Source organism: Eubacterium sp. MSJ-33, assembly GCF_022174665.1.
In the GTDB taxonomy this organism is placed as follows: domain Bacteria; phylum Bacillota; class Clostridia; order Lachnospirales; family Lachnospiraceae; genus Coprococcus_C.
Map to the genome: position 1 here is coordinate 461371 of NZ_CP076562.1, position 57671 is coordinate 519041.

Here is a 57671-nt window from a genome sequence, read left to right on the forward strand (position 1 = left end):
TGGACGTGCAATTTCAGTATCAATCTATGATGCACTCGGTTATAATTATACAGTAAAATTTAAGTTAACGCAGGATCAGAACCAGGCGGATAAGTCTTTGTATAATCTTGAGATTGTATCCATCAAGGATTCAAATAATATTGAGATAACAGGACCGGACGATCCGACAACGGCTGCTGTTGAAGGTGGTTATACAGCTACAATCGGAGGCGCAAATTCCATTCAGGTCAAATTCGATGCGGATACAGGTAACTTTGAATATGTTGGAGCAGCGGGACAAAAAAATGCGATGCTTGAGATTAAACCGAATAATCCGAACGAGAAGGGTGATGTATTCCAGTCTGTTATCAATGGTGAGGCTGTCGATGGAATTGATGTCAATTTTTCATATTTAACAAGATTTGAATCAAACGGTAAGTCTACAATAAAGGCGGTACGTGGAGCTGCGGATTCAACCGGAGGCGGTCGTTCTATGGGTAAGTTAAATGATGTCAGCATTGATGAGACAGGTAAGCTGTACGGCGTTTACACGAATGGCGAGACAAAACTGCTTGGACAGATATCTGTTGCAACCTTTTCAAACCCGATGGCACTTGAAGCACTTGGAAACAGTGTATATACAACTACACAGAACTCTGGTTACTTTGATGGAATCGGAACATCTGTTGATGAGGATGGCGGAAAAATCTCACAGGGTGTTTTGGAAATGTCAAATGTTGATTTGTCTGCAGAGTTCACAGATATGATTACAACACAGAGAGGATTTCAGGCAAATTCACGAATTATCACAACTTCAGATTCCATGCTGGAAGAACTTGTAAACCTGAAACGATAATTTATAAATAAAAGGCAGGTGTTTTCTACTTTTGACAATGTGAAAAAGTGGAAAATGCCTGCCTTATTTTGTAGACATAAAAATCGAACTGTGCTATAATTAGCCTAATTGTAATGTCGGAAAATGTGTAATCTTTCAGGGAGTACAGAGATATGATTGAAGTAACCAGATTAAAAGGGAAAAAGATGACGATCAATGCCGAACTGATAGAGACAGTAGAAGAGACACCGGATACTGTGATTACGCTTACGAACGGCAAAAAATTCATCGTGAGTGAGTCTGCTGAGCAAGTTACCTCACTTGTGATTGGCTATAAGAAAAAAATATTTGCTTTATTCTTGGATTGTGGGAACAAGGCAGAGAATGTATAGGGGATAACAACATGGATTTTACTTCAATCATAGGAATGGTGGTTGCATTTGGCTTGATGATTTACGGAATGGTAAATGGTCATGATTTCAGTGTAATCGTAGATAACTTTGTCGATATGCCATCTGTATATATTGTATTTGGTGGCGTTCTGGGTAGTGCGTTTGCCGGAAATTCCTTAAAAGGGTTTTTGTCTGGCTTAAAGTCCATTGGTCTGATTTTCAAGAATCCAAAGTCGGATGAGGCAGGTACAATCAAATCAATTATCGAGCTTTCCAACCTTGCAAGACGTGAAGGCTTGCTTGCATTGGAAGAATCGGCAAATAATTTGGAAGATGAATTTATGAAAAAAGGAATCATGCTGATCGTCGATGGTACGGATCCGGAACTTGTGAGAAGTATTCTTGAAGCAGAACTTATGAATGTGGATTCCCGGCATCAGGGGAATATAACGTTTTGGAAAAATATTGCGACTGCAGGTCCTGCATGGGGTATGATCGGTACGCTGCTTGGATTGATTAACATGTTGAAGAATCTGTCAGATCCGGATTCTATCGGTCCAAACATGTCCGTTGCGCTTGTAACGACTTTGTATGGTTCTATCATAGCCAACTGGTTATGTGCGCCAATTGTTGCAAAGCTGTCTTTGCAAAATGAGACAGAAATCAAATTAAAAGAGGTTATGATTGAGGGAATCCTGTCAATTCAGGCAGGTGAGAATCCACGTGTCATAGAAGAAAAGTTAAAATCCTTCCTTGCACCGAAGGAGCGTCAGGAGTTCGCAGAAGAAGGCGGTGGTCATTAATGGCAAAAAGAAAACAACAGCCGCCAGACGAAGGTTCACCGGCGTGGATGTCTACATTCAGTGATTTGATGAATCTGTTGCTTTGTTTCTTCGTATTGCTTTTTGCGAGTTCTACTATGGACGAAGGAAAAATCCAGAAGATTGCAGCATCTTTTGATAATCTGTCGTTCAGTGTGATTAGCGAAGGAAGTGTGTCGCTGTTGACCGGTGAAATGTTATCCGGAGGTATGACACAACTTGCAGATACAGACAGCGTATTGTCGGAGGCAGGTAAAAATATCGATGGTAATACGGGAGATAATGCTAGCAGTGCTTCTCCGACCGATGCAGAGCATTTATCAGACAATGAACTGCAGGCGGAAGTTGACCGACGTGGGGCGGAACAGTCAGAAGCGATGTATGAAGAAATCATGCAGATGGCAGAAACCTATGCGATTGATGATCAAGTGATACTTGATTTCAATAACCAGTATGTAGAACTTGATTTGAATGGTTCCATTCTGTTTGATTCCGGTAATGCGGAAGTCAAGGATAATTCAAAGCTGTTTTTGCAGAAGATTGCTCAGATTCTTGTGAAGTATAAATACAATGTGATAGAGATTGAAGGCCATACGGATAATGTGCCGATTTCTAATTCAAAGTACAAGGATAACCGGTCGCTTTCTGCAGAACGAGCAAGAAGCGTATATGAATACATTGTTTCACAGGAACATTTCATAGACAGTAATATCAAAATTGCCGGATATGGAGACAGCCGCCCGGCAGCATCGAACGAGACGGAAGAGGGACGGGCAAAAAACCGTCGGGTTGCAATTAAGATTTACAACAAGCAAAATTCAAATAATTAAGGAGTTTTAAACATGAAGAAGAATCTAATAACAGTTTTTATATTAGCAATCAGTATCATAAATCTTGTATTTAATATTTTGCTTGTATTTGTATTTATGCCATCCACATCCAAGACAAACAAACTGATTACAGATATTGCTGAAGTTTTGGATATAGAGATTGCATCTCAGACGAAGGAAGATACGTTTGACGTCAGTAATCTGGCACATTATGAGTTAGAACAGGGAAATCCGATTAATCTGAAGAATGACGGAACCGGAGATCTGCATGTTGTACAGTACGGACTGACAATCAACATGGATAAGACTGCCAATGATTATTCGAAGGTATCTGCAAACATTGAGGCTTCGACTGCTATGATTTATGATATGGCGAGAAATATCATTGGAAGCTATACATATACCGAAGTGATTGATGGGGAGACAACCACGAACAAGATTAAAGATGAGTTGTTGAAACAGCTTAAAGAGACATTTAATACCGAATGTATTTACTCAGTTAGCTTTTATAATTGGGTTGCACAGTAGATTATTGCCAGGAGGTGAGAAAACGTGGCTGACGTACTCTCACAAAACGAAATAGATGCGCTCTTGAAGCAATTATCCACTGGAGAGCTTGATGCAGACGACTTTACGGAAACGAAAAGTGTCAAGGTAAAAGAGTATGATTTTTCAAGGCCGGCCAAGTTTTCAAAAGAGCATCTACGAACATTAGAGATTATATTTGAACATTATGGAAGATTGTTGAGCAGTAACTTACCTGCGTATCTGCGTAAGAATGTACAGGTGGAGGTGATGAACTCTGAGGCAGTTACCTATTCGGAGTTTTCAAATGCGCTATCCAATCCGGTATTGCTTGGTGTTGTAAATATGGCACCGCTATCTGGGAATATCATTATAGAGGTTGCAACTAATCTTGGCTATGCAATCATAGACCGCCTACTCGGTGGTACAGGGGAACCGTTGGAGAAGAAACGGGAATTCTCTGAGATTGAACTTTCGATATTGGAGAAAATCTTTACTATTTTGATTGACCTGTTACGGGAACCATGGACGAATGTCGTGGAGATTCACCCGTATCTCGAACGCATTGAAACGAATCCACAGTTTGCTCAGATTATATCGCCAACGGAAATGATTGCTATTGTAACAGTCAACATCAACATAGGCGGTGTGGAAGGACTGATGAATATCTGTCTTCCGTATCTTACGTTGGAAGATGTGATGGACAAGTTGAACACAAAATACTGGTTTTCAACGATGCAGGATCGTGATGAGACGAGTTATGCAGATGTGATTGAAACGGCAATCAACCGGGCATTGATTCCTGTATCAGCGGAACTTGGAAAGAGTTCTCTTACGGTAATGGATTTTATTAATCTTCAGGTAGGAGATGTAATCAAGCTGAATCGCAAAATTGAAGATGAGCTTGATATTTATGTAGGAAATATAGTAAAATTTAAAGCATTGCCTGGATCATTTAATGATGATTATGCAGTGAAAGTAACAGAAATTATAAGAGAGGAGGAATAATAGAACATGGACGGAATGTTATCTCAGGAAGAGATTAACGCATTGCTTGGGAATATGAACACAGGTTCTTCCTCTACCCAGACAAGTAACGATGCTGCTTTATCCCCGGAGGAAAAAGATGCGATTGGAGAAATCTCCAATATCTGCATGGGAACGGCTGCAACAACTTTGTACTCGCTTGTAAACCAGAAGGTTTTGATTACAACCCCGGTTGTGGAAATTACAAATTGGGAAAAACTTACATCCGAGTACACAAAACCGTGCGTATTTATCAATATTCTGTATAAGGAAGGTATTGATGGTAACAATGTACTGATATTAAAAGAGGATGACGTAAAAGTCATTACAGATCTTATGATGGGAGGAGATGGATTAAATCCCGCTCCGGAACTGACGGATCTCCATTTTTCCGCAATCTGTGAAGCGATGAATCAGATGATGGGAAGTTCGGCTACGTCATTGTCATCTATGTTGAATTGTAAGATTGATATCAGCCCGCCGGATGCAGAACTTGTAGATATGGCAGGAAACATCAATGCAGCAAAAAACAGTGACTTTTTAGATAAAGATTTTGTGCGTGTCACATTTCGGATGACAATCGGAGATTTGGTAGATAGCACAATTATGCAGTTATATCCGATTCAGTTTGCAAAAGAACTTTATAAGAAGTTTAGCGGTGAAACGGAAGATGTAAAGGAGGAAACACCACCGTCGGCTCCACAACCGAAACCGCAGCCACAACCGGTTCCGCAGCCACAACCACAACCTGCGATGGGGCAGCCGATGATGGGACAATCTATGATGCCACAAATGACGCAACCGGATGTCAATGTGCAAAGTGTACAGTTTCAGGCGTTTAATCCGGTAATGAATCCTGCTTTACAACAGGAAAACATAGATTTGATCATGGATGTTCCTTTGGAAGTATCCGTGGTGCTTGGACGTACGAGAAAATCCATCAAAGAGATTTTGGAGTTTGCACCGGGAACAATTATTGAACTTGATAAACTGGCAGGTGAGCCCATTGATGTAATGGTAAATCAGAAGCTGGTTGCCAAGGGAGAAGTTGTTGTAATCGAAGAAAGTTTTGGTATCAGAATTACTGAAATAATAAAAGAAAAAATCTAAGGTTTAAGGAGTAATGATATGGCAAAGAGTATACTTATTTGTGATGATGCTGCATTTATGAGAATGATGATTAAGGACATCCTGGTTAAAAATGGATACAACATTGCAGGGGAAGCAGAAAATGGTGCAAAGGCTGTTGAAAAATATCAGGAGACAAAACCGGATTTGGTATTGATGGATATTACTATGCCGGAGATGGATGGTATTCAGGCTTTGAAGAAGATTAAAGCACTTGATCCGAATGCCAGTGTTGTTATGTGTTCTGCAATGGGACAGCAGGCAATGGTTATTGAATCTATTCAGTCAGGTGCCAGAGATTTCATTGTAAAGCCATTCCAGCCGGATCGAGTTATTGAAGCAGTAAAAAAGGCAGTGGAATAATATGTTTTTTGGTGCAATTCTTACAAGTGGATTTTCTGCCGGGTGGAGTATTGTAAAACTGATATTGATTACGGTTCTCGTGTTGGTTTTGGCGTTTTATTCTACCAGAATGATTGCAAAGTATCAGAATAATACATGGTCAGCCAAGAATAATATTCAGTTTATCGAATCATATCGTGTCGGTGGCAATAAGATGATAGCCATTGCCAAGATAGGAGAGAAGTATTATGCCCTTGGAATTGGAAAAGAAGAAATCCATGTGATCGCAGAACTTGACAAAGATGATTTGAAGCTGCCGGAACAGGTGAAAGATACATCAGATAAAATGGCTCCGAAGATGAGTTTTAAGGAAGTTCTGGCGAATATGAAAGGAAATGCAAAAGACGATAGCGAAAAGTAGGTATTCGAATGAAATTTAGTAAAATACGAAAATTTTTAGTGCTATTTCTTATACCGCTTGCGTTTGTTGTTATTTTTTCCGGTGCAACGGCTGTACATGCAACCGGTGTGACACCGGATACCGGAGTGGAAGAGGGTCAGACAGACAGCATTACATCGGATAATGACGATGCAACAACACTGGGGTTGTCACTGAGCACAAACTCAGACCAGACATCTCTTTCCGGTACACTTCAGATATTATTGATTATAACCGTAATTTCGTTAGCTCCATCAATTCTGGTTATGGTGACGTCGTTTACACGAATAATCATCGTGTTACATTTTGTTCGTACCGCGATCGGTACACAGAGCTCACCGCCTAACAACGTATTGATAGGGCTCTCGTTATTTTTAACCCTTTTTATTATGAGCCCTGTGATTGCTCAGATAAAGACGGAGGCGTATGATCCGTTAGTGGCTGAAGAGATAACGCAGCAGGAGGCATTGGAACGCGGCATAAAACCGTTGCGGGAATTTATGTTAAAACAGACAAGGCAGGATGATTTGCGCTTGTTTATGGATATTGCAAAGGTAGAGCCTGTGGAAAGTGTAGATGAGCTTTCCATCACGATTATTATTCCGGCGTTTATTATCAGTGAGTTACGTGCTGCGTTTATTATTGGATTCCTGATTTATATACCATTTATCGTGATAGATATGGTTGTATCATCGGTACTTATGTCTATGGGTATGATGATGCTGCCACCAACGACGATTTCCATGCCATTTAAAATTTTATTGTTTATTCTTGCAGATGGATGGAATCTGGTAATCGGTCAGCTTGTGAATTCGTTTAATTTTTGACAGTATTAACAGTATCGAGGTGAGTCAATGAGCACAGGTGATGTTGTTGCTATTACAGTGGAAGCTGTATGGCTGGTAATCAAATGTAGTGCCCCTATGTTAATTACATCATTGGTTGTTGGTCTGATTATCAGTATTTTTCAGACTGTTACATCCATTCAGGAACAGACACTGACGTTTGTTCCGAAGATGATCTGTGTATTTCTATCACTGATTATCTGTGGGGATTGGATATTGAATAATATTCTTTCTTTTATACAGGATTTATATAGTCGGTTCGGAGAGTTTGTGGGGTGATAGACGATGTCCTTTACGATATCGACGCTTACGCTGGAGGCATTTTTACTTGTGCTTGTCCGTGTAGCGTGTTTTATATCAATTGCACCTGTTTTTGGACATAATTCTCTGAATACAAGAATGAAAATCTCAATTGCTTTTTTTGTCTCGTTGATTCTTTATCAGGTAGTTGATGTATCACTTCCGGTTTATTCTGATGTACTGGGGTATTCAACACTAGTGCTAGAAGAGGCACTGGTTGGACTGTTGCTTGGATTTGTGGCAGGGTTATCTATGAAAGCACTTGCGATTGCGGGAGAATTTATTGACCGTGAGATTGGATTTTCGATGGCAACGACATTTGATCCGAATCAGGGGATGGTCACGATAACGGGAGAGTTATATGACAAGATTGTCTGTCTTGTAATTATGATATCGAATCTGCATTATTATATATTGTCTGCGGCAGCACAGTCGTTTGAACTTGTTCCGGTTGGCAGAATTGTTTTGAATCCGGATTTGATCTACACATCCTTGATTCAGTTCATTGTGCAGGTATTTATGATTGGATTTCGAATTGCTATGCCGGTTTTTTTAGGGGCAACGATGTTAAATGTTATTCTCGGTGTACTTGCAAAAAGCTCACCACAGATGAATATGTTTGCAATCGGTATGCAGTTGAAAGTATTTGTTGGTTTATTTTTGCTTGCAGTTTGTATTATGTTTGTTCCGAATATAGCCAATTATATTATGGAACGGATGCGTGATATGATTCAGACGATATTAGGAGGGTTGTAACGTGCCTTCTTTGGAAGAAATACGGACGCCGCTTTTACTCCGCTATAATCTGCAGTTTTTTGCGAATGATGAGGGTGGAGAAAAAACGGAGGAACCAACCGCAAAGAAAATCGAAGATTCACGAAAAGAAGGTCAGGTGGCAAAGAGCAAAGAACTCACATCTGCGGCTATGCTTCTGGCATTTTTTTTGTGTTTACGGATATTTATATCATTTATAGGAGAACGATTGGTAAATGTTTTTCCGTATTTTTGGAAAAATATTGCAAATGAGACGGGAGATGACTTTTCTCATGTGCGTGCATGGCAGATTCTGCTTGATTCTGTACAGTATATTACTATTACGATTGCGCCGTTTGTAATTTTTGCATTTGTCGTTGCGCTTTTATCTCAGCGGATTCAGATTACATGGAAAGTAACATCAAAACCGATGCAGCCGAAGTTCAATAAATTAAGTCCGATTAGTGGCTTTAAGCGGATGTTCTCCAAACAGTCTTTGTTTGAACTGGTCTTATCAATTTTTAAGATCATTGTTTTCTCAGCGGTTGCATATTCTGTTGTCAAAGATTATGTTGGTATTTTTATGACAGCATATGATCTGACAATTCAAGATTGCTTGGGAATATTGTTTGATATGGTTATGGATCTTGGAATTAAAATCTCTCTGATGTATCTTGTTTTGGCACTTGGAGACTGGATGTTCCAGAAATGGAAGCATAAGCAGGATCTGAAGATGACAAAACAGGAGGTAAAAGATGAGTATAAGAATCAGGAAGGAGATCCAAAGGTTAAATCCCAACAGAGACAGCGTATGCAGCAGGCGGCACGTCGAAGAATGATGCAGAGTGTACCGGAGGCAGATGTTGTTATTACAAACCCGACACATTTTGCAGTTGCATTAAAATATGATAATACGGTCAGCATGGCGCCAATCGTGGTTGCAAAGGGAGCTGATTATCTGGCATTTAAAATCAAAGATCTTGCAAAGGAGAACAATGTCGAGATCGTTGAAGATAAACCACTGGCACGTATGCTGTATGCAAATGTTGAGATTGGAAATGAAATTCCACCCGAATTATATCAGGCAGTTGCAGAGGTACTTGCCTATGTATACAAAATAAAGAATAAAGTAAGTTAGTAAGCGAACGAGAATAATTATGCAGGAAAGGACGGTGATGGTATGAAGAAAAATGATATATTTTTAGGAATTTATCTGCTTGCAGCAGTAGTATTTCTGATCATCCCGATTCCGAGTACCATGCTTGACTGGCTGATTTTGTTTAATATCTCTATGTCGTTGATTATTGTATTTAATTGTCTGTTTACAAGTGAAATACTCAATATGTCCGGTTTTCCGACATTGTTACTTTTTACAACAATCTTCCGTATTTCACTGAATGTATCATCCACGCGATTAATTCTATCTACCGGTAATCCGGGTAAGGTCGTTGAAGTATTTGGTTCGTTTGTCGGTGGTGGAAATCTTGTTATTGGAGCGATTGTTTTTATCGTATTGATTATTGTACAGATGATGGTAATCAATAAAGGTTCGGAACGTGTATCAGAGGTAACAGCAAGATTTACTCTGGATGCGATGCCCGGAAAGCAGATGGCGATTGATGCGGATCTTTCATCTGGAGCAATCGATGATAAAGAAGCGATTCGAAGAAGAGATAAGATTCAGCAGGAATCCGCGTTCTTCGGAGCTATGGATGGTGCTTCTAAGTATGTAAAGGGAGATGCAACAGCCGGTCTGATCATCACACTGATAAATATTGTCGGTGGCCTGATTATGGGTATGACACAACAAGGACTTTCTTTTTCGGATGCTATCAGTAAATATACAATCCTTACGATTGGTGATGGATTGGTATCGCAGATTCCTTCGATGATGATTTCACTTTCGACCGGTATTTTGGTTACAAAGGCATCTAAGGAAGAAAATATCGGAGATATCCTGATCGGACAGTTGTTTAGTATTCCTAAGGTACTTTTAATTGTTGGAATCACGATGATTCTGTTCGGTATCTTCACACCTTTGAATTTCTTTTTCTGTGCGGTATATGGAATATTATTTATTATATTGTCTTTTTCTGTTAAAGGAAAAGAAGAGGCACAGGCAGTCAAAGAAGAAGTCGAGGAGGAAGAGGTACAGGCTGAAGAAGTACGGAGGCATGAAAATGTCAATTCTCTTCTGCAGGTAGATCCTATTGAACTCGAGTTTGGATATGGTATAATACCGTTAGCGGATGTCAATCAAGGTGGTGATCTGCTTGACCGTGTCGTTATGATTCGACGGCAGATTGCACTGGAACTTGGAGCGGTTGTGCCAATTATACGTTTGCGTGATAATATTCAGTTAAATCCAAATCAGTATATTATCAAGATTAAAGGGATCCAGGTTAGTGAGGGCGAAATCTTATTTGACCATTATATGGCGATGAATCCGGGTTATGTAGAAGATGAAATCGTTGGTATTCCGACGTTGGAACCGGCATTCCATCTGGAGGCAATGTGGATTACGGAATCTCAGCGTGAACGTGCAGAATCGCTTGGTTATACGGTAGTTGATCCGCCTTCCATTATTGCAACGCATCTGACGGAGGTTATCAAACAGCATTTGGATGAACTGCTGACCAGGCAGGATGTCCAGAATCTGATTGATAATATCAAAGATAACAATAAGACACTGGTAGATGAACTTGTACCGAAGCTGCTCAGCGTCGGAGATATTCAGAAGGTATTACAGAATCTGTTACGGGAAGGTATTTCCATTCGTGATTTAGTTACGATTTTTGAGACTCTGGCGGATTACGCGGCAACCAGCCGTGATACAGATATATTGACGGAATATGTACGACAGAGTTTAAAACGTGCAATCTCCAACAAATATTTTGGAGATGTGGAGTCTGGCACGGTAGTTACGCTTGATCCGCAGGTTGAGCAGATGATCATGGGTTCTGTCAAACAGACGGAACAGGGAGCGTTTATTTCTCTGGATCCTGCTGTGACAAAACAGATACTCAAAGCTACGGAAGCTGAAGTGAAGAAGCTGGAGAGCAAGGGAGATGCTCCAATTGTTGTTACATCGCCGATTGTTCGGATGTATTTTAAGAAATTAACAAATGATTACTTGAAAGACCTGATTGTTATCTCATATAATGAGATAGACTCGGAAGTGGAATTAAAGTCCGTGGGAGTGATAACGATTCATGATAATTAAGAAGTATAAAGCATTAACTGAAAAAGAAGCAATTCTGCTTGCAAAGGAGGATCTCGGACCGGATGCGATTGTGATGAATGTCAAGAAAATCAAGCCTGGTGGTATTATGCGCTTTTTTAAGAAGACACGTGTAGAATTGACAGCAGCAATTGATGATGATATGGAAGAACAGGCAGCAACGACAGCACCGGTAGTTTCTTCCGTAAGATCGGATGAGCAGACAATTGACTTAAAACAGGAACGCCGGAATGAAACAGCAGAAGAACCATTTCTTTTTGGAAAAGCATTTGCGGAGAATAAAGATTCTTATAGTGAGGAGGCACAAAATGCAATTGAAGAAAAAATCAACAGTATTGCCAAATTACTGGAACAGCAGATGCAGACACATAAATCAGCAGAGACATCCATTAAGGAAGCCGCTGATCAAGTAATTTCTTCGGGAGAAGCTGCTGAAAGTACGATAGAAAAAGAGAAGGAACCGGAGCAATCTCGAAATAAAGTGGTTGAACTTGTAATTAAACAGTTGATGGACAGTGAAGTCAGCAAAGAACATGCTCAGGAAATTATTGATGAGCTAACACTCAAAGATGACAAACAGCCAATTGATAACATACTGGCAAATGTATATCAGAAGATTGTTCTGAAACTTGGTGAGATCCAACCGCTGACTGCGGGGGAGAAGAAACCCAAGATTGTATTCTTCGTAGGAAATACCGGTGTTGGAAAGACAACAACGATGGCAAAACTTGCATCACTTTGCACTCTGGATATGAAATTAAAATGTGCAATGTTTTCTATTGATACATACCGAATCGCTGCAATTGAACAATTGAAGACGTATGCGAATATTTTATCTGCACCGATGGAGGTCGTGTATACACCGGAGGAAATGGCACAGAGTGTGGAGAAATTTAAAAATTATGATTTGATTTTGGTCGATACAGCAGGCCGTTCACATAAAAGTGAGGAGCAGAAAGAAGATTTGAAGCAGATAATTGATTCCGTGAAGGAATATGAAACAGAAGTGTTTCTTGTTGTATCTGCTACAGTGAAATATTCGGATTTACTTTCGATCGCAAATACTTATGGTGAAATGTTTGATTATAATCTTATTTTTACAAAGCTTGATGAGACAAACGGACTTGGTAGTATATTGAATCTGAAATTGGATACAGGCAAGCCGCTTTCTTATGTGACATGGGGACAGAATGTACCGGATGATATCGGTGTTCTGGATCCACAGATCATTGCCAAGAAATTGTTAGGAGGTGGGAAGTGATGGATCAGGCAACGAAATTACGGGAACGTGTGCAGACCAATCAGGAAATCTCCAATGCAAGAGTTATTGCAATTACAAGCGGAAAAGGTGGTGTCGGAAAGACGACACTTTCAGTAAATATTGCGCTGGAACTTGCAAGACGTGGGAAAAAAGTAGTTGTGTTTGATGCGGACTTTGGACTTGCAAATGTCGAGGTTATGCTGGGTATCCGGCCGCAGTACAATCTTCTGGATCTGATACATAATAACAAATCCATGACTGAAATTATTACACAGGGACCTGCTGGAATCGGGTTTATATCTGGTGGTTCCGGTGTTTCCGAGCTTGCAACTCTGGATAATGCAAGCATCAAACTTTTGATTTCAGAATTGGTGAAGCTTGACCAGATGTATGATGTAGTGATTATTGACACAGGTGCTGGAATTACGGATTCTGTTATGGAATTTGTTATGATGAGTCCGGAGGTTGTTCTAGTTGTTACACCGGAGCCTACATCTATTACAGATTCATATTCTTTGTTAAAGGTGTTACGGAGAAAAAATAGCTTCAACCCGATTTATAAAACAATTCATGTTGTTGCAAATCGTGTGGAAAATGAGGCGGAAGGCGCAGAGATTTTCCATAAAATAGATACGGTGTCTTCAAAATTTCTGAATACGAAGCTTTCGTTTTTAGGATCGGTGTTACAGGATAAAAATGCGTCAATGGCTGTAATTGAACAAAGACCACTCGTACAGGCGTATCCGGGAGCGGCAGCAACGAAGGGAATCTGCCAGCTTGTGAATCGTTTGAATGACGATACTGTAGAAGAAAGCAAGAAGAAAGATGGAATTGCAAGGGTGTTTATTGATTTCTTCCGTTCCAAGAAGAGGATTCGTTAATTGAATGCTGATGATACGATAGAAAAGGGAAAGATGGGTACATATGAATGGGAATAGCAATTGGTAATAAAATTGAATTGGTTCGCTTAGATCAGGTGATTCGAAATGAGCAGAATAAGAAAGTTTATGTCAGTAAGATCTTTGATATTTTGGAAAAAGATACTTTGCAGATTGCAATGCCGATTTATGAAGGCAGAATTGTTCCCTTAGATCTGGATGAACGGTATACGGCTTGCTTTTACACAGAGCGTGGGTTGCTGCAGTGTAATGTTCTTGTAACTGCACGTTATAAAAGCGGGAACCTGTTTTTTCTGGATGTAAAAATGCTTGGAAATTTGGAAAAAGTACAACGCAGACAATTCTATCGTTATGATTGTTTGCTGGATGCCAATATCCGGATTGTATCAGATGAGGAATATGATACAGGTATTCCGGATGATGTTTCAATTCCCGAAGATGCACTGCCGTGGCAACCGGCGAAAATCGTCGATATCAGTGGGGGTGGTGTGCGTTTAAATCAGAGAAATCAGATTGAACGGAATGAAGTTGTGAAGTTGAAATTTATGGTTGCAATTCTTGGCGAGGTAATTCCTTTTAATTTGTTTGCACGCATATTGTCAAGTACACCGGTACAAGGGCGATCCGACATGTATGAGCAGCGTATGGAGTTTTTGAAGATTACACAGGATGAGCGGGACAAGATTGTCCGGTTTATTTTTGAAAGTGAGAGAATGGAAATTGCGAATGGAAAACGAATCTGATAAAAAAATATTGTTAATAGATGACTCTGCACTTATGAGAAGAGTTATGTCTGATATAATAGAAAAAATAGATGGCTTTACTGTTGCATATCTGGCCGTAGATGGTGAAGAAGGATATGAAATTTTAAAAAAATACAGAGATATCGATATCGTTATGACGGATATCGATATGCCGAGAATGGATGGACTGACGTTGATCCAGAAAGCCAAAGAAGCGGAGTTTGCGGCACCATTTATTGTGTTCAGTGCAAGAGAGGATTCGTATGCGGTATTTACTGCACTTGATCTGGGAGCAATTGAATTTATCAAAAAACCAGATCATATTTTCCAAAAGGATGCACAGAAATACGCAGAAAAAATCAAGAAAGCTCTTTGTATGGCGGTAGAAGTAAAAGAACGGTCATCAAAGGTTGAAAATCTTGTGGACGCACAGAAGACGGAATATATTGTGAAGCATGAGCGAAAATACCGAAAGAGTATGCAAGGGAGAAAGCTTGTTGCACTTGTCTGTTCGACAGGAGGACCAAGAGCCTTGCAGTCGGTTATTCCGAAGCTGCCGAAGAATCTTGCTGCACCGGTTGTGTTAGTGCAACATATGCCAGAAGGATTTACGAATACACTGGCTGTACGGTTGAATGAACAAAGTTCGGTGATAGTGAAAGAGGCAGAAGAGGGTGATATTTTACAGAATGGATACGTCTATATTGCACGTGGCGGAACACATCTGGCATTGCATGAGACTAAGAGAGGCTGTGAGATATTTTTTGACGATAAACCTCCGGTTGGTGGTTTGAAACCATGCGGAAATATAATGTTATCGAGTTTAAGTTATGTGTCTTATGATGAGATTATCTGCGTAATCTTAACGGGAATGGGTGCAGATGGAACAAAAGGGGCACAGGAACTTTCCAAACATAAACCGATTTATGTAATTGCACAGGACGAAGCAAGCAGTACTGTTTATGGAATGCCAAAGGCAATCCGGGATGTGGGTCTTTGTGACTGTGTATGTGGTTTGCAGCAGATTGCGGAAGAAATTACAAAGAAAGTAGGTGTTTAATAATGGATTTAAGCCAGTATCTTGAGATTTTTATTGATGAATCAAAAGAACATTTACAGACACTCAACGATCAGGTTTTGATTCTGGAAGCAGAGCCGGAAAACGTAGATACTGTAAATGAAATCTTCAGAGCTGCCCATTCTTTGAAGGGAATGGCAGGTACGATGGGATATAAGCGTATGCAGCGTCTGACACATGATATGGAGAATGTTTTTTCTGAGATTCGAAACGGTAAGATGAACGTGAATGCAGATCTGGTGGATATTGTGTTCAAGTGTCTGGATGCACTCGAGGGATATTTGACGAATATCATTGAAACTTCGGATGAGGGTACAGAAGACAATGACGAACTGATTGCACAGTTAAATGCAGTTTTGCAGAACGGCCTGGCCGGTTCTGGAGAGGCACAGGCGGCTGCCGCAACGGAAGAAGTAAAAGAGGAGAAGAAGCCGGAGGAAGGAGATCGTAGAAAATATCTGTCAATTCCATTGGCTGATTTTGAAAAGAATGCCATTAGTGAAGCAAAAGCACAGGGAATGCATGTTTATGCAACAACGGTTTACATTCAGGAGACTTGTCTGCTCAAGGCAGCTCGTGCATTTCTTGTATTTAAGGGCTTAGAGAATAAGGGTGATATTATCAAATCTGTACCAAGTGTACAGGATATCGAGGATGAAAAGTTTGATCTTGATTTTTCAATGTTTATTATCTCTGACAAATCATTGGAGGAAGTAAAGAAAACGATTGAGAATGTTTCTGAAATCGAGGAAGCAGTGATTGAAGAATATGAACTGAATGCCCAAGAACCGATGCAGGCAGAAGTTAAGGAAGAAGAGAAGAAGCCAGAGGAGACAACTGACAAGGCTGCTGCACCTGCAAAGAAGGAAGAGAAGAAACCGGCAGGCAAGTCCGGAAAGCCGGTTGTCAATCGTTCCGTACGTGTCGATATTGAGAAATTGGATGATCTGATGAATCAGGTGTCAGAGCTTATTATTGCTAAGAATGGACTTGTCTCTGTGACAGGTACACTTTCTACTCAGGATCAGTCCTTTAATGAGCAGATTGAATATTTAGAGCGAATTACAACGAATCTGCATGAATCTGTTATGAAGGTTCGAATGGTTCCGATTGAGAGTGTAGTGAATCGTTTCCCACGTATGATCCGTGATCTCTCCAAAAAATTAAACAAAGAGATGGAACTGATCATGACTGGTGAGGATACAGAACTTGATCGAACGGTTATCGATGAGATTGGTGATCCTTTGATGCATATGCTTCGAAATGCAGCCGATCATGGGTTGGAGTCAACAATCGATCGGCTGAAGTTAGGAAAACCACAGGTAGGTACGATTCGTCTGGATGCTTATCAGGATGGAAATAATGTAACAATCGAAGTTAGTGACGATGGCGCAGGTGTGGATGTAGAAAAAATTAAGCGCAAGGCGTTGGAAAAGGGACAGATTACAGAGGAACAGGCTGAATATATGACAGAGAAGGATGCAATTGATATGTTGTTTATGCCGGCATTCTCAACCGCAGAGAAGATATCTGATGTATCCGGCCGTGGCGTTGGTCTGGACGTTGTAAAGAACAAGATAGAAGGACTTGGAGGCGATGTTGAGGTTGTATCAAAGTTAGGAGAAGGAACAACATTTATTGTGCGATTGCCTTTGACGCTTGCAATCATTCAGGCTTTGATGGTAGAGGTGTCCGGTGAGAAATATGCGCTTCCGTTAAATTCTATTGTGACAGTCGAAGAGATTTTACCGGAGGATATCCGGTATGTACACACGAAAGAGGTTATCAACCTGCGTGGTTCGGTCATCCCGCTTGTACGACTGAATGAAGTTTTGGATATTGAGCCGTTCGAGAAGGACGTGGATGCTATCGAGGATGAAGGCGAAATCGTTGTAATTGTAAAGAAGGGTGACAAACAGGCAGGTCTTGTGATTGACAAGCTGCTCGGACAGCAGGAGATTGTTATCAAGTCACTTGGAAAATATATTCATGTGCCAAAGATGATCAGTGGTGCAACAATTCTTGGAAATGGTGAAGTTGCGTTGATTATTGATTCAAACACATTGGTGTAAGGGAGGTGCATATACATGGATGGAAATGCAGTAGCAAGTAGCGCAAAGCAGTATATTATTTTAAAATTTGATAACGAACAGTATGGAATTGATATTACTTATATTGACAATATTGTTCGTCTGCAGAAGATTACAAGAGTTCCGCATGCACAGCCATACTTCCTTGGAATCATTAATCTTCGTGGTGAAGTTGTTCCGGTTATGAGCATGCGACGGAAGTTTGAATTGCCGGACAAAGAAAATACAAATGCTTCTCGTATTTTAATTCTTAAAGTAGAGGGAAATGCAAAAATCGGTATTTTGGTAGATGAGGTTCGTGAGGTAGTTACTCTGACAGATGATAATATTGAACAGATTGCAACAGAGAATGGGGATACACGTACCTATCTGACAGGTGTTGGAAAGTACAATGAATCCTTGATTTCACTCTTAAATATTGGAGCATTGATCGCAGATATTGACAACGAATAAGAAAAGGTGTATGCCATGGAAAAACATACCGAACAGTTATCGGAGCAAGTAAAAGATGCATTGACAGAGCTTGGGAATATTGGAGCAGGAAATGCAACGACATCTCTTTCTGTACTGTTATCTTCGAAACTCAGTATGAGTGCTCCAACGGTAAAATTATATGATTTTAATGAACTGGAAAATGCACTTGGTGGACCGGAGACATCAGTCGTAGGTGTATTAAGCCGGTTGCATGGTTCGTTCAATGCGATGATCCTGTTTGTACTCGGATTAGAGGATGCCCAGCATTTGTCTGAAATCTTACTTGGACAGACACAGGACTGGCACAGTGAGATGGGAATGTCTGCAATCGGAGAGATTGCGAACATCCTCATTGGATCATATGTTGCCTCACTTGAAAACCTGTCTGGGATGGAGTTAAGATATTCCCAGCCGCAGATCTGTATCGATATGGCGGGAGCGATATTGAGCGTGCCATGTATTGAATATGGTATGGTAAGTGATAAAGCATTGCTGATCAATTCCGGTTTTAAGGCAGGTAATCAGGAGATAGATGGTTATATTATGTTGATTTCTGAGATGCATTCCTTTGACCAGTTGCTGCAAAAGCTAGGAATTGGAGGTGCAGGGAGTGAATGATGTTATCCGGGTTGGGATAGCGGATATGAACACTTGCATGGCGGGGGATACGATCACAACTATTGGACTTGGGTCCTGTGTGGGGATTGTATTATATGAGCGTACGAAAAATATTGCAGGATTGGTTCACATTATGCTTCCTGACAGTACAAAGATCAGACAAAACCAGAATAAATTAAAATTTGCAGATACCGGAATACAAGCTTTGATTGAAAAACTGGAAAAACAAGGTCTCAGCCGGAAGAGTATGATTGCCAAGATTGCCGGCGGTGCGAAGATGTTTCAGTTTTCTTCTGATACTGCAATGGGAAATATCGGAGAGAAAAATGTGGAAGCAGTACGGGAGGTCTTAAAGCAATATGGAATCAAAATTGTGTCGGAGGATGTAGGATTAAACTATGGACGAACCATCGTATTTGATCCGGTAACCAAAGATTTGACCGTGGTGACTGCCGGAAAGCAGACACATATTATATGAGTTGGAGACGATATAGTTGGAGACGAAAGACAAGTATAAAAATGCAAGAGCGTTTATTGTATTGTTAGCGGCACTTATTACATGGCTGCTTAATATGAAATATGAACGTAATCTTGTGCGCTCTTTGATCATATTACTGATTGTAATTGTTGTATTTTATATTATTGCAACAATTGCACTTAAGCTGATTGATAAAATTCGTAATATGGAAGAGGTAAAAGAAGTGGATATGGAGGAGGCGCAGCCCGGGGAAGATGCTGCGGATGCACAAAACCACGTATAACGGAAAATAAGGGGTGTTGCTGTACATGGCAATCATAGATAAAAAAGAACGATTGTGGATTGAATACAGTCATTCGAAATCCAGTTCCGTTCGGGAACAGTTAATAATCGAATATGTTTCTTTGGTAAAATTAGTTGCCGGAAGGCTTGCGATATATCTTGGATCAAATGTTGAGTATGATGATTTGGTGAGTTATGGCATTTTCGGGCTGATTGATGCGATAGATAAATTTGATTATGGAAAAGGAATCAAGTTTGAGACATATGCAAGTCTACGAATCCGTGGTTCCATTCTTGATCAGATTCGTAAGATGGATTGGATCCCACGTTCAGTACGGCAAAAACAAAAATCTATTACGGAGGCATCCAAGAAGTTGGAAGCAATGTGTGGACCAAATTATTCGGATGAAGATATGGCTCGGGAACTGGGAATATCAACGGAAGAATATGATGTATGGATGCAGCAGACAAATGTAACCAATATCTCCTCGTTAGATGATTTTATGGAACAGGGAAATGATGTGAAGGCATCAGTGTGTAATGAAAATGGAATCAATCCGGAGAATCGTGCATTAAAAGAGGAATTAAAAGTACAACTGTCAGAGGCTCTGTCACTTTTGACAGAAAAAGAGAAGAAGGTCGTATTATTATATTATTATGAAGATCTGACGTTAAAGGAAATCAGCCGGGTAATGGAGGTATCCGAGTCCCGGATTTCACAGCTTCATTCAAAAGCACTTACGAAAATGCGTCGATCCATGAACGAAAATTTTGCATTAATGATGGGTTGAGGAAATGCCTATGAAATACAAAAACTCGTTTTTTAAAGTCCGAATTAAAGAAGATGGTACATATTTGGATGTATTTCCACCAAAAGAAGATGGAAAAAAATTGCAGATTCAGGAAATCATCGCTTTTCTTGAGAGAAAGGGTTTCAAATCCTTTCCGGTGGATGCGTTGTACAAATCATTGAATTTATTGCATGAAAAACCACTCCAGATAAAAATTAGTGATGAAATAACGAAGCCATTTGATGAAAGTGCGATTGTTATTGTCTCGAAAGACAGTATGGCAGCATATATTCGTTTTTATCCCCCATCTACTGGCGGAAAGGTTATGACTGAACGGGAGATTCGTGCTGAATTAGAACGTCAGAAGATATTGTATGGGATTTTGGAGCCTGTGATGGAGAAACTGAAAACAAGCAGGACATATTGCACCAATATTCCGATTGCAAAAGGAATGGATCCGGTTCCGGCAAAAGATACAATGATTGAATATTATTTTAATACAAAACCGCTTGCCAAACCAAAGGTACTGGAAGATGGAAGTGTTGATTTTCATGCATTGAATCTTTTTTCGACAGTCAATCAGGGGGATTTGCTTGCAAAGCTGATACCTCATGATTCCGGAAAGCCGGGAATGAATATATATGGCAAACAAATTGCGCAGAATCATCCTAAAATTAGAAAACTGAAATATGGCCGTAATATTACATTATCAGAAGATGGTACGATGATTACCAGCAATGTTAATGGAAATGTTACTCTTGCAGATGGAACGGTCTTTGTATCAGACACTTATAAGGTGGCTGCTGACGTAGATGCTTCAACAGGTGACATTGAATATGAAGGAAATGTGATGGTGCCAGGTACAGTTCGAACCGGATTTACAATTCGTGCAAAAGGTGATATTGAAGTGAATGGCGTTGTGGAAGGTGCAACCCTGATAGCTGGTGGAAATATAGTTATAAAACGTGGCGTACAGGGGATGAATAAAGGAAAGCTGACGGCAGGCGGAGACATATGCGCACAATTTTTTGAAAGCGCAAATGTTGCTGCTAAGGGTGATATTATAGCGGGATCTATTCTGCATAGCCATATTGTGTCCGGTGGAAGGATTGTAATCAGCGGACGAAAAGGATTTATTGTAGGTGGCGAGATTATCTGTGAGACAAGCGTGGAAGCAAACAGTATCGGAAACCGTATGGAGACACAGACAATCATAAAGGTTGGCGTGAAGCCTGAATTGTATGACCGGATCAAGGGACTTGTTCCGGACGTGATGGAATTAAAAAGCTCGATTGAAGAGACAACTTCGTATCTGAATGTGTATAAAGAAAAATTAAAACGGAGAATCAAACTGACTCCGGAAAATGTCAAACAGATTAAAACTTATACCGAACGTGTAGAGAAAATGAAAAAAGAATATGTGGAAAAAAATGATATTCTGCAAGAACTTCGTCAGGAACTCACGCTTGGGAAAAAAGGAATTGTAAAGGTACTTGGAAATGCATATCGTGGTGTTATGATATATATTTCAAGCCTTTCTTATGCAGTAAAAGATGTAGAAAAACACAGTTTATACAAAATCGCAGATGGTGTTGTAAAGCCAACTCCGTTTTAAGCAGGGCATTGTAAAGGAGGAATATTTATGATTTCACCAATAATTGCAGCACAGAACTCTGCACCGGTTGCTTCCATCCAGCAAAATGTGGATGCACAGAGTGTTTTGCACAGTCAGAACGCATTGCAGGAGACGAAAGAACAGGAACGGGAAGTGCGAGAAACAGTCGTGCAGAAGGATGAAGCGGCATATTACGAACAAAGTCCGGATGCGAAGGAAGAAGGAAAAAATAAGTATCAGAACCTGTATTCAGGGAAGAAGAAAAAAGCAAAAGCGGAAGATACCGAGAAACATACCGGGATCAATCGCATAAATATTGATATTAAAATTTAAGGCGAGGTAAAGGAAAATGTCAACTACAGTCATTGTATTAATAGTAATAGGTCTCATATTTATATTTGTAAGCTTTGCTCTGTCTGAAAAACTTTCGGAAGAAAAAGAGGAAAGTGCTGGTGTTGTAAAGATTCCGAAGGAACTGACGCAGGAACAGAAGGAAAAAATTGACACTATGATCCGTGATTATATGGATCAGCAGGTTGATGGAAAGCTTTCAGATATTGAAACCCGACTTGCAGAAATAGTAAATCAGAAGACTCTGGCACTCGGAGATTATGCGGTTTCTGTCAATGAGGAGATTGACCGTAATCATAAAGAAGTTGTTTTCCTATATGATATGCTTTCTGACAAGCAAAAGGAAATTATGACAACTGTCAATATGATTGATGAATATAAGAAGGAAATCGCAGCGATGGTGCAGGAGCAGGCTGCACAGAATATTGTAAGAGACAGCCAGACTGCACAGGTACCGGTTGCGGAATCTGGGCCTCAGGAATCATCAAATCCGGTGGAAAAGACGGAAACAGATTCGGACCTTGATGAGGCAATCCGTGATTTAGAGGATACTCCACTTCCGGAAGAAACAAAAGAAGAATTGGAGAATGTTGATAACAAAGACATGATTCTGGAGATGCATAAGGCAGGACTCAGTATTTTGGAGATTGCAAAGCATCTTGGACTCGGTGTAGGAGAAGTGAAACTTGTTGTAGACTTATATCAAGGAGAGGCAAAGTGATGAAAAGAAAATATTTTGTACGCGGACTTGGCGTTGGTGTTTTATTTGGCGCATTGATCATGTTTGCTGCATATATGACTTCGGGCAAGAACCGCATGAGTGATGAAGATATAATGAAACGGGCACAGGAGCTTGGAATGGTGAAAAAATCGGAGTATGTTTTAGAATCGGATGTAAGTTCGGAGGAAACAACAACGGAGCATATTACGACGGAAGCTGCGACCGAGGAGACTACAACAGAAGCACCAACGACAACGGAGGACGCAACCACAGAGGTGCCGACAACAACAGAAAAAGCAACGACAGAAGCTGTTACAACAGAGAAATCGGATACTTCAACTAAAACAACTGTTACAGTTACAGGTGGTATGAGTTCAGAGACGATATCTTCGGCACTTTCAACCGCTGGAGTTGTAGATGATGCAACAAAATTCAACAGCTATCTTGTAGCGAATGGATATGATATGAAGCTTGAAACGGGAAGCTTCGAGTTTACTTCAGGAATGTCCTATGAAGAAATTGCCAGAATTTTGACACAGAAACAGTAAATGCAATAAAATTATAAATGAAAATAAAAAAAGTGCTTGTATGCACTTTTTTTTTATGTTATAATCGGCTTCGTGTGAAAAAACATGTGAGTGAATCGGCGAAAAGGGTGCCATATAACGCGATGGTCTTTTGCTAGACAGTTTGACACACGACTGTAAGAAGCTCACAGAAGAAAATATTTTATAACCCAGGAGGTAAGTTATGAGCGTTATTTCTATGAAACAGTTACTCGAGGCAGGTGTTCATTTTGGACATCAGACAAGAAGATGGAACCCTAAGATGGCTGAGTATATTTATACTGAGCGTAACGGTATCTATATTATCGATCTTCAGAAGTCTGTCGGCAAGGTAGATGAGGCTTACAAGGCAGTTCTTGACTGTGCAGCAAACGGAGGAAAGATTCTTTTTGTTGGTACAAAGAAGCAGGCGCAGGATTCTATTAAGGCTGAAGCTGAGAGATGTGGTATGTATTATGTTAACCAGAGATGGTTAGGTGGTATGCTTACAAACTTCGAGACAATCAAGACAAGAATTGCAAAGCTTGAGAAGTATGAAGCAATGGAGCAGGATGGTACATTTGATGTATTACCTAAGAAGGAAGTTATCGAGATCAAGAAGGAGATGGAGAAGCTTCAGAAGAACCTTGGTGGTATCAAGGATATGAAGGAAATCCCTGACATGATCTTTATCGTAGATCCTCGCAAGGAGAGAAACTGTGTACAGGAAGCACACACACTTGGTATTCCGCTTGTTGGTATTGCAGATACAAACTGTGATCCGGAAGAACTTGATTATGTGATTCCAGGTAACGATGATGCTATCAGAGCTGTAAAGCTGATTGTTTCTAAGATGGCAGATGCTGTTATCGAGGCAAATCAGGGTGCAGATGTAGAGATAGCAGAGGAAGCTAAATCTGCAGAGGCTGACGCAGAGCAAGAGTAAGAAGTATCGGTTTAGGAGGACAAAAAAATGGCAGCTATTACAGCTAGTATGGTAAAAGAGTTAAGAGAGATGTCTGGCGCTGGTATGATGGACTGTAAGAAGGCTCTTACAGAGACAGACGGCGATTTCGACAAGGCAATGGAGTTCCTTCGTGAGAAAGGACTTGCAACTGCTGTAAAGAAGGCAGGAAGAATCGCTGCAGAAGGTATCGTTATGACAACTGTTGTTGATGGCGGTAAGAAGGCAGCTATGGTTGAAGTAAATGCTGAGACAGATTTCGTTGCTAAGAACGAAGTATTCCAGACATATGTTAAAGAAGTTGTTGATCAGATTGTTTCTACAGACGTTCAGGATGTAGAGGCATTGAAGAATGAAAAGTGGGTATTGGATCCTTCTATGACAGTTGCTGAGAAGCATGCTGCTATGGTTGCTAAGATTGGTGAGAATATGAACATTCGTCGTTTTGTCAAGATCAACACAGAGGGACATATCGTTTCTTATATCCATGCAGGTGGAAAGATTGGTGTATTGGTTGAGGCTGATACAGACGCATCTGGCGAGGCAATTGATGAGTGCATGAAGAATATCGCTATGCAGGTTGCAGCTATGAATCCAAAGTATGTTTCTACAGATGAAGTATCTGAGGAGTATAAAGCTCATGAGCTTGAGATTCTTGTTGCACAGGCTAAGAATGATCCTAAGAACGCAAACAAGCCTGATAATATCATTGAGAAGATGGTTCAGGGACGTTTGAACAAAGAACTTAAGGAAGTTTGTCTGCTTGAGCAGGAGTATGTAAAGGCTGAGAACAAAGAGAACGTTGCTCAGTATGTTGCAAATGTAGCAAAGGCTAACGGATGCAAGCTTGCAATTAAGCAGTTCGTTCGTTTTGAGACAGGTGAAGGTCTTGAAAAGAAAAACGAGGATTTCGCAGCAGAAGTTGCAGCTCAGATGGCTGGAAACTAAGTAAAAAAACGATAAAATAAAACGCCTGATATACCGCTTTGGCATGTCAGGCGTTTTTTCAATTTTTAAAAATGAATCGGAGATGAGAGACATGAAGAAATATAAGATGCTTATTTTTGATATGGATGGAACGATTTTATATACATTAGAGGACTTGAAAAATACAACGAATTATGCGCTAAAAAAGCATGGTTTTCCGGAACGGACGTTAGAAGAGGTGCGTCAGTTTGTCGGAAACGGTATCCATAAGTTGATTGAGCGTGCCGTTCCGGAAGGAACTATGGATGTAGAAATCGAGGCGGTGTTTGATACATTTGAAGTCTATTATAAGGATCATTGCATGGATACAACGAGACCGTACGATGGTATCAATGATCTGCTTACAAATCTGCGTGCACAAGGATATATGACAGCAGTCGTGTCTAATAAGGTTGATTTTGCTGTTCAGGATCTAGTAAAAGATTTCTTTGCCGGACAGTTTGACATTGCAATCGGGGAACGCGAGGGCGTGCGTAAGAAACCGGCACCGGATTCGGTGTTCGAAGTATTGAAGGAATTTAACTTGAATAAAGAAGAGGTTATCTATATTGGAGACTCGGATGTAGATTATGCAACTGCAAAAAATGCTGATGTAGATTGCATTCTGGTAGAATGGGGGTTCCGCGACCGCACATTTTTGGAGTCACTTGGTGCAACAGTCTTCGCGAAAAAACCAGCAGATATTCTGAATATTGTCGGGTGTGATTCTTAAAATGTGAAAAGAATATGAACTGTTAGCACATATCATTGATGAGTGCTAAACAAGATGCTATAATGATTCATGTTCATTAATATTTTTACAGAAAATGGAAAGGAGCATGGAATGTTACGTATTTTTAAGAATTTCCGAAAACAGGAAGTGGTATTGGCTCTTTTCAGTGTGGTATTTGTAGTGGCACAGGTCTGGCTTGAGTTAAAACTGCCGGATTACATGCGGGAAATTACATCACTGATTACGACACAGGATAGTGCAATGCATGATATCCTGATTGCAGGTGGAAAAATGTTACTTTGTGCGTTTGGCAGTTTATTAGTAACTATATTGGTTGCTGTCTGTGCATCGCGGATTGCTTCAAATTTCAGCGCAATTGTGCGTGGAAAATTATTTGACAAGGTACAGTCGTTTTCAATGGAGGAGATTGGTCGGTTTTCGACTGCCAGTTTGATCACACGATCTACAAATGATGTGACACAGGTACAGATGTTGATTGTTATGGGACTTTCCATCATGCTGCGGGCACCGATCATGGCGGTGATGGCTATCTTGAAGATTGTTGATAAGAGCTGGCAGTGGACACTCTCCACGGGCGTTGCGGTTGTTGTATTATTGGTTGTCGTTATTATCTGCGTTAGCTTATGTATGCCGAAGTTCAAACGCTTACAGAGTCTGACGGATGAAATCAATCAGGTAACACGTGAGAATCTGACAGGCTTGAACGTTGTTCGCGCCTATAATGCGGAAGCATATCAGGAGGAGAAGTTCGAGAAGGTCAACAAGGATCTGACAGATACCCATTGGTTTACATCAAAGACTATGGCATTTATGATGCCGACGATTATGATGATCATGAATGGTCTTTCGCTTGCAATATATTGGATTGGCGCGGTTTTGATCAACGATGCACAGGATATGCAGGGAAAATTCACGTTATTCTCGGATATGGTTGTATTTTCTTCCTATGCGATGCAGGTTGTCATGTCGTTCATGATGCTAGTTATGATTTTCATTATGCTGCCGAGAGCTTCCGTTGCAGCAAAGCGAATCCTGGAGGTATTAGACACCGAGCCATCCATCGAGGATGGGATGAGAGATACTTTCCCGGTTATGAAGGATGGAGAAGTGGAATTTAAGGATGTCAGCTTTAAATATCCGGATGCAGAGGAATATGTACTTGAACATATTTCTTTTTCTGCGAAGAAGGGTGAGACAATCGCATTTATCGGTGCAACCGGATGTGGAAAGAGTACTGCAATTAACCTGATCCCTCGGTTTTATGACGTGACAGAAGGTGAAGTTCTGGTTGATGGTGTGAATGTAAAAGAATATACACAGGAAGCACTGCATAATAAGATTGGATATGTCAGCCAGAAGGCAATCTTGTTTTCCGGTACAATCGCAGAGAATGTGGCGTATGGTGAAAATGGAAAGGCGCCTGCGACGCAGGATGACATTGCGCGTGCTGTCAGTGTAGCGCAGGCGAGTGAATTTATAGAGAAGAAGAATCAGGGTTTTGGTGGCTATGTGGCTCAGGGTGGTTCGAACTTCTCAGGTGGACAGAAACAGCGTTTGTCGATTGCGCGGGCGATTGCCAGACAACCGGAGATTTTAATCTTTGATGATTCATTTTCTGCGCTTGACTATAAAACAGATCGTATTCTTAGAGAAGCACTGCATAAGGAATGTAGGGATGCAACGAAGATTATCGTTGCACAGCGAATTGGAACAATTCGTGATGCGGATAAGATTATCGTGTTGGATGATGGACAGATTGCCGGTATGGGATCGCATGACGAGCTTATGAAGAATTGTGAAGTATACCAGGAAATTGCATATTCTCAGTTATCAAAGGAGGAACTTGCATAATGGAAAAAGATAATTATGAAATCGGTCAGAATAATCGTGCTCCCAAAGTTTCTCGTCACGGACCTGGCAGAGGTATGCACCCTGGTGAAAAAGCAAAGAATTTCAAAGGAACATGGGCAAAGCTTCTTGCAAATTGCAGAAAATACTGGGGAGCTATGATTTTTGCAATTATCTGCGCAGGCATTGGAACGGTATTAACATTGATCGGACCGGATAAATTATCCGAGATGACGGATCTAATCACCGATGGCGTGATGACCGGAATTGATATGGATGGAATCAAGCGGATTGGAATTACGCTGATTTGCTTCTATGGATGCAGTGCATTATTGTCACTGATCCAGAACTTGATTATGGGATATGTCACACAGCAGGTGTCAAAAGGACTTCGAAGCAATATTTCTAAGAAAATCAATCGTCTGCCGATGTGGTTTTATAATCAGACATCAACCGGTGATGTGTTATCCCGTGTGACGAATGATGTTGATACGATTGCGCAGTCCTTTAACCAGAGTATGGGTAATCTGGTTACAGCTGTTACACTTTTGATCGGATCACTCATTATGATGCTCAAGACAGATATCACAATGACGATTGCAGCGGTCTTTTCAACATTGCTTGGGTTTGTATTCATGACTTTAATCATGAGTAAGTCACAGAAATATTTTGCAAGACAGCAGGTGCATTTAGGCGAAATTAATGGGCATGTCGAAGAAATATACGCTGGACATACGGTTGTGAAGGCGTATAATGGTGAGGCAAAATCAAAGGCGAAGTTCGATGAGATGAACGAGAACTTAAGAGATAGTGCATTTAAAGCACAGTGTCTCTCCGGACTGATGATGCCACTTATGACATTTATTGGAAACCTTGGATATGTAGCAGTCTGTATCGTCGGTGCACTGCTTGCAATGAATGATAAGATTTCGTTTGGTGTAATTATTGCATTTATGATGTATGTTCGTTACTTTACACAACCACTCAGTCAGATTGCACAGGCGATGCAGGCATTGCAGTCTGCGGCTGCTGCCGGTGAGCGTGTATTTGAGTTTACCGATGCTGAGGAGATGGAAGACGAGAGTGCAAAGACGAAGAAACTTTCCGATGTCAAGGGTGAGGTATCCTTCGAGCATGTCAAGTTTGGCTATAAGGATAGTGACAAGATTGTTATCCATGACTTCTCTGCTATCGCAAAACCGGGACAGAAGGTGGCAATTGTAGGACCGACAGGTGCCGGTAAAACAACCATGGTGAATCTTCTGATGCGATTCCATGAGATCTTAGATGGTGATATCAAGATCGATGGTGTATCAATCAAAGAAATGACACGGGAAGAGGTTCATAACCAGTTCTGTATGGTACTGCAGGATACATGGCTTTTTGAAGGAACGGTACGGGAGAATCTTGTATATAGTCAGGAGAATGTACCGGAAGAAAAAATCGAGCAGGCATGTAAAGCAGTTGGTCTGCATCGATTTATCCGAAGTCTGCCAAAAGGCTATGATACGGTATTAAATGATCAGGTAAATCTGTCACAGGGACAGAAACAGCAGCTTACAATCGCCCGTGCAATGATTGCAGATCGCCCGATGTTGATTTTGGATGAGGCAACGAGTTCAGTAGATACAAGAACTGAGCTTATCATCCAGAGAGCGATGGATGAACTGATGAAGGGAAGAACATCATTTGTAATTGCACACCGGCTTTCCACGATCAAGAATGCCGATTTGATTCTTGTATTGAAGGATGGCGATATCATCGAGAGTGGTACGCATGAAGAACTGCTTGCAAAGAAGGGCTTTTATGCAGATCTGTATAACAGTCAGTTTGAGCAGGCATCTTAAAAATATATTTGGAATCAGGACAAGTACTCCCTGCATACATTTATGTGAATGTATGTAGGGAGTTTTTTTATGAGGAAAAAAGCAGTAAGAAGAATCTGGCAAACTATGATTGCTGGTATTGTCGGAGGGGCGTGTATTTTTGGATGCGGTAATCTGGAGGCTGTGCTCGCAGATACTGCAACTGTGACTGATGCGACAGTGGGGGATGCAACGGCAGGGGAGGCTGACAGTGATACGGATATCCAATCTTCGGAAACTATATTTGACGGAGCGGTCAGTGCACAGGCGGATGCCACGGAATCAGACGCAGCACAGATGCATGTAAATATGGAAAAAGATGACATTTCTGTTCTAAACGCTGTTGCACAAGCAGCTTTGGTGAGTAATAAAAAATATGCGGGTCAATATCATATAGATTATATTTTGTCACATTACGGCTATTTTGTACAAAATGATTTGGAGGGTGATTATGTTTCAGATACTGTTGGTGCAATCGTGGTAGGAAATTGTCTGAATCTGAAAAATACGATTGGAAAGGTAAAATCCGCAGCATCTTATGCGAAATATTTGATTGATCTTGCTGATTATCATGCCGGTTCGTGGAATGATACAACAGGGATAGATACGAATTTTTATTATACGGAAAGCTATATGTCATACAAAGACTGGTTGACAAACCGTATGGTGAAAGTTGCGGATGATTATATCAACATGGACGAAGCGTTTGATACTATCATGCAGGAATCCAAGGTGTTGGAGAAAGGCGGTCAGGCAGGATATATGGAACAGGGAGATCTGGTCATCGACTTTGCAGATTCCAGAACGATTACAGTCAGCGGGGCAGATTTTACAAATGCGAAGCGTGTGATTCTGAAAAATGTAACAGCCGAAGATATTTTTTCGAATGCATATACGATTTCTGTTTCCGGAGATAGTGATTATATTTTGGATACTTCAAAAATCGAAATTTGTGGCACGCCATTAAATAACAATTATTTCTTCAATTTGGTAAATAACAGGCCAGGAGGTTTACAGGGAGGGCAGTATTACAGCGGTGGATTTGGATTGGTCTGGAATTTCCCGGATGCAAAAAATATAACAGCGAACTTTCTGACCGGACACATTGTTGCACCATCCGGCAATGTATCGCTTATTGGTGGCAATCATGAAGGTCAGGTAATCGCACGTAATGTAAAGGCAAGCTCGGAGTCACATTTTTATCCATATAATGTAACGACAACAGAAAGTGGCACGACAACAGAAGTTGTTACAACAACGGAAAGCGGAACAACAACAGAAAGCGGAACAACAGAAGCCGTTACAACAACAGAAAGCAGCACAACAACAGAAAGCGGAACAACAGAAGTCGTTACAACAACAGAAAGCGGCACAACAACAGAAAATGTTTCAACATCACAGAGTAGTACATCGGCAGAATATCAGACAACAGCAGAGCAGCTTACAACAAGAGAGACATTGGTTGTTATGCCAAAGGCTGACATAAAGCCGGTTACATCAAATGAGGTAAAAACAGGAGATATCATGGCGCTGGGAATTGTGATAACTCTGCTTGTGGCTGCCGGTGCAGGAATCTTACTGATTACAGTCCTTTGGGAGCATAAAAAGAAATAATCTGCATATATGTAATTATAAAAAGCTCCAAATGGTAAGAAGTATGCAAAGACTTCAACAATTTGTTATTTATGTATTTATGGCAGTCTGTCTGTTTTTATCTGTTTTTGATAACACTGTACAAACGGTAAAACAATATTTACCAAAACAGGCAAATATAGAAGAGAGTAAAAGAGCCTGTTGGATATCCTATATTGATATTCAAAAGTATCTTTCTGACAAAAATGAGGCTGCTTTTCGGGCAAAAGTACATGCTATGTACAATACTGTAAAGAAAAATGGAATGAATACAGTGATTGTACATGCACGTGCCATGGGAGATGCTTTTTATCCATCGGAATATTTTCCGTATTCGGAGTATTTATCGAAGAATCGGAAACAGCCGACGTATGATCCGTATGAGATTCTTGTTTCTGCAGCGCATGATGAAGGGCTTAAATTTGAGGCTTGGGTGAATCCGTATCGTATTTCCATCGGAACGGAAACGACAGAAAGCTTTATGCAGACACCCTATTATGTAAAGTATCAATCCATGATTATAGAATATGAATCAGAAAGTGGAACCTGTCTTTCTCTTGATCCCGAAAATGCGGAAGCGCAGCAATTGGTTGTGGATGGTGTATCAGAAATTATGACACGATATCCGGTCGATGGCATTCATTTTGATGATTATTTTTATATGCCGGGGATGAAGGATTCCTGTTCCGTGGAAGTGAAAAAACAGGCGGTCAATAAGTTGGTTCATTCTGTATATTGTGTGATTAAAGAAAAAAACAAGGATTGTGAATTTGGAATCAGTCCGGCTGGAAATCCGGACTATGCAAGGTCACAGGGGGCTGATATTGATACATGGGTATCGGAAGAAGGATATATTGATTATATTATGCCTCAGATTTATTGGACAGATCATTACCGGACTGAAAGTGGAGAGGTGCAGATGTTCTCGGAACGGAGTCTGCAATGGATGCAATTGCGTACAAATCCACATATAAAATTATATATTGGGCTGGCATTATACCGTGCAGGAGAAGTTTCGGATACGGATGTCGGCTGGTCGATGCAAAATAATAATCTGGCGGAACAATGGTCACGAAGTGATGGGATGGGATACGATGGATTCGCATTGTTTCGATATGCTTATCTGGAAGAATCGTCTGCACAGACAGAACTGGAAAATCTACAGACGTATCTGAAAAAACAAACGGGAATATTGACATCGGATGTGGAAGCATATCTGGTATATACTGTCAAAATGCAGACACTTACATGGCAGGAAGCAAAGCTGGATGGCGTTGTTGCAGGTTTTACAAATCAGAGTCTGGCGGTGGAGGCAATCCGTATACAACTAGGATCTTTGGCACCGCGTGGAAATGTACGGTATGTAACAGAGAACGGACAGGGGCAGGGAATCTGGAAGAGGGATGGACAACAGACCGGCAGTGATATCGGGGAAGAAACTATATCAGGAATCAGAATTAATCTGACCGGTGAGATTGCGCAGCAATATGATATTATATATCGCGTATATATCAATGAGCATGGATGGACGGAATTTGAAAAAAATGGTTCTTATGCAGGAGGAGGAATGATACAGGCTATTCAGGTGAAACTTATAAAAAAGATAGAATAATGCTTGCAAAAACATAAAAACATGCTATAATATATAAGACTTGAATACAGATGACGCAGAGTGGGTTAAAAAAACCCACTCTTTGTTTTTGAAAAGGTGAAAAGTCAGAAAGGTGGCAGACGTGAAAAAACAGGAAATTGAACAACACTGCACTGACCTTGTAACTCCGATTATTGCGGAACACGGGTTTGAACTTGTAGATGTGGAGTACGTGAAGGAAGGCTCGGACTATTATCTGCGCGTTTATGCAGATAAAGAAGGTGGCATCAATATTGATGACTGCGTATTGATTAGCCGGAGTCTGGAAGAAAAACTGGATGCTGCAGACCGGCTGACGGACCCATACATTTTGGAGGTGAGTTCTCCGGGACTTACAAGACCGCTTAAAAAGGACAAGGATTTCAAACGGAATCTGGGCAAAAAAGTGGAGGTAAAGCTTTATCGGGCAGTGGATGGCTGCAAAGAATTTGAGGCAGTTCTGACTGGCTATACGGATACAACAATTACCTTACAGCTTGTGGATTCCGAGGATCCAAAAGATTTTTCAAGAAACGATATTTCTATGATAAGATTGGCATTTGAATAAAAGAGGAGGATAAAAAAATGTCAGAGATTATTGATGCTTTAAATCAATTAGAGCGCGAAAAAAGTGTCAGCAAGGAACTGGTGATGGAGGCAATTGAGAAATCATTGGTGGCAGCCTGCGAGAAAGATTATGGAAAGAATGTACTTGTGGAAGCGCATATGGATCGTGAGACAGGTGCAATCACTGTTGTACGCAAGAAGGAAGTTGTTGAGGAAGTTGAGAATGATGAGAATCAGATTTCTTTAACACAGGCAAAGGCAATGGATAGTAAGTACGAAATCGGTGATTTTGTGGAATATCCACTGGAGTCTATGGATTTTGGACGTATGGCTGCACAGAAGGCAAGAAGTATTATCATCCAGAATATCAAAGAGGGTGAACGTGATGCAATCTACGAGCGTTTTGCATGTAAGGAGCATGACATCGTTAATGGTGTTGTACAGCGTTTTGTGGATAATACAATCTATATCAGTCTTGATGAGAAGACAGAGACAAGACTCAAGGAAAATGAGCAGGTAAAATCTGAACATTACAAGGTTGGAGACCATATCAAGCTGTATGTGGTTGAAGTGAAGAAACCGGAGAAGAAGGAAAACAAACGCAAAGATGGCAAGGATAAGAAAAATAATACAGGTATTAACATTCATGTATCCCGTACACATCCAGAGCTTGTAAAGAGACTTTTTGAAAATGAAATCGAAGAGATTCAGAATGGTGTGGTAGAAATCATGGGAATCTCCAGAGATGCAGGATCCCGTTCGAAGCTTGCAGTTCGTTCTTTAGATCCAAACGTTGATCCGGTTGGTGCCTGTGTAGGTATGGCAGGCGCGAGAGTGAATACAATCGTTGATGATTTAAAGGGAGAGAAGATTGATGTTATTGCATGGGATGAAGATCCGGAGGTTTACATCAAGAATGCACTGAGCCCATCGGATGTTATCTGGGTTCAGGCATACACGGAAGATCAGGATGGAAAGCAGAAGAAATGTGCAAGAGTTGTTGTACCGGATGATCAGTTGTCGCTCGCAATTGGTAAAGAAGGACAGAATGCAAGTCTGGCTGCAAAGCTGACTGGCTATAAGATTGATATTAAGAGTGAGTCACAGGCACGAGATCTGGGTATGATTATTGATGATTACGAAGATAACTATGCCGGTAATTTTGAAGATGAGGAGTAGATAACTTGGCAAAGCAGATACCACTTCGACAGTGTGTAGGCTGTCGTGAGATGAAACCAAAGACGGCGCTTGTCAGAGTAATAAAAACGCCGGAAGACGAGATATGTCTGGATAAAACCGGTCGAAAAAATGGCAGAGGTGCCTATATCTGTCTGAATCAGACATGCCTGGAGAAAGCAAAAAAGTCAAAAGCACTTGAACGTTCGTTAAAGACAGACATTCCGGAAGAAATCTACCAGACCATCGCAGAGGAGATGATATAATTGGTACAAAATCAGAATCGTGCATTGTCTATGCTTTCAATTGCAGCAAAGGCAGGTAAAGTACAGAGTGGCGGATTTCTGACTGAGAAAGCGATTCAGGAGGGCGTTGCATATTTAGTGATTATCGCGGAAAATGCATCAAACAATACGCAGAAGAAATTCATGGATAAATGTAAGTATTATGAGATTCCGTATACGGTCGCGTTTGACAGTATAACACTTGGCAGACAGATTGGAAAACAGGAACGGACAGTGCTTGCTGTGACAGATGTGGGTCTGGCAAAACAGATTTCTGACAAGTTGGATTAGTTTAAGATTGGAGGTGTAACCCATGAGAGTACACGAGTTTGCAAAACAGTTGACAGCAGAACTTGGAAAAGAAGTAAAAAGCAGTCATATTATTGATATATTGAGCAGCAAAAAAGAAGGGTTAAAAGCACAGAGCAGCATTGATGATGCAATGATGAAATTTGTGCGGGATTCTTTAGGTGGAAACAAGCCGGCTGAAGCAAAAAAAGAGGAACCGAAGAAGGCAGAACCAAAGAAGGAAGACATAAAGAAAACAGAAACACCGAAAAAGGCAGAGACTCCAAAACAGGAGAATAAAAAGAATCAGCCTAATAACAACTCTAATTCTGGAAATCATAACGGAAACCAGAATAAGAAGAACAATAACAACAATCAGAACCGCAACAACAATCAGGGTAAAAATAATAACAATAACGGAAATAACCAAGGCAGAAATAATAACGGTAATAACAATAAGCAGAATAATAACCAGAACAACCAGGGTAAAAACAATGGAAATAAACCTGCAAACGGAAACAATCAGAATGGAACCAAGCAGGAAAGCCGTGGCACAAATTTCCGAAATGCTGTAAGCAATAACCGAAATACAAGAAATAACAATAATAACAACAATCGTTTTAATAACAATAACAACCGTAACAATAATAATCGGAATAATCAGCCGGCACCAAAGAAACAGGAGCCGGTAGAACCGGTGATCAAGACAATCAAGCTGCCGGAAGTATTGACAGTCGGAGAGCTTGCAGGAAAGATCAAGGTTCCGGTTGCACAGTTGATTAAGAAGATGTTCATGGCTGGTAAGATGTATAATGTAAACTCTGACCTTTCATTCGATGAAGCGGCGGATATTGCACTTGAATATAACTTCATTGCAGAGGAAGAGGAAAAAGTCGATGTGATCGAAGAACTTCTTCGCGAAGAGGAAGAAAATGAGGCGGATATGACCTCAAGACCACCGGTTGTCTGTGTTATGGGACACGTCGATCACGGTAAGACATCTCTGCTTGATGCAATCCGTAATTCAGAAGTTACAGCAGGTGAAGCAGGTGGTATCACACAGCATATCGGTGCATCGGTTGTTTCTATCAATGGTCAGAAGATTACATTTTTAGATACACCGGGGCATGAGGCCTTTACAGCGATGCGTATGCGTGGTGCACAGTCTACTGATATTGCAATCCTTGTTGTTGCTGCTGATGATGGTGTTATGCCACAAACCGTAGAGGCGATTAACCATGCGAAGGCAGCCGGCATCGAGATTATCGTTGCAATCAATAAGATTGATAAAGAAAGTGCGAATATTGACCGTGTAAAGCAGGAGTTAATGGAATATGAGCTTGTACCGGAAGACTGGGGTGGTTCGACGATTTTCTGTCCGGTATCTGCACATACAAAGGAAGGTATTGATAATCTTCTTGAGATGATCATTCTGACAGCGGAGATCTTAGAGCTTAAGGCAAACAAGAATCGGAAGGCTCGTGGTATTGTTATTGAGGCACAGCTTGATAAGGGTCGTGGTTCCGTTGCAACAATTCTGGTACAGAAGGGTACATTGCATGTGGGTGACTGCCTGGCAATCGGTGATGTTCATGGTAAAGTACGTGCGATGTTCGATGATAAAGGACGAAAAGTGAAGGAAGCAACTCCGTCTATGCCGGTAGAGGTACTTGGCTTAAATGGTGTTCCAAACTCCGGAGAGATTGTAATAGCTACAGAAAATGAGAAGGAAGCACGTCAGATATCCGAGGCATTTATCAATCGTGGCAAGGAGAAACTGATTGCCGATACGAAGCAGCGTATGTCTCTCGATGATCTTTACAACCGGATTCAGGAAGGTAATGTGAAAGATTTGAATCTTATCATTAAAGCAGATGTACAGGGTTCTGTAGAGGCAGTTAAGCAGAGTCTGCTTAAGCTTTCCAATGAGGAAGTAGCTGTTAAATGTATCCATTCCGGTGTAGGTGCAATCAATGAAAGTGATGTGATTCTTGCTTCTGCAAGTAATGCGATTATCATTGGATTTAATATTCGTCCGGATAATCAGGCGAAGGAAGTGGCAGAACGTGAGAAGGTTGATATCCGTCTGTATCGTGTCATCTACAATGCGATTGAGGATATCGAGAGTGCAATGAAGGGTATGCTTGATCCAATCTTTGAGGAGAAAGTAATCGGTCATGCAGAGGTTCGTCAGACTTACAAGGCTTCCGGTGTTGGTACAATCGCTGGTTCGTATGTATTAGACGGTACGATCCAGAGAAACTGCAAGATTCGTATCAGTCGTGAAGGCGAGCAGATCTTCGAGGGTGAGCTTGCATCGTTGAAGCGTTTCAAGGATGATGTAAAGGAAGTTAAAACAGGATTTGAATGTGGTCTTGTTATGGATGGATTCAACGATATCAAGGAAGGCGATATCATTGAAGCATATATTATGGTTGAGGTACCAAGATAGAAATGAGAAAGACAAGTCATAAATCACAGCGAATTAACGGGGAAGTCCAGAAAGAACTTTCCCGGATCATTCGGATGGAGTTAAAGGATCCGCGCATCAATCCCATGACATCCGTAACCGATGTCATGGTGACACAGGATCTGAAATATTGTAAGGCATATATTAGTGTACTTGGAGATACAGAGTCCGCAGCAGAGACATTGAAGGGACTGGAGCAGGCAAGCGGATATATCCGACGTGAGCTGGCACGAACAGTTAATCTGAGAAATACACCGGAGTTATCATTTGTTTTGGATACATCCATCGAGTATGGTAACTATATGTCAAAACGTATTGATGAGGTAATTAAAGAGGATCAGAGCAAGCAGAATGAAGAGTGAGTTGTTAAAATTAATTGAGAGCGCAAAGACAATTGGAATCTTCGGGCATATACGGCCGGATGGAGATTGTGTTGGTTCGTGTCTGGGATTGTATAATTATATTCAGGATAATTATGACACAGAGGTGACGGTATATCTTGAGAATATCCCGGATAAGTTCTCGTTCTTAAAAGGAGCGGAGGCAATCTGTCATGAACCGCAGTCGCGTGTGTTAGATCTTGCAATCTCGCTGGACTGTGGGGATCGCGACCGGCATGGATGCTTTTATGAGTTTTTTGGTATGGCAAAAAAAAGCGCATGTCTGGATCATCACAGAAGCAATCAGGGCTTTGGAGACTATTATTACTGTGATGCAGATGCATCTTCCGCAAGTGAGGTTTTGTTCCGGCATATTGATTCGGAAAAAATTTCGCCAGCCTGTGCAGAATGCCTGTATCTTGGAATTGTTCATGATACAGGAGTATTCAAATACCCGGCATGTAAAAAAGAGACGATGCAGGTAGCGGGAGAATTGCTGTCTCATGGTGTTGATGCGCAGAAAATCATTGATGATACATTTTACAGAGTCAGCTATAAGCAGAATCTGTTAATGGGACAGGCTATGCTGAATGCAAAACTTGTTCTTTCCGGTCAGGTTGTTTATACTTTTGTGACAAAGGAAATGTTTGAAACCTTTGGTTGTGGAAAGGAAGAAACGGATGGAATTGTTGATCGTATCCGCGTCATTGATGGCGTGGAGGTCGCAATTTTTGTGTATCAACTTGGCGATGCAATGAAGGTAAGTCTGCGTTCCATACGTAAAGTTGATGTGAGCAAAATTGCGGTTGCCTATGGAGGTGGCGGACATATCCGTGCTGCAGGTTTTGAAGTGACAGGTGATTTTGAAACAGTTGTTGCAGATATTATAAAGATGATAGAGGAACAGCTTTGATAGATGGAATTATAAATGTATACAAAGAGCAGAATTATACATCATTTGATGTAGTTGCAAAGCTGCGTGGCATATTAAAACAAAAAAAGATTGGGCATACCGGGACACTGGATCCAATGGCAGAAGGTGTCTTGTTGGTTTGCCTTGGAAAAGCAACGAAGCTGGTAGATCTTCTGACCGAAGGCAATAAATGTTACCGGGCAACGATGAAACTTGGCTATGAAACAGATACCGAAGATGTAACTGGTGAGAAAACTGTGGAAGGGGATTCGGCAGTGATTTCCGGTCTGACGGAAGAAACAATATGTAAGGCAATTTTATCTTTCGTAGGTAAGTATGATCAGATTCCACCGATGTATTCTGCCATAAAAAAAGACGGGAAGAAATTATATGAGTACGCAAGAGCAAGCATCGAAATCGAACGGGAAGCAAGAACGGTTGAAATTTATGATATAAGTAATATTGTGAAAGAAGCAGACGATATCTACAGCTTTGATGTTCATTGTTCGAAAGGAACGTATATCCGGTCCTTGTGTCGCGATATCGGAAGAAAACTTTCCTGCATGGCTGTGATGTCGGGATTGGTGCGTAAAGATGTTCATGGCTTTTCTGTAACAGATGCAATGACACTTCAGGAGATAGAAAAAAGACAAACAGAAGGAACTTTACAACAAAAAATTCTGCCTGTGGATGCACTCTTGCAACAGTATCCGGCATATGAGATTACCGAACAGGCAGAGAGTTATCTAAAAAATGGAAACAAACTATCTCCGCGTTTTTTCAAAAATATGGGAGAAAATCGGGAGTTTCGGATTCGGGTGTATAATGCAGATGGATTTGCAGCCCTGTATGATTACAAAGAGGAAGAACAACTATACAAGCCATTTAAAATGTTTTTATGAGGAAACTTAATGTGAAGAAACTAGCATACAATGATGTGAATATCGCGGATACTGTTGTGGCACTTGGAAAATTTGAAGGACTGCATAAGGGACATATGTTACTTATCAATAAAGTTTTACAGCTTTCTCATGAGACAGGAAAACAGTCGGTTGTTTTTTCTATTGATATGCCGGGAACGAAACGAATTTATACGATTCCGGAGAGAAATCGCATTCTGGAAGAGATAGGAATTGATTTTAATATTACCTGCGAATTTACGAAGAAATTTGCTTCAATGAAGCCGGAAGCGTTTGTAAAAGATGTTTTAGTAGAACGATTACATCCGGAATATGTTGTAGTGGGAAACGATTTTCGGTTTGGCAAAAATCGTCAGGGAGATGTTGCATTGCTTGAGGAATTAGGGAATCGTTATGGCTATGAGGTGCTTGCTTTTGAAAAATTGCGAGAGCAGGGAACGGTTATCAGTTCTTCTTATATACGGGAGCAGATTGAGCAGGGAAATGTTGATCTGATTCAGGAATATATGGGACGACCATACAGCATAGCCGGAATTGTACAATATGGAAAACAGCTTGGGACAACAATCGGATTTCCAACAGCGAACCTGATTCCGGATGAAGAAAAACTGCTGGTTCCTAACGGAGTCTATGAGACAAGTCTTATTTTAGACAATCTTCGTTATCGCGGCATTACAAACGTAGGAGATAATCCAACTGTGGATGATGATCATAAGATTAAGGTTGAAACAAATATCCTTGATTATAATGGAAATCTGTATGGAAAATATCTAAAAATTGAATTTATCCGTCAAATTCGAAAAGAAATCAAATTTGATAGCATAGAAGCCTTGAAAAATCAGATCAAATCGGATATACTAGAAGTCGCGCACCAGTAGCTCAGTGGATAGAGCAATGGCCTCCGGAGCCATGTGCGGAGGTTCGATTCCTCTCTGGTGCACTTTTCATGTGATTGTTCGAAGGAGGACATACGACATATGAGCAAGAAAGGCAAAAAAGAAAAGAAAGGTATTGCAGGATTAATGTTATTCCTTGGTTGGATGATTTTTGTTCTGCTTGCGGTTGTTTTTTATTTTTATTTCTTTTCAGATCTGGATCTGAGGATGTTTAATAAAGATAAAGCAACACAGACAGATGCACAGACGTCGGATCAGGTGGGATTTACTTACGAGACAAATGCAAACCTGGATATTAATTCTTTGATTATAGAATATTATGCGGCATTAGCTGTATGTGATCAGGAAAAACTGAAAAGTTATGTGACTGATCCGAGTCAGTTTGATGACATGACTGTGTATCAGCAGCGTTCGGCTGTGGTAAAAGCATATTCTAATATTAATTGTTATACAATGCCGGGCTATACAGAGGATGCTACATTAGTTTATGTAACAAGTAATCTGAGCCTTGCAAATATTACAAGTGTTCCTTTGAATATTAATCGATTTTATGTTATAAAGACGGCAGAAGGATATAAGATTGATAATTCAGCACTTTCTCAGGAAGTAAACAATTATATCGAGACACAAAGTCAGTCAACAGATATCCAGAATCTGTACAAAGCTGTACAGGATAATGTAAACAGTTGCATTGCAAATGATTCTGCATTCGCAGAATTTTACAATACAGTCAGTTCAGAACAATAACAACACAATAAAATAGGCCTGTTGCTTGTCAACAGGCCTATTATTATATCTTAGGATTTTACAGAAAATCATCAGAATCTTCTTCATCATCCTCATCATCTGCAGCACGGACATCAATACCGCGAGGTGGTACGGGAGTTGAGAATACAATCTGTGTTTCTGTATTTCCGTATTTTTGGAGTTGACCAATAAAAGTATCCAGCTCCATTGTGCTTGGGAAGCATACTTTAATTAACATGGAGTATGCACCGGTTACACAGTTGCATTCTAATACATTCGGACAAGCCTGTATGAATGGATAGAACTCAGGCTTTCTTTTTGGATCAAGTGCCATATTAATAAAGGCCGTGATGTGATAGCCAAGAGAAACCGGCGCAACGCTTGCGTGATAACCTGAGATGATTCCGCTTTTCTCCAAACGCTCAATACGGGCGGAGACAGCCGGAGAAGAAAGGAATACTTTGCTTGCCAGATGCTTGAGTGGATATCTGGCATTTTCCTGTAATAAGTGAAGGATTTTTTTATCAATATTATCCATAATATGCCTCCTTTATATTTTTCTAAAATTTATAAAGCGATTATACAACTGCATATTTAAAAATGCAACCATAAAATTAATTAAATTAAGAGGAACACTATGACTAATGAAATTCGATTAAATAAATATCTAAGTGAAGCAGGAATCTGTTCGCGTAGAGAAGCAGACCGGCTGATTGAGGCGGGAAAGGTGACAGTAGATGGAACAGTTGCTAATTTGGGGACGCGTGTGGGAGAGAAATCCGTCGTTATGTGCAACGGGAAGCCGGTGCATTTGTACACAAAAAAGGTGATCTATGCATATAATAAGCCAATCGGACAGGTCTGCACATCGAAGGATGCAGATAAGGAAAGTATCTTTCGGTATGTCGAGTTTCCGGAACGGGTAAACTATGTAGGTCGTCTGGATAAAGACTCCACGGGATTACTGTTGCTCACAAATGACGGCGATCTTGCAAATGAAATTCAACGATCAAGGAATAATCATGAAAAAGAATACCATGTGCGTGTCAATACAGATATTACAGAGGATTTTATCCGGAAGATGTCTTCAGGTGTGGAGATCTTAGATACGGTAACGAAGCCGTGTAAAGTGAAGAAAACCGGTGCGAGAAACTTTTCAATTATATTGACACAGGGATTAAATCGACAGATTCGTCGTATGTGTGATGCACTGCATGTCCGTGTTGTTCATTTAAAGCGTGTGAGAATTATGAATGTCCGGCTTGGAAACCTAAGACCGGGAGAATATCGAACGCTGACAAGACAGGAAGAGCAGGAACTTCGAAGGTTAGTTGAGAAGGATTCTTTATAGAGGAAGGAGAAAATATATGGCTTCCAAGACAGAACGAATAAAAGAATTAGTGGAATTGTTGAATACGGCATCGAAAGCCTATTATCAAAAGGACACCGAGATTATGTCCAATCTGGAATATGATACGCTATATGATGAATTAGTGTCATTAGAACGGGAGACCGGATTGATCTTATCGAAAAGTCCGACCCAAAATGTCGGTTATGAAATCATCAGTGAGCTTCCGAAGGAACGACATGCGGCACCGATGCTGTCTCTGGATAAGACGAAGAGTGTCGATGATTTGGCGGCATGGCTCGGTGATAAGACGGGAGTTATGTCGTGGAAGATGGATGGTCTTACGGTTGTCCTTACTTATGAAGATGGAGTGCTTGTAAAAGCGGTTACGCGTGGAAATGGTGAGATTGGTGAGGTGATTACAAATAATGCGAAAGTATTTGCAAACCTGCCAAATCAGATATCATATAAAGATCCTTTAACCATTCGTGGTGAGGCAGTGATTACCTATACAGATTTTGAACGGATTAATGCGACGATTCCGGATATTGACAGCAAATACAAGAACCCAAGAAATCTTTGCTCCGGCAGTGTCAGACAATTGAATAATCAGATTACTGCTGAGCGGAATGTACATTTCTTTGCATTTAACATGCTTGATACCGGCGATGCGGCGATTGATGCAACAATGAATTCAAAATTCGATTTTCTGTCATCACTTGGATTTGAAGTGGTGGAGCATGTCGATGTCACAGCAGCAACGATGCAGGAGAAGGTAACATATTTTGCAGAGAAAATTGAGACGAATGATTTCCCTTCGGATGGACTTGTGCTTTCGTTTGATGATGTTGTATATGGAAGGAATCTTGGGCGCACAGCGAAATTCCCACGAGATTCCATCGCGTTTAAATGGGCAGATGAAGAGGCGGAGACGATATTGCGCCATATTGAATGGAGTCCGTCAAGAACCGGTCTGATCAATCCGGTTGCGGTTTTTGATGCTGTGTCTTTAGAGGGGACATCCGTGAGCCGTGCCAGTGTGCACAACGTCAGTATAGTTAAACAGTTACAACTTGGTATTGGCGATACGATTAAAGTATATAAGGCCAATATGATCATTCCGCAAATCAGTGAGAACTTGACGAAGTCCGGTACGCTTGAGATTCCGGATACATGTCCGGCGTGTGGAGGCAGGACGGAGATACGCGAGGACAATCAGGCACAGACACTTGTCTGTCCAAATCCGGCATGTCCGGCAAAGGCAATTAAACTGTTCACACATTTTGTATCCAGAAATGCAATGAACATTGATGGATTATCGGAGGCAACCTTGCAGAAATTTCTGGATTGTGGTTTCATCGTGGAACTATATGATATTTACCGCATTGACCGTTATGAAGCAGAAATCGTCAAGCTGGAAGGATTCGGTCAGAAATCCTATGATAATATGATGGAAAGTATCGAGCAGAGCCGCACAACGCAGCTTGCACGGGTGTTATATGGGCTTGGTATCTTAAATGTCGGTACCGCCATGGCTAAATCCATCTGTAAATATTTTAAAGATGATGTAGAGGCAATCATCCATGCGGATGCAGCACAGTTCGCTGAGATCGAGAAAATCGGAGATGTGATTGCAGAGGGGATTGTAGCGTATTTTGCAGATCAAAATAATATCCGGGTGTTGCGCGGGATTTTAAAGGAAGTGACACTTGTTGTGGAGGAAAATACTGCTCCGCAGGATCTTGAAGGCAGGACATTTGTTATTACAGGTTCGCTCAACCATTTTGCAAACCGGGATGAACTTAAAAAAGTGATTGAAGATCGTGGCGGAAAGGTTGCAGGCAGTGTTTCTTCCAAAACAACATATCTGATTAACAACGATGTATTATCATCTTCATCGAAGAATAAAAAGGCGAAATCATTGGGAATCCCGATTATTTCCGAGGATGATTTCTTGCAGTTATAAATAAATCGTGGTATGCTTTAAATTTAGAAAAGAAAAGAGGTTTTAGAGATGCCGATTAGAATAGATAATGATTTACCGGTAAAGAAAGTTCTGGAACAGGAAAATATATTTGTGATGGACGAACACCGTGCGATGACGCAGGATATCCGTCCACTAGACATTTTGATCTTGAATCTGATGCCGTTAAAGGAAGATACAGAATTGCAGCTTTTGCGCAGCCTGTCAAACACACCCTTGCAGGTCAATATTTCCTTTATCCGTACAATGTCCTATGAGTCAAAGCATGTCTCGGAGTCACATCTGGAACGTTTCTATAGTGATTTTGAACATGTGAAGAATAAGAAATGGGATGGACTCATTATCACCGGGGCACCCGTTGAAAATATGGAGTTTGAAGAAGTGGAGTATTGGAATGAACTGACAGAGATCATGGACTGGTCAGTGACGAATGTTACATCCACATTGCATATCTGTTGGGGGGCACAGGCTGGGCTTTACTATCGCTATGGCGTGAAAAAATATCATCTGCCAGAGAAGTTTTCCGGTGTGTATAAACATTATACGTTCCATAAGCGAACGCCGCTTGTGCGTGGGTTTGATGATTCATTCTTAGTTCCGCAATCCCGTTATACCGGCGTGGATAAGCAGGCAATTGTTGACAATCCATTTCTGGAGATTGTGGCTGAGTCTGATATTACAGGACCATATCTAATCATTGGAGAAGACGGCAAGAATATTTTTGTCACCGGGCATCCGGAGTATGATACATTTACACTTGATCAGGAATATAAACGAGATATTAAGCGTGGTTTAAATCCGAATATTCCGGTCAATTATTATCCTGATAATGATCCGGAGCAAAAGCCTATCAAATCATGGAGATGTCATGCCAATACACTCTATGCCAACTGGCTTAATTATTACGTATATCAGAGCACCCCTTACGACTGGACGAAGAAGGTTACGAATTAAGAGAAGCAAGCTTTGTGATCGTAAGCGCATTATGGAGTAGGTAGCCGCAGAACATACCACATATATATGCGTGGATGCCGAAATGTGGCACAAAGAAAATGATACACAAGATTCGCATGCTGATCCCAAGAATATTGTAGATTAAATTTTGTGTCGCGTACCCAATCCCGTTCATAACACTGGAAAGCGTTGTGGAAAGATAAATAAAAGGACATAAAAATCCCATTAGCTGTAACAGCGTTCCGGCCTCCGGACTTTTAAATGCAAAGATACAAAGCGGTTTCCCGAAGAGAATATATAAAATGCAGGCAAAGCTTCCGAGCATGATGCAGAAAAGAGCACTTGATACAAGTGCTTTTTTTATTGCTTCCGTATCTCGTTTGGCACAGGCATAAGAGATAGATGGAAGCAGCATGGTTGAAAGTGAGTTTGTAATGGTTGCCGGAAATAATAAAAACGGAATGACAATACCTGTGATAATCCCGTACATTTCCATGCTTGTGTCTGCGTTGTTGTAATATTGAAACAGAAATGCAGGAAGTATAATTGCTTCAAAACTTGAAAATAATGTAAAAATCAGATTGTTGGAAGTGATTGGAATGATATCCTTCAGCATTGGAATCATAAGCAATTGTTTTTTTATGACAGAAGTATGCAGACTTTTGCTTTTAAATTCATTGTTTTGTTTACTGTGAAAAAATATATAACAACTAAGGGCGTAAAGTGTTGCTCCTATTTCTCCAATTACTACGCCACAAACGGCGGTTTTAGCATCAACCTGATTTTGCATATAGGAGATTGCAAGGAGATAGACAGAACCAATTCGTATAATCTGTTCGATTAACTGACAGCTTCCTGAGAAGAATGGTTTTTTATATCCGATAAAGAAAGCATTGATACAGGCTTTTATAGCGACAAAAGGAACTGCGGGAGAGAGAAGTTTTAACAGAACACGACAATCAGTATTTTTCAGTATGTGAATGGCAATAAAATCGCAGCCATAGAAAAAACAGCCGGAGACAAGCAGGCTTAGCATAAAACTCAGACAAACTCCAAGACGAAGCGCACGACGTGTATCCGGATGATTTTTCTTGCCAAGCAGGTAGGAGACATGTTTGGTGATGGTAGTAGCAATTCCCTGACAGCAAAATGAAATACCCAGAATATAAAGCGGAAAAATCAACTGATAAGTTCCAAGCTCTTTAACACCAATCAACCGAGTCAAGAATATTCTATTATAAAAGCCGAGACATTTGGTCAGGATTCCGGTTATCGTTAATATCAGGGTTCCTTTGATGATAGTTTGTTTTGACATGATGATCATTCCTGCCAGAGTCTTGGTTTATTATATTGGATAGGGCGATAAAATATGACAGTTTATATGGATCATGCAGCAACGACGAGCACCCATCCGGAAGTGATTCGTGCTATGCAGCCATACTTTCATGACAAATTTGCAAACCCGTCCGGCATCTATAGTATTGCAAAAGAAAATCACCGTGTTATAGAAGACAGCCGGCAGATGATTGCAGATACATTACATGCACGAAAAAATGAGATTTATTTTACGGCAGGCGGTTCCGAAGGAGACAACTGGGCATTAAAAGAGATTGCGGATGTATATAAGAAAAAAGGAAAACATATCATTACAACGAAGATTGAACACCATGGAATTCTTCACACATGCGAGTATCTGGAACAGCATGGATTTGATGTCACATATTTGGATGTTGATACCAATGGACGTGTTGATTTAGAACAGATGGAACGTGCAATCCGAAAGGATACGATACTGATATCTGTTATGTTTGCAAATAATGAGATAGGCACAATGGAACCGATCGAATTAATTGGGAAAATTGCCCGGAATCATCATATATTATTTCATACGGATGCGGTTCAGGCATATGGTCAAGTGCCGATTGATGTGGAACAACTGCAGATTGATCTTTTGACTGCAAGTGGACATAAATTCCGCGGTCCCAAAGGCACGGGGTTTTTATATGCAAAAGAAGGAATAAAAATGCAAAGTTATATTCATGGCGGTGCACAGGAACAAGGACTTCGGGCAGGAACAGAAAATGTGCCGGGAATCGTTGGACTTGCAACTGCAGCCTATATTGCAGATGCAACAATGGAACGGCGTTTGAAATATGAGACAGAAATACGAGACTATATGATACAGCAGATATTAGAAACCATTCCGTATTGCAGGTTAAATGGACACAGGAGGAATCGATTACCCAATAATATTAATATTTCTTTTGAATTTATAGATAGTGGGGCATTGCTTATAATGCTGGATACTCTTGGAATCTGCGCGTCCGGTGGATCTGCTTGTACATCTGCATCCAGAAAACCTTCCCATGTTTTACAGGCAATTGGCTTGTCAGATGAACTTTCCCGGGGTACAATTCGGCTTACCATCGGGGAAGAAACAACAAAAAAAGATGCAGACTATGTGATTGCCTGCATCAAAGAACTTGTAGAAGGACTGCGGGAACAGTCTCCGTCTTATGATGATTATAAAAGCCGGAGTTAGCGATTAAACAATCTTATGAAATTCAGGTTTTTTCTCTTTGAAGGTCGTAAAATAACGGAACCCGTTGGAAAGTAATAATTCTTTTGCCGTATCAAATCCATATGCAATATGTTCTGCATGGTGGGCATCGCTTCCAATCGTGACGATTTCTCCGCCTGCATCCTTGTACATTTTCAAGATGTCCGGATGCGGGTGTGGGAAGGACAGCCCACGGTACAAACTTCCGGTATTGATCTCGATTCCCTGACCACGGGATACCAGAATCTGAAATAATTCATAAAATATATCTGAATAATCATGAATATCAAAAAGTTCAGCCTTTGTTTTCCCATAACGGACAATATAATCAAGATGTCCGCAGACATTAAAATTATCAAATTCTTTTACACAATCAAGGAGTGTTTCAAAATAATGCCGATACGCTGTAAGGTCTTCTTTTCCTTCAAAATATTCCGGATAATAGGGATCCATTCCATCTACAACATGGAGACTGCAGATAGTAAAATCAAGTTCAGGATGTGCCTGTACAAAGGCATTCAGTTTATTTGTTGTGGATGGCATCACACCAAGTTCCACTCCGATACGAAGGTCAAAGTCCGGAGCGAGAGTTTCTGATAACTGATGATAGTTTTTATAATAGTCTGCGATATCAAGGTCAAAATCCATTTCCGGCTCTTCCGGACGGACCGGAAAGTCCATGTCATAATGATCTGTGACACAGAGAGAAGACAGCCCTTTTTTTCTTGCAGATTCAATTACAGAATATATTGATTCATCGCAGTCACTGGAAAAATCTGTATGGAAATGATAATCTGGAAACATTATATGCGTATCCTCCTGTAATGTATTTCTGGTTTTTATAAATTTCATTTATTTACTTGTCAATTATACCGTATAATCTTATAAAATCCAATAAAATTGGAGAAACACTCATTTTTTGAAAAAAATTACAAAAAATAGGCTTGAATTTTGCTATAAAAGAAGTTATGATATTCGATGTAAGTTTTTAGATGAATTACTGCAGCCATGCAGTATTTAAATCTTAATAATTAAAACTTAGGAGGATTAAAAAATGGCAGTAAAAGTAGCAATTAATGGTTTTGGACGTATCGGACGTCTTGCATTCAGACAGATGTTTGACGCAGAAGGTTATGAAGTAGTTGCAATCAACGACTTGACAAAGCCTTCAATGCTTGCTCACCTTTTGAAGTATGATTCATCACAGGGTAAGTATCAGTATGCAGATCAGGTTTCTGCTGATGATGAAGCAGGTACAATCACAGTTTGTGGTAAGACACTTAAGATCTATGCTGAGGCAGATGCTAAGAATCTTCCATGGGGAGAGCTTGATGTAGACGTTGTACTTGAGTGTACAGGTTTCTATGTATCAAAGGCTAAGTCACAGGCTCATATCGATGCAGGTGCTAAGAAGGTAGTTATTTCAGCTCCAGCTGGTAATGATCTTCCTACAATCGTATATAGCGTAAACGAGAACACACTTACAGCTGATGACAAGATCATCTCTGCAGCTTCTTGTACAACAAACTGTCTTGCTCCTATGGCTAAGGCACTTAACGATTACGCTCCAATCCAGTCAGGTATCATGTCTACAATCCACGCTTACACAGGTGATCAGATGGTACTTGATGGACCACACAGAAAGGGCGACTTCAGACGTGCTCGTGCAGCAGCAGTTAATATCGTTCCTAACTCAACAGGTGCAGCTAAGGCTATCGGTCTTGTTATCCCAGAGCTTAACGGAAAGCTTATCGGTTCTGCACAGAGAGTTCCTGTACCTACAGGTTCTACAACAATCCTTACAGCAGTTGTTAAGGGTAAGGACGTAACTAAGGAAGGCATCAATGCTGCTATGAAGGCTGCAGCTTCTGAGTCTTATGGTTACAATGAGGAGCAGATCGTTTCTTCAGATATCGTTGGTATGAGATATGGTTCACTCTTCGATGCTACACAGACAATGGTAGCTCAGATCGCTGACGATCTTTATGAAGTTCAGGTTGTTTCTTGGTATGATAACGAGAACTCATACACAAGCCAGATGGTTAGAACAATCAAGTACTTCGCTGAGTTGGCTTAATCTTCAGTCAGACTCTTTTAGAGAAGACCTACAAGGGTCCGGTCTTAATTGGACCGGACCCTTATTTTTATCATTTCAAAATTCAGGAGGATTTAATAATGTCATTAAATAAGAAATCTGTTGATGATATCAACGTAAAGGGACTTCGTGTTCTTTGCAGATGCGACTTTAACGTACCTTTGAAGAACGGAGAGATCACAGATGAGAACCGTCTGGTTGCAGCTCTTCCAACAATCAAGAAGCTGATCGCTGATGGCGGTAAGGTAATCCTTTGTTCACACCTTGGAAAGGTTAAGACAGAGGAAGACAAGCAGACAAAGACTCTTGCACCGGTTGCAAAGAGACTTTCTGAACTCCTTGGTCAGGAAGTAAAGTTTGTACCAAGTTTAGAGGTTGTTGACGATACAGTTCGCGCAGCTGTAGACGCTATGAAGGACGGCGAGGTTATTCTTCTTGAGAATACACGTTTCAGAGCAGAAGAGACAAAGAACGGTGAGGCTTTCTCCAAGGATCTTGCAAGCATCTGTGACGTATTCGTAAACGATGCATTTGGTACAGCTCACAGAGCACACTGCTCAAACGTTGGTGTAGCTGCACTTGTTGATACAGCCGTTGTTGGATATCTGATGCAGAAGGAAATCGATTTCCTTGGAAACGCAGTTGAGAATCCGGTAAGACCTTTCGTTGCTATCCTTGGTGGTGCAAAGGTTGCTGATAAGCTGAACGTCATCTCTAACCTTCTTGAGAAGTGCGATACACTCATCATCGGTGGTGGTATGGCATACACATTCTTGAAGGCTAAGGGATATGAGATTGGTAAGTCACTTGTTGACGAGACAAAGCTTGACTACTGTAAGGAAATGATGGAGAAGGCTGAGAAGCTTGGCAAGAAGCTTCTGCTCCCGGTAGACTCTGTTATGATCGATGATTTCCCTAACCCAATCGACGATCCAACAATCGCTACAACAATCTGTGATGCAGATAAGATGGATGCATCTAAGGAAGGCTGCGATATCGGACCTAAGACAATCGAGCTTTACTCTGAGGCTGTTAAGACAGCTAAGACAGTTGTATGGAACGGACCTATGGGTGTATTCGAGAACCCGGTTCTTGCAACAGGTACAAAGGCAGTTGCAGCAGCACTTGCTGAGACAGACGCTACAACAATTATCGGTGGTGGTGATTCTGCAGCAGCTGTTAACCAGCTTGGTTATGGTGACAAGATGAGCCACATCTCAACAGGTGGTGGTGCTTCTCTTGAGTTCCTTGAGGGTAAGGAACTGCCTGGTGTAGCAGCAGCTAATGACAAATAATTTTATTTTAGGAGATAAGAAAAATGGCAAGAAAGAGAATTATTGCAGGTAACTGGAAGATGAATATGACTCCATCAGAGGCTGTAAAGCTTGTTGAGGAGTTAAAGCCACTTGTAGTGAATGATGACGTAGACGTAGTTTACTGTGTACCAGCTATTGACATCGTTCCTGTTGTTGAAGCTGTTAAGGGCACAAACGTACAGGTTGGTGCTGAGAACTTCTACATTGAGGACAAGGGTGCTTACACAGGTGAGATCAGTGCACCAATGCTTGTAGATGCAGGCGTGAAGTATGTAATCATCGGACATTCAGAGCGTCGTGAGTACTTCAAGGAAGACGATGCATTCCTGAATAAGAAGGTTAAGAAGGCAATCGCTTCCGGACTTACACCAATCCTTTGCTGTGGTGAGACACTTGAGCAGAGAGAGATGGGCGTAACAATGGATTGGATCAGACTTCAGATCAAGTCTGACCTTGCAGGCGTTGCAGCAGATGATGTAAAGAACCTTGTAATTGCTTACGAGCCAATCTGGGCAATCGGTACAGGTAAGACAGCTACATCTGATCAGGCTGAGGAAGTATGTAAGGGTATCCGTGAACTCATCGCTGAGGTTTATGATACAGATACAGCAGAAGCAGTTCGTATTCAGTATGGCGGTTCTATGAACGCCGGCAATGCGAAGGAGCTTCTTGCAAAGCCAAACATTGATGGTGGTCTGATCGGTGGTGCTTCTCTGAAGGCTGAGTTCGGTCAGGTTGTAAATGCATAATAAGTAATTTACAAATAATTTACTTGTCATGTTATAAATTTACGAATATAATTAATCCTGCTTTTGTGTGATCTTTCATGCAGAAGCAGGATTTTTTATTAACAAAATCGTTTACTTTACCGAAAAAAATATAGTAAAAACAAATGAATCTATTATCAAAAAGATGGGACGTGATTTTAAATGCTACATGTAATTGAGGAGTTTGTATTTTGGTATCCCGCGCTGATGTCTGTGGCATGGGTAGTTGGTGGTATCTTATTTTACTTTGGGAACGAACGCAGGGGACCTTTACCGCTTTATGAGACACCGATGGTGTCGATACTTGTGCCTTGCTATAATGAGGCAGAAACAATTGCACATACAGTAATGGAATTATCCAAGCTGAAATATCCGAATTATGAGATTATAGCAATCAATGATGGAAGCAGTGATAATACTTCGGAAGTGATTCAAAGTCTGTTGCCAAAATATCGCAGATTACGGTTTGTAGATCTGAAAGAAAATAATGGAAAAGCAAATGCACTTTATCTTGGACTGATTGCTGCAAAAGGAGAGATTCTGATGGGGGTTGATTCAGATTCTTATCTGATGCCAGATGCACTTAATTATATAGTTCCACATTTTACGAACCCGTATAACGGAGAACGTGTCGGTGCTGTCACAGGAAATCCACGTGTCAGAAATCGTAGTTCTTTGCTGGCAAAACTGCAGTTGTGTGAATATGCAAGTATTGTCAGTTTGATCAAACGGACACAACGTGTATGGGGAAAGGTTATGACGGTTTCCGGTGTTGTAGTTGCATTCCGCAAGCGGGCACTTTTGGACTGTAACCTATGGGATCGTGATATGATTACAGAAGACATCGGTGTCACCTGGAAACTGGAGAAGAATTTCTGGGATGTCCGCTATGAGCCAAATGCACTCTGCATGATGCTGGTTCCGGAGACGGTCAAAGGACTGTTCAAACAGAGAAAACGATGGTCGCAGGGTGGTATGGAAATATTGCGTCGTCATTATGATGTGGTTAGGCATTGGAAGACGAGAAGAATGATTCTTGTCTATCTGGAGCAGATTACTTCGATTGTCTGGGCAATCTGTTGGCTTTTTACATTGATATTATTAATTCTTGGATGGATTTTTTTCGGAAAATGGTATGCACTTCCGTACATATGGAAGAGTTTATTCTTGTCTGTAGTTTGTATGATACAATTTGTAGTTGCAATGATCCTCGACAGCAAATATGATAAGAATCTGTTGCGAAACGGCATTGTTGCAATCTGGTATCCTTTTTTGTATTGGTATATTAATGCAATTATTGTGATATGTGCATTGCCATCTATGTTCCGAAAAAGAAAGAAAAAAGCTGTATGGGATAGTCCGGATCGGGGGTTGGAATAATATGAATGAGAATCGGGAAGATTTTACGAATCCATTACCGCAGAAGGCAGAATATGATATACAGGAGCATCTGATCTACGGAAAACAGAAGACATGGAAAAAGGTTGTAGAATGGATTATCACGATTCTTGCATGGGGAATCTTGCTTTCCTATGTTATCTATCTGGTTTATGGTGCGCTTGCAATTCGGAACGATTGGTATTTACCGGAATTTTATGTGTATACGCGGGATATGGTTCTCACGATTGAACATTATTTTCGTATTTTGTTTATTGCGGCACTGATATTTGTTGTGCTTTTTATATTCTGGAAAAATTATAACAAACGTAAATATGGCAGGCTGCATAGACGGAGATTTCGTCCGCCAGTTACGAACGATGAGATCGAGGAAACATTTCATCTTGATGCGAATCTGGTTCATGCAATGCAGGAACGACGTATGATTGTTTTGGAACATAATATTATCCCGGATGATCTGGGTATGGGGCGAGAGAAACACAAAAAGGAGAAGAAGCATGCAAAAAACAAGAATCTTAATCGTAGAAGATGAGACAGCGATTGCGAAGATGATTGCGATGAATCTTCGCGTCGCAAATTATGATACGGTGATTTATGAAGATGGATCGGAAGCAGCAAAGGGTTTAGCGCAGGATCATGCGTATGATCTTGCATTGTTAGACGTGATGGTTCCGGGCATGGATGGATTCACATTGCTTCCAATCGTGCGGGAGTATGGAATTCCGGTTATCTTCTTAACAGCAAAGGATGATCTGGCGTCGAAGATCCAGGGCTTAAAGGGCGGCGCGGAAGATTATATTGTAAAGCCGTTTGAGGTGTTGGAGCTTTTAGTAAGGATTGAGAAGGTGCTTGCCCGTACAAAGCCGGAAGAGCATACATTATCGGTGCTGAATCTGGAGATTGACTTTGAACAGCATATCGTCCGGCAGGATGGCAAAGAAGTATCACTAAAACCGATGGAATTTGAACTTCTGGCAGTACTTGCCAGGAACAAAAACCGTGCGATATCCAGGGAGAATCTGCTTCGCATGGTCTGGGGTGTCGAATATGTGGGCGAGACACGTACCGTTGATGTTCATATCGGACAGCTTCGGAAGAAACTGAATCTGGCTGATCATATTAAGACCGTATCAAAGCTCGGATACAGATTGGAGGAGTAAGTTGAAGCTTCAAACGTGGATTACATGGCTTTGCTGTATAGCAGTTTTTGTGGCAACACTTGTGGTTGATTTGTTTGTATGGAACGCGGAACATCGGAATATGCAAAAGGAAGCACAGACCAAAGCATTAAGTGAAACCTATAATCTGATCAATGCCTATGCAATGGAATTTAATATGAAAGATGGATCCATTCGCTCAGAAGATCAGATTCTTGACTCCAGATTACAGTATTTTTTTAAAACATATCAGGATGAATATGCCATTTGTATGCGATTTGGAGAATCGAAGAATGGAGAGTATCGCGTCACACCGGAACATGCATATTTTGTGTATAATCATACGATTTTTACAGAGGAGTATCTGCTGTCACTGGAGTTTCATCAATTCCAGAACTCAGATTTTTCCTATGCAGAAATCCGGTATAATGGAGCAAAGTATTTGATTTATTATTATTCAACATCCGGATATATAAATCTCTATCATGTTACCAGTATTGATTATGTTGACCAAAGAATGCAGAATCTGGCTATCTATATGGCAATCATTACATTTTTTGTGCTTCTTGTAATGGCGGGGATTATATCAGCGATTCTTAAGCACAGCCTTCGGTCTTTGAAGGAGTTGAATGAGACAGCATCCGATATTGCAAAGGGAAGTTATGATAAACGTGTGAATGTCAGGGGAAAAAATGAGATTGCAACACTTGGCACAACATTTAATCAGATGGCGGAAGCAGTAGAGATACGGACAAAATCATTGGAAGAGTCAGAACAACAGAAGACACTTTTTATGGGGAATCTTACTCATGAGTTAAAAACACCGTTAGCTGCAATATCCGGCTATGCTCAGACGTTATTGACGGTACGTCTGGACGAGGAAGATGAGCAGGAAGCGCTTACTTATATAGACGAAGAATGCAAACGTTTAGAGCGATTATCGAAGAAAATGCTGCGGCTGCTGGAATTGGATTCCGAACAGAAACTGGAGCTGCACAAGATATCGGTAAAAAAGCTTTTTGAACGAACAAAACGGTTATGTCGGAAACTATTGGAGTCAAAAGATATAAGACTTCTGTATGAAGAACACGGAGAATGTTTCATGGTAGAGGAGGATCTGATGACGGAGGTGCTTATAAATCTCGTTGATAATGCTGTGAAAGCAAGCAGCCAGGGAGATACGATCCGACTGATTGCGAAGAATCATCAGATTCTGGTACAAGATACGGGATGTGGAATCCCGGAAGACGAGAAAAAGAAGATATTGGAGCCGTTTTATATGATTGACAAGTCACGCAGTCGGAAAAATGGCGGTGCAGGGCTTGGACTGGCGCTTACAGCATTGATTTTGAAACAGCATAGTGTAGCATTGGCAATTGAAAGCGGAGAAGGAAAAGGCACGACGATGATTTTGAATTTTCCGGTGTGATCGTTCGAGTGAGATGGCGATTATATTTGGGAATGTCATACTTGTGATATGTATGTGCGTAATTTTGATATATGATATTGGGAATTGGTTGATTCAATGGCATATTCGGAGGATTCCTCTGGATATGTCATTTTTTATGTAGCTGATTTATATATAAGCGATTCTCATCGAGAGGCTCCATAGCGGAAAATGGGTGTAGGGAGGAAAAAACAAGTGAAAAAACACACGTCGTGGGTTTTTGAAGAGAAAATCAAGCAGAAAAACACAAACCGGAAGCTGATTGAGAAGTTCCATAGCGAAAATTGGGTGTGGAGAGGAAAAAACAAGTGAAAAAACACACGTCGTGGGTTTTTGAAGAGAAAAGTAAGCAGAAAAACACAAAACGGAAATTCCCCATTTCAGTACGAATTTACAAATTGTTTAAAAAATGATGAATACTCGATGCGGTGTAAAGTGTTAACATAACATCAACATACAGGGAAACATATTTATTATACTTGAAAAAGTCAGATAAATATCAATAAGACACACTAAAAATAATATTAAGCTGAAAGGAATAATCAACATGAGAAAATATAAACGTTTTGCAGGAATCTTCCTAGTGGCTGCGCTGACTGCATCGTTATTTGCAGGTTGTCAGAAAAGTCCGGAGAAGGAAATCGTGTCCAATAAGGATATGGATAATATGATTGAACAGGCGCAGGACACACAGGCGGCAACAACGGAAGTGGCAGAGGTTGCAAAAAATTATGATACGTATCAGACAGATATCCAGGATGATAATCTGCATGTAACTGTACATGCGGATGCACAGGTGGACATCCCGGATACAAGTCAGTTGTCCATCTTCCGGGTAGAGCAGAAGAAGTTTGATCAGGATTTTCTGGATAAGCTTCGTGGTTTATTATTCCAGGATCAGAAGCTGTACGATGGAACTGTTCTGAATCAGAGAACGAAAGCG

The 57671-nt window shown here is 40.8% G+C and carries 60 protein-coding genes and 1 tRNA gene (2 of these 61 only partly in view); 58 read left to right on the forward strand and 3 right to left on the reverse strand.

The features are described from left to right. The 46 genes from KP625_RS02080 to KP625_RS02305 all read left to right on the forward strand — a co-directional run. Positions 1 to 835, forward strand: partial view of a flagellar hook protein FlgE gene (locus KP625_RS02080; RefSeq protein ID WP_238299031.1) — the 3' portion only. The gene continues 572 nt to the left of window position 1, outside the view; only the last 835 of its 1407 coding nucleotides appear in the window; its start codon lies off the left edge, out of view; the stop codon is at positions 833 to 835. 152 nt (positions 836 to 987) lie between these two features. After that, positions 988 to 1206, forward strand: coding sequence for a flagellar FlbD family protein (locus KP625_RS02085; RefSeq protein ID WP_238299032.1), 219 nt, complete (start codon positions 988 to 990; stop codon positions 1204 to 1206). Positions 1207 to 1217: 11 nt separating this feature from the next. Further along, on the forward strand, positions 1218 to 2009 hold the full coding sequence (locus tag KP625_RS02090) for a motility protein A (protein WP_238299033.1): 792 nt from the start codon (positions 1218 to 1220) through the stop codon (positions 2007 to 2009). Further along, positions 2009 to 2857, forward strand: a complete 849-nt coding sequence (locus KP625_RS02095) for an OmpA/MotB family protein (RefSeq protein WP_238299034.1) — start codon at positions 2009 to 2011, stop codon at positions 2855 to 2857. The genes KP625_RS02090 and KP625_RS02095 overlap by 1 nt, the downstream gene beginning before the upstream one ends. A 12-nt stretch (positions 2858 to 2869) precedes the next feature. After that, the gene (locus KP625_RS02100; RefSeq protein ID WP_238299035.1) at positions 2870 to 3385 is read left to right on the forward strand and encodes a flagellar basal body-associated FliL family protein; all 516 of its coding nucleotides are present in this window, start codon (positions 2870 to 2872) and stop codon (positions 3383 to 3385) included. A gap of 24 nt (positions 3386 to 3409) precedes the next feature. Next, a complete protein-coding gene (gene fliM / locus KP625_RS02105) occupies positions 3410 to 4390 on the forward strand; it encodes a flagellar motor switch protein FliM (RefSeq protein WP_238299036.1) in 981 nt (326 codons plus the stop codon). Between the two features lie 6 nt (positions 4391 to 4396). Further along, entirely contained in the window at positions 4397 to 5518 is a 1122-nt protein-coding gene (fliY, locus tag KP625_RS02110) for a flagellar motor switch phosphatase FliY (protein ID WP_238299037.1), read from the forward strand. Between the two features lie 18 nt (positions 5519 to 5536). Continuing rightward, positions 5537 to 5899, forward strand: a complete 363-nt coding sequence (locus KP625_RS02115; protein WP_238299038.1) for a response regulator — start codon at positions 5537 to 5539, stop codon at positions 5897 to 5899. A 1-nt stretch (position 5900) separates the two neighbouring features. Continuing rightward, positions 5901 to 6299 (forward strand): flagellar biosynthetic protein FliO, encoded by a 399-nt coding sequence (locus KP625_RS02120; protein WP_238299039.1) that lies wholly within the window; start codon positions 5901 to 5903, stop codon positions 6297 to 6299. A gap of 8 nt (positions 6300 to 6307) precedes the next feature. Then, positions 6308 to 7144: a flagellar type III secretion system pore protein FliP gene (gene fliP / locus KP625_RS02125; RefSeq protein ID WP_238299040.1), complete on the forward strand. Its 837-nt coding sequence runs from the start codon at positions 6308 to 6310 to the stop codon at positions 7142 to 7144. A 27-nt stretch (positions 7145 to 7171) separates the two neighbouring features. Continuing rightward, positions 7172 to 7441 carry a flagellar biosynthesis protein FliQ gene (gene fliQ / locus KP625_RS02130; protein WP_238299041.1) on the forward strand — a complete coding sequence of 90 codons (270 nt, stop codon included), beginning with the start codon at positions 7172 to 7174 and terminating at the stop codon, positions 7439 to 7441. Between the two features lie 6 nt (positions 7442 to 7447). After that, on the forward strand, positions 7448 to 8218 hold the full coding sequence (gene fliR / locus KP625_RS02135; RefSeq protein WP_238299042.1) for a flagellar biosynthetic protein FliR: 771 nt from the start codon (positions 7448 to 7450) through the stop codon (positions 8216 to 8218). A gap of 1 nt (position 8219) precedes the next feature. Then, complete coding sequence (gene flhB / locus KP625_RS02140; RefSeq protein WP_238299043.1) at positions 8220 to 9353, forward strand: flagellar biosynthesis protein FlhB; 1134 nt, start codon at positions 8220 to 8222, stop codon at positions 9351 to 9353. A gap of 42 nt (positions 9354 to 9395) precedes the next feature. Continuing rightward, positions 9396 to 11438, forward strand: a complete 2043-nt coding sequence (gene flhA / locus KP625_RS02145; RefSeq protein WP_238299044.1) for a flagellar biosynthesis protein FlhA — start codon at positions 9396 to 9398, stop codon at positions 11436 to 11438. Beyond that, positions 11428 to 12717, forward strand: coding sequence for a flagellar biosynthesis protein FlhF (gene flhF / locus KP625_RS02150; RefSeq protein WP_238299045.1), 1290 nt, complete (start codon positions 11428 to 11430; stop codon positions 12715 to 12717). Before flhA ends, flhF begins: the two co-directional genes overlap by 11 nt. After that, positions 12717 to 13598 carry a MinD/ParA family protein gene (locus tag KP625_RS02155; protein ID WP_238299046.1) on the forward strand — a complete coding sequence of 294 codons (882 nt, stop codon included), beginning with the start codon at positions 12717 to 12719 and terminating at the stop codon, positions 13596 to 13598. Before flhF ends, KP625_RS02155 begins: the two co-directional genes overlap by 1 nt. Before the next feature lie 47 nt (positions 13599 to 13645). Further along, positions 13646 to 14359 (forward strand): flagellar brake protein, encoded by a 714-nt coding sequence (locus KP625_RS02160; RefSeq protein WP_238299047.1) that lies wholly within the window; start codon positions 13646 to 13648, stop codon positions 14357 to 14359. Between the two features lie 46 nt (positions 14360 to 14405). Continuing rightward, positions 14406 to 15419, forward strand: coding sequence for a chemotaxis-specific protein-glutamate methyltransferase CheB (cheB, locus tag KP625_RS02165; protein ID WP_238299048.1), 1014 nt, complete (start codon positions 14406 to 14408; stop codon positions 15417 to 15419). Positions 15420 to 15421: 2 nt separating this feature from the next. Next, the gene (locus KP625_RS02170; RefSeq protein WP_238299049.1) at positions 15422 to 17509 is read left to right on the forward strand and encodes a chemotaxis protein CheA; all 2088 of its coding nucleotides are present in this window, start codon (positions 15422 to 15424) and stop codon (positions 17507 to 17509) included. Positions 17510 to 17524: 15 nt separating this feature from the next. Continuing rightward, a complete protein-coding gene (locus KP625_RS02175) occupies positions 17525 to 17980 on the forward strand; it encodes a chemotaxis protein CheW (protein WP_177969745.1) in 456 nt (151 codons plus the stop codon). 15 nt (positions 17981 to 17995) lie between these two features. Continuing rightward, positions 17996 to 18619, forward strand: a complete 624-nt coding sequence (locus KP625_RS02180; RefSeq protein WP_177969746.1) for a chemotaxis protein CheC — start codon at positions 17996 to 17998, stop codon at positions 18617 to 18619. Further along, a complete protein-coding gene (locus KP625_RS02185; RefSeq protein WP_238299050.1) occupies positions 18612 to 19097 on the forward strand; it encodes a chemotaxis protein CheD in 486 nt (161 codons plus the stop codon). The genes KP625_RS02180 and KP625_RS02185 overlap by 8 nt, the downstream gene beginning before the upstream one ends. 16 nt (positions 19098 to 19113) lie before the next feature. Next, on the forward strand, positions 19114 to 19380 hold the full coding sequence (locus KP625_RS02190; RefSeq protein ID WP_238299051.1) for a hypothetical protein: 267 nt from the start codon (positions 19114 to 19116) through the stop codon (positions 19378 to 19380). A 25-nt stretch (positions 19381 to 19405) separates the two neighbouring features. Further along, positions 19406 to 20170 carry a FliA/WhiG family RNA polymerase sigma factor gene (locus KP625_RS02195; protein ID WP_238299052.1) on the forward strand — a complete coding sequence of 255 codons (765 nt, stop codon included), beginning with the start codon at positions 19406 to 19408 and terminating at the stop codon, positions 20168 to 20170. Positions 20171 to 20180: 10 nt separating this feature from the next. Beyond that, entirely contained in the window at positions 20181 to 21785 is a 1605-nt protein-coding gene (locus KP625_RS02200; RefSeq protein WP_238299053.1) for a DUF342 domain-containing protein, read from the forward strand. A 27-nt stretch (positions 21786 to 21812) separates the two neighbouring features. Beyond that, complete coding sequence (locus KP625_RS02205; protein WP_238299054.1) at positions 21813 to 22118, forward strand: hypothetical protein; 306 nt, start codon at positions 21813 to 21815, stop codon at positions 22116 to 22118. Positions 22119 to 22134: 16 nt separating this feature from the next. Further along, positions 22135 to 22857, forward strand: coding sequence for a DUF6115 domain-containing protein (locus tag KP625_RS02210; RefSeq protein ID WP_238299055.1), 723 nt, complete (start codon positions 22135 to 22137; stop codon positions 22855 to 22857). Beyond that, positions 22857 to 23405, forward strand: coding sequence for an endolytic transglycosylase MltG (locus KP625_RS02215; RefSeq protein WP_238299056.1), 549 nt, complete (start codon positions 22857 to 22859; stop codon positions 23403 to 23405). Before KP625_RS02210 ends, KP625_RS02215 begins: the two co-directional genes overlap by 1 nt. 202 nt (positions 23406 to 23607) lie before the next feature. Next, a complete protein-coding gene (gene rpsB, locus KP625_RS02220; protein WP_238299057.1) occupies positions 23608 to 24348 on the forward strand; it encodes a 30S ribosomal protein S2 in 741 nt (246 codons plus the stop codon). Between the two features lie 27 nt (positions 24349 to 24375). Then, the gene (tsf, locus tag KP625_RS02225) at positions 24376 to 25314 is read left to right on the forward strand and encodes a translation elongation factor Ts (protein ID WP_177970762.1); all 939 of its coding nucleotides are present in this window, start codon (positions 24376 to 24378) and stop codon (positions 25312 to 25314) included. Positions 25315 to 25405: 91 nt separating this feature from the next. Next, positions 25406 to 26065: an HAD family hydrolase gene (locus KP625_RS02230; RefSeq protein ID WP_238299058.1), complete on the forward strand. Its 660-nt coding sequence runs from the start codon at positions 25406 to 25408 to the stop codon at positions 26063 to 26065. Between the two features lie 111 nt (positions 26066 to 26176). After that, positions 26177 to 27937 (forward strand): ABC transporter ATP-binding protein, encoded by a 1761-nt coding sequence (locus KP625_RS02235; RefSeq protein ID WP_238299059.1) that lies wholly within the window; start codon positions 26177 to 26179, stop codon positions 27935 to 27937. Then, entirely contained in the window at positions 27937 to 29781 is a 1845-nt protein-coding gene (locus tag KP625_RS02240; RefSeq protein ID WP_238299060.1) for an ABC transporter ATP-binding protein, read from the forward strand. The genes KP625_RS02235 and KP625_RS02240 overlap by 1 nt, the downstream gene beginning before the upstream one ends. Positions 29782 to 29850: 69 nt before the next feature. Continuing rightward, complete coding sequence (locus KP625_RS02245) at positions 29851 to 31413, forward strand: collagen-binding domain-containing protein (protein ID WP_238299061.1); 1563 nt, start codon at positions 29851 to 29853, stop codon at positions 31411 to 31413. Positions 31414 to 31492: 79 nt separating this feature from the next. Next, positions 31493 to 33043 carry a family 10 glycosylhydrolase gene (locus KP625_RS02250; RefSeq protein ID WP_238299890.1) on the forward strand — a complete coding sequence of 517 codons (1551 nt, stop codon included), beginning with the start codon at positions 31493 to 31495 and terminating at the stop codon, positions 33041 to 33043. A 121-nt stretch (positions 33044 to 33164) separates the two neighbouring features. Further along, the gene (gene rimP / locus KP625_RS02255; RefSeq protein ID WP_238299062.1) at positions 33165 to 33629 is read left to right on the forward strand and encodes a ribosome maturation factor RimP; all 465 of its coding nucleotides are present in this window, start codon (positions 33165 to 33167) and stop codon (positions 33627 to 33629) included. A gap of 17 nt (positions 33630 to 33646) precedes the next feature. Further along, the gene (gene nusA / locus KP625_RS02260; protein WP_177969594.1) at positions 33647 to 34807 is read left to right on the forward strand and encodes a transcription termination factor NusA; all 1161 of its coding nucleotides are present in this window, start codon (positions 33647 to 33649) and stop codon (positions 34805 to 34807) included. A 5-nt stretch (positions 34808 to 34812) separates the two neighbouring features. Next, complete coding sequence (gene rnpM, locus KP625_RS02265) at positions 34813 to 35070, forward strand: RNase P modulator RnpM (RefSeq protein WP_177969593.1); 258 nt, start codon at positions 34813 to 34815, stop codon at positions 35068 to 35070. Next, positions 35071 to 35379 carry a L7Ae/L30e/S12e/Gadd45 family ribosomal protein gene (locus tag KP625_RS02270; RefSeq protein ID WP_238299063.1) on the forward strand — a complete coding sequence of 103 codons (309 nt, stop codon included), beginning with the start codon at positions 35071 to 35073 and terminating at the stop codon, positions 35377 to 35379. 22 nt (positions 35380 to 35401) lie between these two features. Further along, positions 35402 to 37828: a translation initiation factor IF-2 gene (infB, locus tag KP625_RS02275; RefSeq protein WP_177969592.1), complete on the forward strand. Its 2427-nt coding sequence runs from the start codon at positions 35402 to 35404 to the stop codon at positions 37826 to 37828. 2 nt (positions 37829 to 37830) lie between these two features. Continuing rightward, entirely contained in the window at positions 37831 to 38208 is a 378-nt protein-coding gene (gene rbfA, locus KP625_RS02280) for a 30S ribosome-binding factor RbfA (RefSeq protein WP_238299064.1), read from the forward strand. Continuing rightward, positions 38198 to 39139, forward strand: a complete 942-nt coding sequence (locus KP625_RS02285) for a DHH family phosphoesterase (protein WP_238299065.1) — start codon at positions 38198 to 38200, stop codon at positions 39137 to 39139. Before rbfA ends, KP625_RS02285 begins: the two co-directional genes overlap by 11 nt. Further along, a complete protein-coding gene (gene truB / locus KP625_RS02290) occupies positions 39136 to 40041 on the forward strand; it encodes a tRNA pseudouridine(55) synthase TruB (protein ID WP_238299066.1) in 906 nt (301 codons plus the stop codon). The genes KP625_RS02285 and truB overlap by 4 nt, the downstream gene beginning before the upstream one ends. 11 nt (positions 40042 to 40052) lie before the next feature. Next, on the forward strand, positions 40053 to 40937 hold the full coding sequence (locus tag KP625_RS02295; protein ID WP_238299067.1) for a bifunctional riboflavin kinase/FAD synthetase: 885 nt from the start codon (positions 40053 to 40055) through the stop codon (positions 40935 to 40937). Continuing rightward, positions 40928 to 40999, forward strand: a tRNA-Arg gene (locus KP625_RS02300). Before KP625_RS02295 ends, KP625_RS02300 begins: the two co-directional genes overlap by 10 nt. A gap of 37 nt (positions 41000 to 41036) precedes the next feature. Continuing rightward, entirely contained in the window at positions 41037 to 41702 is a 666-nt protein-coding gene (locus KP625_RS02305; RefSeq protein ID WP_238299068.1) for a hypothetical protein, read from the forward strand. A 58-nt stretch (positions 41703 to 41760) separates the two neighbouring features. Here KP625_RS02305 and KP625_RS02310 read toward each other — a convergent pair whose 3' ends face one another. After that, positions 41761 to 42240, reverse strand: a complete 480-nt coding sequence (locus KP625_RS02310; protein ID WP_238299069.1) for an Lrp/AsnC family transcriptional regulator — start codon at positions 42238 to 42240, stop codon at positions 41761 to 41763. Between the two features lie 99 nt (positions 42241 to 42339). On the opposite strand from KP625_RS02310, the gene KP625_RS02315 reads away from it, so the two are divergent. From KP625_RS02315 to metA, 3 genes are read left to right on the forward strand one after another with little or no spacing between them, the layout of a single operon-like run. Beyond that, on the forward strand, positions 42340 to 43053 hold the full coding sequence (locus KP625_RS02315; RefSeq protein WP_238299070.1) for a pseudouridine synthase: 714 nt from the start codon (positions 42340 to 42342) through the stop codon (positions 43051 to 43053). A 16-nt stretch (positions 43054 to 43069) separates the two neighbouring features. After that, positions 43070 to 45016 carry an NAD-dependent DNA ligase LigA gene (gene ligA / locus KP625_RS02320; protein ID WP_238299071.1) on the forward strand — a complete coding sequence of 649 codons (1947 nt, stop codon included), beginning with the start codon at positions 43070 to 43072 and terminating at the stop codon, positions 45014 to 45016. A gap of 48 nt (positions 45017 to 45064) precedes the next feature. Next, on the forward strand, positions 45065 to 45988 hold the full coding sequence (gene metA, locus KP625_RS02325; RefSeq protein ID WP_238299072.1) for a homoserine O-acetyltransferase MetA: 924 nt from the start codon (positions 45065 to 45067) through the stop codon (positions 45986 to 45988). Here the strand turns inward: metA and KP625_RS02330 are convergent. Next, entirely contained in the window at positions 45978 to 47303 is a 1326-nt protein-coding gene (locus tag KP625_RS02330; RefSeq protein ID WP_238299073.1) for an MATE family efflux transporter, read from the reverse strand. The genes metA and KP625_RS02330 overlap by 11 nt on opposite strands. A gap of 54 nt (positions 47304 to 47357) precedes the next feature. Between KP625_RS02330 and KP625_RS02335 the strand changes: the two genes are divergently transcribed. Beyond that, positions 47358 to 48530, forward strand: a complete 1173-nt coding sequence (locus tag KP625_RS02335; RefSeq protein WP_238299074.1) for a cysteine desulfurase family protein — start codon at positions 47358 to 47360, stop codon at positions 48528 to 48530. Positions 48531 to 48533: 3 nt separating this feature from the next. Here KP625_RS02335 and KP625_RS02340 read toward each other — a convergent pair whose 3' ends face one another. Then, on the reverse strand, positions 48534 to 49352 hold the full coding sequence (locus KP625_RS02340) for a histidinol-phosphatase HisJ family protein (protein WP_238299075.1): 819 nt from the start codon (positions 49350 to 49352) through the stop codon (positions 48534 to 48536). 250 nt (positions 49353 to 49602) lie between these two features. Here KP625_RS02340 and gap point away from each other — a divergent pair, with 250 nt between their 5' ends. The 8 genes from gap to KP625_RS02380 all read left to right on the forward strand — a co-directional run. Then, the gene (gene gap, locus KP625_RS02345) at positions 49603 to 50625 is read left to right on the forward strand and encodes a type I glyceraldehyde-3-phosphate dehydrogenase (protein WP_021985420.1); all 1023 of its coding nucleotides are present in this window, start codon (positions 49603 to 49605) and stop codon (positions 50623 to 50625) included. Positions 50626 to 50723: 98 nt separating this feature from the next. Then, on the forward strand, positions 50724 to 51938 hold the full coding sequence (locus KP625_RS02350; RefSeq protein ID WP_238299076.1) for a phosphoglycerate kinase: 1215 nt from the start codon (positions 50724 to 50726) through the stop codon (positions 51936 to 51938). A 23-nt stretch (positions 51939 to 51961) separates the two neighbouring features. Continuing rightward, on the forward strand, positions 51962 to 52708 hold the full coding sequence (gene tpiA, locus KP625_RS02355; protein WP_021985422.1) for a triose-phosphate isomerase: 747 nt from the start codon (positions 51962 to 51964) through the stop codon (positions 52706 to 52708). A gap of 180 nt (positions 52709 to 52888) precedes the next feature. Continuing rightward, positions 52889 to 54106: a poly-beta-1,6-N-acetyl-D-glucosamine synthase gene (pgaC, locus tag KP625_RS02360; protein ID WP_238299077.1), complete on the forward strand. Its 1218-nt coding sequence runs from the start codon at positions 52889 to 52891 to the stop codon at positions 54104 to 54106. A 1-nt stretch (position 54107) separates the two neighbouring features. Continuing rightward, positions 54108 to 54656, forward strand: coding sequence for a poly-beta-1,6-N-acetyl-D-glucosamine biosynthesis protein PgaD (gene pgaD / locus KP625_RS02365; RefSeq protein WP_238299078.1), 549 nt, complete (start codon positions 54108 to 54110; stop codon positions 54654 to 54656). Beyond that, positions 54622 to 55284, forward strand: coding sequence for a response regulator transcription factor (locus tag KP625_RS02370; RefSeq protein ID WP_238299079.1), 663 nt, complete (start codon positions 54622 to 54624; stop codon positions 55282 to 55284). Before pgaD ends, KP625_RS02370 begins: the two co-directional genes overlap by 35 nt. Before the next feature lies 1 nt (position 55285). Further along, positions 55286 to 56710, forward strand: a complete 1425-nt coding sequence (locus tag KP625_RS02375; RefSeq protein WP_238299080.1) for a sensor histidine kinase — start codon at positions 55286 to 55288, stop codon at positions 56708 to 56710. A gap of 565 nt (positions 56711 to 57275) precedes the next feature. Further along, a protein-coding gene (locus KP625_RS02380) for a DUF6034 family protein (RefSeq protein ID WP_238299081.1) crosses the window boundary here: on the forward strand, positions 57276 to 57671 show its 5' end (the start). The gene runs 1251 nt beyond the window's last position; only the first 396 of its 1647 coding nucleotides appear in the window; its start codon is at positions 57276 to 57278; the stop codon falls past the right edge of the window.

What these genes read in the sequence shown, in the direction of transcription:
- KP625_RS02085 (WP_238299032.1), top strand. Translation starts at nt 988, where the DNA reads ATGATTGAAGTAACCAGATTAAAAGGGAAAAAGATGACGATCAATGCC.
- KP625_RS02090 (WP_238299033.1), top strand. Translation starts at nt 1,218, where the DNA reads ATGGATTTTACTTCAATCATAGGAATGGTGGTTGCATTTGGCTTGATG.
- KP625_RS02095 (WP_238299034.1), top strand. Translation starts at nt 2,009, where the DNA reads ATGGCAAAAAGAAAACAACAGCCGCCAGACGAAGGTTCACCGGCGTGG.
- KP625_RS02100 (WP_238299035.1), top strand. Translation starts at nt 2,870, where the DNA reads ATGAAGAAGAATCTAATAACAGTTTTTATATTAGCAATCAGTATCATA.
- fliY (WP_238299037.1), top strand. Translation starts at nt 4,397, where the DNA reads ATGGACGGAATGTTATCTCAGGAAGAGATTAACGCATTGCTTGGGAAT.
- KP625_RS02115 (WP_238299038.1), top strand. Translation starts at nt 5,537, where the DNA reads ATGGCAAAGAGTATACTTATTTGTGATGATGCTGCATTTATGAGAATG.
- KP625_RS02120 (WP_238299039.1), top strand. Translation starts at nt 5,901, where the DNA reads ATGTTTTTTGGTGCAATTCTTACAAGTGGATTTTCTGCCGGGTGGAGT.
- fliP (WP_238299040.1), top strand. Translation starts at nt 6,308, where the DNA reads ATGAAATTTAGTAAAATACGAAAATTTTTAGTGCTATTTCTTATACCG.
- fliQ (WP_238299041.1), top strand. Translation starts at nt 7,172, where the DNA reads ATGAGCACAGGTGATGTTGTTGCTATTACAGTGGAAGCTGTATGGCTG.
- fliR (WP_238299042.1), top strand. Translation starts at nt 7,448, where the DNA reads ATGTCCTTTACGATATCGACGCTTACGCTGGAGGCATTTTTACTTGTG.
- flhA (WP_238299044.1), top strand. Translation starts at nt 9,396, where the DNA reads ATGAAGAAAAATGATATATTTTTAGGAATTTATCTGCTTGCAGCAGTA.
- flhF (WP_238299045.1), top strand. Translation starts at nt 11,428, where the DNA reads ATGATAATTAAGAAGTATAAAGCATTAACTGAAAAAGAAGCAATTCTG.
- KP625_RS02155 (WP_238299046.1), top strand. Translation starts at nt 12,717, where the DNA reads ATGGATCAGGCAACGAAATTACGGGAACGTGTGCAGACCAATCAGGAA.
- KP625_RS02160 (WP_238299047.1), top strand. Translation starts at nt 13,646, where the DNA reads ATGGGAATAGCAATTGGTAATAAAATTGAATTGGTTCGCTTAGATCAG.
- cheB (WP_238299048.1), top strand. Translation starts at nt 14,406, where the DNA reads ATGTCTGATATAATAGAAAAAATAGATGGCTTTACTGTTGCATATCTG.
- KP625_RS02170 (WP_238299049.1), top strand. Translation starts at nt 15,422, where the DNA reads ATGGATTTAAGCCAGTATCTTGAGATTTTTATTGATGAATCAAAAGAA.
- KP625_RS02175 (WP_177969745.1), top strand. Translation starts at nt 17,525, where the DNA reads ATGGATGGAAATGCAGTAGCAAGTAGCGCAAAGCAGTATATTATTTTA.
- KP625_RS02180 (WP_177969746.1), top strand. Translation starts at nt 17,996, where the DNA reads ATGGAAAAACATACCGAACAGTTATCGGAGCAAGTAAAAGATGCATTG.
- KP625_RS02195 (WP_238299052.1), top strand. Translation starts at nt 19,406, where the DNA reads ATGGCAATCATAGATAAAAAAGAACGATTGTGGATTGAATACAGTCAT.
- KP625_RS02200 (WP_238299053.1), top strand. Translation starts at nt 20,181, where the DNA reads ATGAAATACAAAAACTCGTTTTTTAAAGTCCGAATTAAAGAAGATGGT.
- KP625_RS02205 (WP_238299054.1), top strand. Translation starts at nt 21,813, where the DNA reads ATGATTTCACCAATAATTGCAGCACAGAACTCTGCACCGGTTGCTTCC.
- KP625_RS02210 (WP_238299055.1), top strand. Translation starts at nt 22,135, where the DNA reads ATGTCAACTACAGTCATTGTATTAATAGTAATAGGTCTCATATTTATA.
- KP625_RS02215 (WP_238299056.1), top strand. Translation starts at nt 22,857, where the DNA reads ATGAAAAGAAAATATTTTGTACGCGGACTTGGCGTTGGTGTTTTATTT.
- rpsB (WP_238299057.1), top strand. Translation starts at nt 23,608, where the DNA reads ATGAGCGTTATTTCTATGAAACAGTTACTCGAGGCAGGTGTTCATTTT.
- tsf (WP_177970762.1), top strand. Translation starts at nt 24,376, where the DNA reads ATGGCAGCTATTACAGCTAGTATGGTAAAAGAGTTAAGAGAGATGTCT.
- KP625_RS02230 (WP_238299058.1), top strand. Translation starts at nt 25,406, where the DNA reads ATGAAGAAATATAAGATGCTTATTTTTGATATGGATGGAACGATTTTA.
- KP625_RS02235 (WP_238299059.1), top strand. Translation starts at nt 26,177, where the DNA reads ATGTTACGTATTTTTAAGAATTTCCGAAAACAGGAAGTGGTATTGGCT.
- KP625_RS02240 (WP_238299060.1), top strand. Translation starts at nt 27,937, where the DNA reads ATGGAAAAAGATAATTATGAAATCGGTCAGAATAATCGTGCTCCCAAA.
- KP625_RS02245 (WP_238299061.1), top strand. Translation starts at nt 29,851, where the DNA reads ATGAGGAAAAAAGCAGTAAGAAGAATCTGGCAAACTATGATTGCTGGT.
- KP625_RS02250 (WP_238299890.1), top strand. Translation starts at nt 31,493, where the DNA reads ATGGCAGTCTGTCTGTTTTTATCTGTTTTTGATAACACTGTACAAACG.
- nusA (WP_177969594.1), top strand. Translation starts at nt 33,647, where the DNA reads ATGTCAGAGATTATTGATGCTTTAAATCAATTAGAGCGCGAAAAAAGT.
- infB (WP_177969592.1), top strand. Translation starts at nt 35,402, where the DNA reads ATGAGAGTACACGAGTTTGCAAAACAGTTGACAGCAGAACTTGGAAAA.
- rbfA (WP_238299064.1), top strand. Translation starts at nt 37,831, where the DNA reads ATGAGAAAGACAAGTCATAAATCACAGCGAATTAACGGGGAAGTCCAG.
- KP625_RS02285 (WP_238299065.1), top strand. Translation starts at nt 38,198, where the DNA reads ATGAAGAGTGAGTTGTTAAAATTAATTGAGAGCGCAAAGACAATTGGA.
- KP625_RS02305 (WP_238299068.1), top strand. Translation starts at nt 41,037, where the DNA reads ATGAGCAAGAAAGGCAAAAAAGAAAAGAAAGGTATTGCAGGATTAATG.
- KP625_RS02310 (WP_238299069.1), bottom strand. Translation starts at nt 42,240, where the DNA reads ATGGATAATATTGATAAAAAAATCCTTCACTTATTACAGGAAAATGCC.
- KP625_RS02315 (WP_238299070.1), top strand. Translation starts at nt 42,340, where the DNA reads ATGACTAATGAAATTCGATTAAATAAATATCTAAGTGAAGCAGGAATC.
- ligA (WP_238299071.1), top strand. Translation starts at nt 43,070, where the DNA reads ATGGCTTCCAAGACAGAACGAATAAAAGAATTAGTGGAATTGTTGAAT.
- metA (WP_238299072.1), top strand. Translation starts at nt 45,065, where the DNA reads ATGCCGATTAGAATAGATAATGATTTACCGGTAAAGAAAGTTCTGGAA.
- KP625_RS02330 (WP_238299073.1), bottom strand. Translation starts at nt 47,303, where the DNA reads ATGTCAAAACAAACTATCATCAAAGGAACCCTGATATTAACGATAACC.
- KP625_RS02335 (WP_238299074.1), top strand. Translation starts at nt 47,358, where the DNA reads ATGACAGTTTATATGGATCATGCAGCAACGACGAGCACCCATCCGGAA.
- KP625_RS02340 (WP_238299075.1), bottom strand. Translation starts at nt 49,352, where the DNA reads ATGTTTCCAGATTATCATTTCCATACAGATTTTTCCAGTGACTGCGAT.
- gap (WP_021985420.1), top strand. Translation starts at nt 49,603, where the DNA reads ATGGCAGTAAAAGTAGCAATTAATGGTTTTGGACGTATCGGACGTCTT.
- KP625_RS02350 (WP_238299076.1), top strand. Translation starts at nt 50,724, where the DNA reads ATGTCATTAAATAAGAAATCTGTTGATGATATCAACGTAAAGGGACTT.
- tpiA (WP_021985422.1), top strand. Translation starts at nt 51,962, where the DNA reads ATGGCAAGAAAGAGAATTATTGCAGGTAACTGGAAGATGAATATGACT.
- pgaC (WP_238299077.1), top strand. Translation starts at nt 52,889, where the DNA reads ATGCTACATGTAATTGAGGAGTTTGTATTTTGGTATCCCGCGCTGATG.
- pgaD (WP_238299078.1), top strand. Translation starts at nt 54,108, where the DNA reads ATGAATGAGAATCGGGAAGATTTTACGAATCCATTACCGCAGAAGGCA.
- KP625_RS02370 (WP_238299079.1), top strand. Translation starts at nt 54,622, where the DNA reads ATGCAAAAAACAAGAATCTTAATCGTAGAAGATGAGACAGCGATTGCG.